34 protein-coding genes and 1 pseudogene are annotated in these 41,461 nt (G+C 70.4%); 11 read left to right on the forward strand and 24 right to left on the reverse strand.

Annotated elements, in window-relative coordinates:
* Positions 1–23: 23 nt before the first annotated feature.
* The gene (locus ABD352_RS57740; RefSeq protein WP_425553682.1) at positions 24–230 is read left to right on the forward strand and encodes a hypothetical protein; all 207 of its coding nucleotides are present in this window, start codon (positions 24–26) and stop codon (positions 228–230) included.
* Positions 231–418: 188 nt separating this feature from the next.
* Here ABD352_RS57740 and ABD352_RS28465 read toward each other — a convergent pair whose 3' ends face one another.
* From ABD352_RS28465 to ABD352_RS28515, 11 genes are all read right to left on the reverse strand, one after another.
* Entirely contained in the window at positions 419–796 is a 378-nt protein-coding gene (locus ABD352_RS28465) for a site-specific integrase (RefSeq protein ID WP_344615576.1), read from the reverse strand.
* A 181-nt stretch (positions 797–977) separates the two neighbouring features.
* Positions 978–1,436, reverse strand: coding sequence for an ester cyclase (locus ABD352_RS28470; protein WP_344615577.1), 459 nt, complete (start codon positions 1,434–1,436; stop codon positions 978–980).
* Between the two features lie 63 nt (positions 1,437–1,499).
* Positions 1,500–1,685 (reverse strand): hypothetical protein, encoded by a 186-nt coding sequence (locus ABD352_RS28475; RefSeq protein WP_344615578.1) that lies wholly within the window; start codon positions 1,683–1,685, stop codon positions 1,500–1,502.
* Entirely contained in the window at positions 1,686–1,904 is a 219-nt protein-coding gene (locus ABD352_RS28480; RefSeq protein WP_344615732.1) for a DUF308 domain-containing protein, read from the reverse strand. It abuts the gene before it with no gap.
* Between the two features lie 12 nt (positions 1,905–1,916).
* Positions 1,917–2,915, reverse strand: coding sequence for an NADP-dependent oxidoreductase (locus tag ABD352_RS28485; protein WP_425553673.1), 999 nt, complete (start codon positions 2,913–2,915; stop codon positions 1,917–1,919).
* Positions 2,912–3,916 (reverse strand): carbamate kinase, encoded by a 1,005-nt coding sequence (locus ABD352_RS28490; RefSeq protein ID WP_344615580.1) that lies wholly within the window; start codon positions 3,914–3,916, stop codon positions 2,912–2,914. The genes ABD352_RS28485 and ABD352_RS28490 overlap by 4 nt, the downstream gene beginning before the upstream one ends.
* Before the next feature lie 3 nt (positions 3,917–3,919).
* Positions 3,920–4,921, reverse strand: a complete 1,002-nt coding sequence (gene argF, locus ABD352_RS28495; RefSeq protein WP_344615581.1) for an ornithine carbamoyltransferase — start codon at positions 4,919–4,921, stop codon at positions 3,920–3,922.
* A 34-nt stretch (positions 4,922–4,955) separates the two neighbouring features.
* Complete coding sequence (locus ABD352_RS28500) at positions 4,956–6,212, reverse strand: arginine deiminase (RefSeq protein WP_344615582.1); 1,257 nt, start codon at positions 6,210–6,212, stop codon at positions 4,956–4,958.
* Positions 6,209–7,609: an amino acid permease gene (locus ABD352_RS28505; protein WP_344615583.1), complete on the reverse strand. Its 1,401-nt coding sequence runs from the start codon at positions 7,607–7,609 to the stop codon at positions 6,209–6,211. Before ABD352_RS28505 ends, ABD352_RS28500 begins: the two co-directional genes overlap by 4 nt.
* 1 nt (position 7,610) lies before the next feature.
* Complete coding sequence (locus ABD352_RS28510; RefSeq protein ID WP_344615584.1) at positions 7,611–8,411, reverse strand: alpha/beta hydrolase; 801 nt, start codon at positions 8,409–8,411, stop codon at positions 7,611–7,613.
* A gap of 180 nt (positions 8,412–8,591) precedes the next feature.
* Complete coding sequence (locus tag ABD352_RS28515) at positions 8,592–9,539, reverse strand: alpha/beta fold hydrolase (protein WP_344615585.1); 948 nt, start codon at positions 9,537–9,539, stop codon at positions 8,592–8,594.
* Between the two features lie 164 nt (positions 9,540–9,703).
* Between ABD352_RS28515 and ABD352_RS28520 the strand changes: the two genes are divergently transcribed.
* Positions 9,704–10,147 carry a YidB family protein gene (locus ABD352_RS28520; protein WP_344615586.1) on the forward strand — a complete coding sequence of 148 codons (444 nt, stop codon included), beginning with the start codon at positions 9,704–9,706 and terminating at the stop codon, positions 10,145–10,147.
* Positions 10,148–10,225: 78 nt separating this feature from the next.
* Here ABD352_RS28520 and ABD352_RS28525 read toward each other — a convergent pair whose 3' ends face one another.
* Positions 10,226–10,993: an oxidoreductase gene (locus ABD352_RS28525; protein WP_344615587.1), complete on the reverse strand. Its 768-nt coding sequence runs from the start codon at positions 10,991–10,993 to the stop codon at positions 10,226–10,228.
* A 357-nt stretch (positions 10,994–11,350) separates the two neighbouring features.
* On the opposite strand from ABD352_RS28525, the gene ABD352_RS28530 reads away from it, so the two are divergent.
* Positions 11,351–11,980, forward strand: a complete 630-nt coding sequence (locus tag ABD352_RS28530) for a PP2C family protein-serine/threonine phosphatase (protein ID WP_344615588.1) — start codon at positions 11,351–11,353, stop codon at positions 11,978–11,980.
* Between the two features lies 1 nt (position 11,981).
* Here the strand turns inward: ABD352_RS28530 and ABD352_RS28535 are convergent, their stop codons facing one another.
* Positions 11,982–14,732: an ATP-binding protein gene (locus ABD352_RS28535; RefSeq protein WP_344615589.1), complete on the reverse strand. Its 2,751-nt coding sequence runs from the start codon at positions 14,730–14,732 to the stop codon at positions 11,982–11,984.
* Positions 14,733–15,050: 318 nt separating this feature from the next.
* On the opposite strand from ABD352_RS28535, the gene ABD352_RS28540 reads away from it, so the two are divergent.
* Positions 15,051–17,813: an AAA family ATPase gene (locus tag ABD352_RS28540; RefSeq protein ID WP_344615590.1), complete on the forward strand. Its 2,763-nt coding sequence runs from the start codon at positions 15,051–15,053 to the stop codon at positions 17,811–17,813.
* Between the two features lie 23 nt (positions 17,814–17,836).
* On the opposite strand, the gene ABD352_RS28545 is transcribed toward ABD352_RS28540, so the two are convergent.
* The 5 genes and pseudogenes from ABD352_RS28545 to ABD352_RS28565 all read right to left on the reverse strand — a co-directional run.
* Entirely contained in the window at positions 17,837–20,404 is a 2,568-nt protein-coding gene (locus tag ABD352_RS28545) for an ATP-binding protein (protein WP_344615591.1), read from the reverse strand.
* Positions 20,405–20,412: 8 nt separating this feature from the next.
* Complete coding sequence (locus ABD352_RS28550; protein WP_344615592.1) at positions 20,413–23,130, reverse strand: AAA family ATPase; 2,718 nt, start codon at positions 23,128–23,130, stop codon at positions 20,413–20,415.
* 1,061 nt (positions 23,131–24,191) lie between these two features.
* Complete coding sequence (locus tag ABD352_RS28555; protein ID WP_344615593.1) at positions 24,192–24,740, reverse strand: hypothetical protein; 549 nt, start codon at positions 24,738–24,740, stop codon at positions 24,192–24,194.
* 240 nt (positions 24,741–24,980) lie between these two features.
* A complete protein-coding gene (locus ABD352_RS28560) occupies positions 24,981–25,277 on the reverse strand; it encodes a cellulose binding domain-containing protein (protein ID WP_344615733.1) in 297 nt (98 codons plus the stop codon).
* Positions 25,278–25,418: 141 nt separating this feature from the next.
* Positions 25,419–27,398, reverse strand: a pseudogene (locus ABD352_RS28565) (glycoside hydrolase family 48 protein); the annotation flags it as partial.
* Between the two features lie 321 nt (positions 27,399–27,719).
* Here ABD352_RS28565 and ABD352_RS28570 point away from each other — a divergent pair.
* Together ABD352_RS28570 and ABD352_RS28575 are read left to right on the forward strand one after the other, a co-directional pair.
* The gene (locus ABD352_RS28570) at positions 27,720–28,637 is read left to right on the forward strand and encodes an aminoglycoside phosphotransferase family protein (protein ID WP_344615594.1); all 918 of its coding nucleotides are present in this window, start codon (positions 27,720–27,722) and stop codon (positions 28,635–28,637) included.
* 306 nt (positions 28,638–28,943) lie between these two features.
* Positions 28,944–29,564: a TlpA family protein disulfide reductase gene (locus tag ABD352_RS28575; RefSeq protein WP_344615595.1), complete on the forward strand. Its 621-nt coding sequence runs from the start codon at positions 28,944–28,946 to the stop codon at positions 29,562–29,564.
* A 2-nt stretch (positions 29,565–29,566) separates the two neighbouring features.
* On the opposite strand, the gene ABD352_RS28580 is transcribed toward ABD352_RS28575, so the two are convergent.
* Both ABD352_RS28580 and ABD352_RS28585 read right to left on the reverse strand, forming a co-directional pair.
* Positions 29,567–30,166 (reverse strand): hypothetical protein, encoded by a 600-nt coding sequence (locus ABD352_RS28580; protein WP_344615596.1) that lies wholly within the window; start codon positions 30,164–30,166, stop codon positions 29,567–29,569.
* An 82-nt stretch (positions 30,167–30,248) separates the two neighbouring features.
* Positions 30,249–31,367, reverse strand: coding sequence for a hypothetical protein (locus ABD352_RS28585; RefSeq protein ID WP_344615597.1), 1,119 nt, complete (start codon positions 31,365–31,367; stop codon positions 30,249–30,251).
* Positions 31,368–31,653: 286 nt separating this feature from the next.
* On the opposite strand from ABD352_RS28585, the gene ABD352_RS28590 reads away from it, so the two are divergent.
* Together ABD352_RS28590 and ABD352_RS28595 are read left to right on the forward strand one after the other, a co-directional pair.
* Positions 31,654–32,379, forward strand: coding sequence for a hypothetical protein (locus ABD352_RS28590; protein ID WP_344615598.1), 726 nt, complete (start codon positions 31,654–31,656; stop codon positions 32,377–32,379).
* Positions 32,380–32,479: 100 nt separating this feature from the next.
* A complete protein-coding gene (locus tag ABD352_RS28595; RefSeq protein WP_344615599.1) occupies positions 32,480–34,312 on the forward strand; it encodes a DUF6311 domain-containing protein in 1,833 nt (610 codons plus the stop codon).
* A gap of 5 nt (positions 34,313–34,317) precedes the next feature.
* On the opposite strand, the gene ABD352_RS28600 is transcribed toward ABD352_RS28595, so the two are convergent.
* The 4 genes from ABD352_RS28600 to ABD352_RS28615 form a co-directional block, all read right to left on the reverse strand.
* On the reverse strand, positions 34,318–35,235 hold the full coding sequence (locus ABD352_RS28600) for a hypothetical protein (protein WP_344615600.1): 918 nt from the start codon (positions 35,233–35,235) through the stop codon (positions 34,318–34,320).
* An 85-nt stretch (positions 35,236–35,320) separates the two neighbouring features.
* A complete protein-coding gene (locus tag ABD352_RS28605; protein ID WP_344615601.1) occupies positions 35,321–36,655 on the reverse strand; it encodes a chitosanase in 1,335 nt (444 codons plus the stop codon).
* Positions 36,656–36,792: 137 nt separating this feature from the next.
* On the reverse strand, positions 36,793–37,740 hold the full coding sequence (locus ABD352_RS28610; protein ID WP_344615602.1) for a TIGR01777 family oxidoreductase: 948 nt from the start codon (positions 37,738–37,740) through the stop codon (positions 36,793–36,795).
* Between the two features lie 85 nt (positions 37,741–37,825).
* Positions 37,826–38,425 (reverse strand): TetR/AcrR family transcriptional regulator, encoded by a 600-nt coding sequence (locus ABD352_RS28615; protein WP_344615603.1) that lies wholly within the window; start codon positions 38,423–38,425, stop codon positions 37,826–37,828.
* A gap of 105 nt (positions 38,426–38,530) precedes the next feature.
* Between ABD352_RS28615 and ABD352_RS28620 the strand changes: the two genes are divergently transcribed.
* The 3 genes from ABD352_RS28620 to ABD352_RS28630 all read left to right on the forward strand — a co-directional run bounded on the left by ABD352_RS28620 (position 38,531) and on the right by ABD352_RS28630 (position 41,447).
* A complete protein-coding gene (locus ABD352_RS28620; protein ID WP_344615604.1) occupies positions 38,531–39,682 on the forward strand; it encodes an FAD-dependent oxidoreductase in 1,152 nt (383 codons plus the stop codon).
* A gap of 10 nt (positions 39,683–39,692) precedes the next feature.
* Entirely contained in the window at positions 39,693–40,856 is a 1,164-nt protein-coding gene (locus ABD352_RS28625; RefSeq protein WP_344615605.1) for a DUF2786 domain-containing protein, read from the forward strand.
* 81 nt (positions 40,857–40,937) lie between these two features.
* On the forward strand, positions 40,938–41,447 hold the full coding sequence (locus ABD352_RS28630; protein ID WP_344615606.1) for a hypothetical protein: 510 nt from the start codon (positions 40,938–40,940) through the stop codon (positions 41,445–41,447).
* Positions 41,448–41,461: the final 14 nt, after the last annotated feature.

The following is a 41,461-nucleotide window of genomic DNA, read 5'->3' on the forward strand; positions in this document are numbered from 1 at the left end:
GCTCGGTCCAGGCGTTGGTGGCGGTGCCGCTGCCGGACGGGCGGACGCTGCTGGCCTCCGGCAGCTTCGACCGCACGGTGCGGTTGTGGGACCCCACGACGAGTGAGCAGGTGGGCCACACTGAGACACCAAGGAGGGTGTATGCGCTATCTCAGCTACCAGACGGCCACCTCGCCGTAGGCTACGGTAACCAGGTCGCCGTCATGCGCCTATCCGCTGACCTTTCCTAAAGACACCCGACAAGAAAGTCCGTACCGCCCACGTGATGGCCTGTTACAGCCCTTCCCCGAGGGGCTAACCGGGGGCACCGAAGCGAACAGCCACGTACGTCGGCGAACGCCCACGGCCGAAAAACCCTTACCTAGCAGCAGGTTTCGGCACTTCCAGCGCGGACATCATGGCGTTCACACCGAAGAGGTCACTGGTTCGATCCCAGTATCGCCCACCGCAGCTCAAGGGCCGTTTTCGATGACCGGAAACGGTCCTTGATCCGTTCAGGGGGTCTAACTATTGCCCCCCACCCAGCTAGCGCCACGAAGAGCCCGTCCACCGCCTCCGCGCTGTGTGTCAGGACCGAGCGCAGTTGGTGGCGGTAGACCTTCTCCATTACGACCGTCCCGGCGTTTCCGACAAGATCGGCAACCTGCTCCAACGTCAGCCCGAGCGCCGAGGCGATCGAGACGCTGCCGTGCCGTAGCTCGCGGGGCGCCCAGTCCTTCTCGCTCAGCCCTGCCTGAAGAGGAACTTGCCGATCCCCTCTGAGGGCGCGCCCCCTCAGTCCCAGCCAGATGCCCAAGACCTTGTCGAGATACGAGCAGTCCTAGCTAGAGATCTACCGAGTGCGGCGAGCACCTGCCCGGCGCCAGGGCCGCCGCCTGGTGTACCGATAGAAAGTCGGCGCCTGCGGGCGCGGTTCGGTCCGGAGCGGCGGCCCCGCACGGCATGGGTCGCGTCGTCGTCATTGCATCGCTCCTCGATCAGCGCGGCCCGACCGGCGATGTGTGGCCCTGTGCGGTGGTCAACTCCTGCGACAGGTAACCGACCTGTTGCAGTAGTGAGAACTGGTCCTGGATGGTCCAGTTGTCGACCACCTTGCCGTGCTCGAAGCGCCAGATCGACATGACGCGTACCTCGACCCGGCTGCCGCTCGGTGGGAGACCACCATAGGTCCCGGAGTGCGTGCCCTTCCAGACCACCCGCACGACCACGGTGTCGTCGACCGCGATCAGGTCTTCGATCTCCGTCGTCAAGTCGGGGAAGCCGGCGAGCCTGCGCAGCACGGTCGTACGGGGCCCGTCGACACCCACGACGAGGCCGTTGGTGCGGAACTGTGGGCTGAACAGGTCGTCGGCCATTGTCGGGGCGGTGGTCCAGCCTTCGGTGAACCACCGCCGGGCGAGGGAGGCGTTCGTGGTCGAATTCGCCTGATCGGTCACGACGCACAACCTTTCATCGGTGCCGGTGCCGGTGCCGGTGGCGGTCTCGGGCTCGAGGCGGCATCAGTGGGCCGCGTGACGCAGGCGAGGCAGGTACGCGCCGATGCCGGGCCGGATGAACAGCACGGCGCCAAGGGCGACCGAGATCAGCCTGCTGAGGCTGAGAAAGGCGCGCTGGCCGGCCGTTTCACCTTCATGGAACGCGATCAACAGCTCGGCGACGCCGGTCACCGCGGCCCACGCGGCCACTCAGACGACCAGAGTGAGGACCGTGATGCCCGGCCACGCCAGGGCCACCACGCCGGCCGCGGCGTCCAGCACGGCGAGCCCGGTCCGGTACACGGCGTGTCCGCCGCCACGACCAACGAGGGCGCGGCTGAGGTTGGCGCCCGCGGCGATGAACGCGTAGAGCGCGAACAGGATGGCGACCGCGACGAGGGTCACACCCGGCCAGGCGACCGCGATTATGCCGAGTCGTGGTCACTGACCGGACGCAAGTGGGCGCAGGCGGGAGTTCTCGCCGAAGGGGTGCGCACCAGCGTCGCCGTCACCGCGTACGACCAGGACTGTCTTGCCTGGCCGGCGCGGCAGCCGCCCGCTCTCGTAGGCGGACCGCCCGTCGGCGAGCGGGAAGGTGCGGGCGATCACCGGCATCAGCTCGCCGGCGTCGACCATCGCGGCGATCCGTTGCAGCTCGGCACGGTCGGGTCGCACGATGAAGAACATCGCGTGGACCTGATGGTCATCGGCAAGCTGTCGGGACGGCGGGGCGACCAGCGTGATCAGGCGCCCGCCGGGGCGCAGCACGCGGTACGAGCGGTCGTGGGTTGTGCCGCCCTGCGTGTCCAGCACCACGTCGATGTCGGATAGCAGCTCGTCGAAGCTCTGGGTGGTGACGTCGATGAAGTCGTCGGCACCCAGCTTACGCACCATGTGCGCGTGCTCCGGGAGGTCCGTGGCGATGACCCGGGCGCCGAGGCTCGCGGCCAGCTGGACGGCGTAGACGCCCACTCCTCCGGCCGCGCCGTGGATCAGGACCGTTTCGTCGGGCCCGAGCCCGGCGTGGTCGACCAGGGCTTGCCAAGCGGTGAGCGCGGCGAGCGGGAGGGCGGCGGCCTCGGTGTGTGTGACGGACCGCGGCTTGGCGGCGACCGCGGCCGCCGGCACTGTCACGAACTCGGCGGCCGCGCCGTCGCGGTCGAAGTCGACGAGTGCGTATACTTCGTCGCCGGTCGCCAGGTCGCTCACGTCGCTGCCGAGCGCGGCAACGGTACCGGACACCTCGTGGGCCGGGATCATCGGAGTACGGGCGGTGCCGTCGCGGGTGGTCCAGGACAGATCCCAGTCGAGTTCGGCGAAGGTGATCGCGGCCGCGTGTACGGCCACGAGGACCTCGCCGGCCGACGGTCTGGGTCGGGGAGCGCTCTCGAAGACCAAGCGCTCCGGGCCGCCTCGCACGTGTCCTCTGATTGCCATCATCGTGTCCACAGTGGATCCTCCAGAAGGTGTGCTGCTTGGTTCGGGCCGGTGCTCGCGGGTGAGCTGTGCGCGGGCCGGCCGCCCGGTCGTCGTGGCGCACGCGTGATGGTCGTACCGGCGCGGCCGGCGAGGACGTCGGCGGCGTCGGCGAGCGCGCCGATTGCCGCGGGGTGCCCGGACGCCCGGGCGAAGCGCTGGCAGGCCTCCACCTTCGGGCCCATGGAGCCTGCCGGAAACCGCAGTCGCGTCAGTTCGTCGACGTCGATGGCCCGGATCGGTTCCGCCTGCGGGGTACCGTACCCGCGGATGACCCCTGGCACGTCGGTCAGGACCAGCAGCCGATGGGCGCCCAGGGCCAGGGCCAGGTACGCGGCGGTGAGGTCCTTGTCCACGACGGCGTCCACCCCGGACAGTCGACCGGAGGCGTCGGCCGCCACCGGTGCGCCGCCCCCGCCGCCGCACACGACGATCGTGTCGCGGTCGATGAGCGTGCGTACCGTGTCCAGCTCCACGACGCGGCCGGGTTCCGGTGACGGCACCACGCGCCGCCACCGCGGACCGTCGGCCGCGACGCTCCACCGGTACCGGGCGGCCAGCGCAGCGGCCTCCTCGCGCGAGTAGTCCGGGCCGATGAACTTGGTGGGGGTATGGAACGCGGGGTCGCGGTCGTCCACCACGGTCTGGGTGACCAGGGCTGCCACCGGCCGGTCGACGCCGGCCGCGGTCAGCTCCTGGACCAGCCAGTACCCGATCATGCCCTGGGTCTGTGCGGTGAGCACATCCAGCGGGTACGGCCGGCTGAGACTGGCGTCAGACTGGCTTTCCAGCGCCAGCACCCCGACCTGCGGCCCATTGCCGTGGCAGATGACCAGCCGGTGCTCGGCGGCCAGCGGGGCCAGCGCCCGCGCGGCGCGACGGACGTGCCGTCGCTGGATCGCCGCGTCGGGTCGCTGTCCTCGTTCGAGCAGGGCGTTGCCGCCCAATGCGATCACGATGAGCACGGATCAGCCCGCCAGCGCGCGCAGGAGCACGGCCTTGACAGTGTGCAGCCGGTTCTCCGCCTGGTCGAACACGATCGACCGCTTGGACTCGAAGACCTCCTCGGTAGCCTCGGCGCCGTCGATGCCGAACTGCCGGTACAGCCGGGCACCCAACGCGGTGTCCCGGTTGTGTACCGCGGGCAGGCAATGCATGAATTTGGTGCCCGGCTTACCGGTGGCGGCCAGTACCTCCTCGGTGACCCGGTACGGCAGCATCATCGGGATTCGCGTGGCCCACAGATCGTCGGACTCGCCCATGCTGACCCACACGTCGGTGTAGACGAAGTCCGCGTCGCGTACCGCGGCGTTGAGGTCGTCGGTGACCAGGATCTTGGCGCCGCTGCGCCGGGCCACCTTCTGTGCCGCGGCGACCACGTCCGCGGGAGGCTGCCGGTCGGCCGGTGCGGCGATGCGCACGTCCATACCCAGCAGTGCCGCGGTGACCAGCAGTGAGCGGGCCACATTGTCGCTGCCGTCACCGGCGAAGCAAAACGCGATGTCGGTCACGTCGCCCGGGTGGTGGTCGGTCATGGTGAGGATGTCGGCCAGGGACTGGGTCGGGTGCCATTCGTCGGTCAGTCCGTTCCATACCGGCACGCCGGCGTGTTGGGCCAGCTGTTCGACGGTGTTCTGGGTGTACCCGCGGAAGGCGATGCCGTCGAACATTCGTCCCAATACCCGCGCGGTGTCCGGGATGGACTCCTCGCGGCCGATGTGCGAGCCTTCCGGGCCGAGGTAGGTGACGCTAGCGCCCTGGTCGTGGGCGGCCACCTCGAACGCGCAGCGGGTTCTGGTCGAGTTCTTTTCGAAGACCAGCGCGATGTTCAGCCCGCGCAGTCGCATCGACTCCGTGCTTCGACGTCGCTCGTCGCGTAGCCTGCGGGCGTCGTCGACGAGGGTGAGGAACTGCTCCTTGTCAAGGTCCAGGTCACGCAGCAGCGAGCCCGGGTGGCGGGGGAGGGTCATGGTGAGGACTCCTTGGGCAATTCCGGATCGGACGTCACAGCGGGTGGCGGCGCAGCGGGCAGCTCATGCAGCGCGCTCCTCCCCTGCCTCGCCCGAGTTCGCTGCCGGCCAGGGCGATTACGTCGATTCCGGCTCGGCGCAGCATGGTGTTGGTGGCCTCGTTGCGGTCGTAGCCCATGACCACGCCGGGGGCGATCGCCAGGAAGTTGTCGGCGTCGTTCCACTGCTCGCGGGCCGCGGTGCCGCTGTCCTCGTCGGCGATCAGCATCCGTACCCCGTCGATGCCCATTGCCGCGGCCAGTGCCGGTGCCACGCCTTCGCCGGGCTGCACGTCCAACTCGTCGGGGTGGTCGCCGGGGGTCAGCTGCCAGCACCGGATCCGCTGCCAGTCCAGGTACGGGTAGGCGACGAAGGTGTCGACGTCGACCATGGTCAGCACCGTGTCCAGGTGCATCGCCGAACGTGCCTTGGGCAGTTCGATGACGAGTACGAGGCGGGCCGCGCCACTGGCGAACAGTCGCCGCGCCAGCGCCTCGATGCCCATCGGGGTACTGCGCTCGCCCATCCCGACCATCACCACGCCCGGCGCGAGGACATGCACGTCGCCGCCCTCCACAGTGGATCGCTCGTGGACGATGTCGCCGCTGTCCCCGAGATAGACGCGGAAGCCGAGGTTCGCGAACCGGGGATGGAACCGGTACACGGTGAGCGTGTTGATGGATTCCCGGCGACGGGCCGGTTTGGCCATCGGGTTGACGCTGACCCCGTCGCCGATCCACGCCGCGTTGTCCCGCTGGAACAGGGTGTTCGGCAGCGGCGGCAGGACGAAGTCCTCGACGTCCAGGGCCTGCCAGGCCAGGCTGGGGCGGGTCAGCGGCGACAGGTCCGACTTGGTCAATCCACCGATCAGGTACCGCGACAGGTCGGCCGGCCCGGTGTCGTCCAGCAGGGCGCGGACCTCCCGGGCCAGGGTCTCGCCGAGCCGATCGGCGGTGCATACGTGATTCAGCGCGAAAGCCCGTCCGCCCGGAGTGGACAGTGCCTCGGCCAGCAGGTCACCGAACAGGTGTACCGTGACGTCGTACTCGTGCAGCGCTTCGACGAACTCGTCGTGCTCGGCGCGCGCACGGCTGGCCCACAGCACGTCGTCGAACAGCAGATCGGCGACGTTGCCCGGGGTGAGCCGGTCCAGTTCCAGGCCGGGCCGGTGCACGATGACCTCGCGCAGTGCGCCGATCTCCGAGTCCACCCCGAGCGCGAGGGCACTGCCGGTGGCACTGATGGTGCTCACTGCCCTACCTCCGTTGCCAGCGGGCCCACCGGGGTCTCACCGAATTCGTGCCGCGTCGTCTTGAGCCAGACATAGACGGGTATCCCGAGGAGGATGCAGAACAGCCCGTAGTACACGGCCTGGTAGCCGCTTCCGGCCAGGGACCAGAAACTGAACGCCAGCGCGAGCGCGCTGACCGCCACGTCCCGGACCAGGTGCCCGGCCCGCAGCCGCCGGCCCTCGACCACCAGCCAGTAGAGCTGTGCCGCCGCGGAGAACAGGTATGGAACCACCGCGGTGAGCACGGACAGCAGAACTACGGTGGTGAACACCTTGGCGAAGCTGCTGTAGCTGACGATGGTCAGGACCGAAGCCAGCACGGTGCCACTCACAATGCCGAAAGCGGGTACGCCCCGGCGGCTCTCGTGCTGGAAACGGTTGGGGAACAACCGGTCGCGCGCCGCCGCCTGGGAAATTTCGCCCACGATCAGGCTCCAGCCCACCAGTGCGCCGAGGCCGGAGACGATCGCCGCGACCGCGATGGTGTCGCCGGCCCACCGGCCGCCGAAAATGGCGTTGGCGGAGTCGGTGAACGGGGCGCTGGAGGCGGTCAATGTGTCGTGCGGGACGGTGCCGAACACGGTGACCGTGCCCAGCAGGTAGACCACGGCACAGGCGAGGGTGCCCAGTACGGTTGCCCTCCCGACGTTGCGCTGCGGATCGCGCACTCGGCCGGCGGCCACCGACGCCGTCTCGATACCGATGTAGGCGAACAATGCGATCGCTCCGGCCGCGCTGATCGCGCCGATCGCGGAGCCGCCGCTGGCGTTGAACGCGCCGAAGTTCGCCGATTTGACGAAAACCAGCCCGACCGTTGCCATGAACAGAAGCGGGACGAACTTCAGGATCGTCGTCAGTACCTGTACCGCGGCGATGCTGCGCAACCCGGCCAGGTTCACCGCGGCCGGCAGCCACAGCCCGACCATCGCGATGATGATCGACCAGCTCTTGGCGTGCGAGGTGTTCCAGAACACCTCGACGTAGCCGACCCAGGCCACCACGATGGCCGCGTTGCCAGCCCATGCGGTGATCCAGTAACTCCACGCGTTGACGAAACCGGCGAAGTCACCGAACGCGTCGCGGGCGTAGAGGTACGGTCCGCCGGACCCGGGTACTCGACGGCCCAGCGCCCCGAATGTCAACGCCAGCGCGAGCGCGCCGACCGTGACGAGTCCGAACGCGATCAGCGAAATGGGACCGTAGGCGGCGAGGGCGGAGGGCAGCGCGAACACGCCGGTGCCGATGACCGACCCGACCACGAGCGCCGACGCCGCGGGAAGGCCGAAGCCGCGTGAGGGCGGCGCACCGGTCGGGTCGACCTCCGTGGCAGCCGGGCGCTGTCGCGATGTCGTGGTCATCTCACAACCCCTGCTGCTCAAGCCAGCCGAGGCAGGATTCGGCCACCGATCGCCAGCCGCTGTCGATGGTCAGCGAGTGGCCGCGGTCGGGGAACTCGATGAGGTCGGTGACCGCGCTGGAGTGCCGGTACTGCTTGAGGGTCGACTTGGTGATGGCCTCCGGCACCGTGTGGTCCTGGCCGCCCATCACCAGCAGCAGCGGTCCGCGGTTCTCGTTGTCAGTCGCCACCTTGGCAGGCGAATGCAGGGAGAAATTCGCCGCGGCCGCCTGGAACAGCGGTCTGCCCGGCGCCGGGATGGCCCACCGGCGGTAGAGTTCGTCGGATTCCTCGGGGCTGACCGCATTGCCGAAGCTGTACCGAAACTCCTCAGCGGTCAGCGAGACCGCCCGGTGCACATTGGCCGGGTTCTTGAACACCGGCAGCGTCGAGTGCAGCGACGACAGAGGTAGCGGAAGCACGCCCTTGATTTGCGCGGCGTCGATGGCGATCGCGGCGGCGCCGAGGTTCTCGCCGAGCAGCTTCTCGGCGATCATTCCGCCGAACGAGTGCCCGACGATGACCGGCGGTTGCGGCATCTGGCCGATGATGTCGGCGTAGTGGTCGGTCACCTCCTCGATGCCCTTGCCGGCGATGGAATCCGGAGTGGCCCGGGCCCGCTCGACGGTCTCGAGCACGCCCGGCCAGCCGGGTGCGGTCGGCCGGTAGCCGGCCTTGCCGAAGAGGTCGATCCAGCCCGCCCACGAGGAGGGATGGAGCCAGAGCCCGTGAATGAAGACGACGGGGGTGCGGGTGTCGGTCATGATGGCGACCTGTCTGTGAGAGTCGGATAGCCTGCGGTGTTCCGGCGCGGGCCGCGGTCGTCGCTTCGGTGAGCTGACTTCGGCTCGCGGTGAGGTGGTCAGTGCCGGTGGTGCTTCGCCGCGGGGGACCGGGCACTCGTCTGCGAGGTCCGGTCCCCCGCGATCCCCCTGGTTCGGGCCTCAGCCTGCGTCGTTGGCGGCGTCCAGCACGATCCGCACGACGGCATCGGGATGCGACACCATCACGGCGTGCGAGGAGTGCACCGTCTCGATGTGTGCGTTCGCACGCCGCGCCATGAACTTCTGCCCGGCCGGTGCGATGGCGTTGTCGTCCAGCGTGATCAGGTCCCAGGTGGGCACCGTCTTCCACGCCGGAGCGCCCGACTTCTCGGTCTGCGCCGTCAGCGACAGCGGCCGCTGGGTCACCGCCATCTGCGCTGCGGTGGAAGCGTTGACGTCCCCGGCGAACACCGCGCGGAAGTCCTCGGGCTTGATGCTGATGTCGTAGTTGGTCCCACCGGGCACGGACGGATCGGGGAACGGGCGCACCAGCGTGGTGTCCGGTCCCAGCTTCGACGGGTATGTGGTCGGGTCGGGCACGTCCGCGATGCTCTCGCCTTCATCCGGGATGAACGCACCGACATACACCAGGGCCTTGACGTTGGGCACGCCGCGGGCGGCATTGGTGATGACGGCGCCACCGTAGGAGTGCCCGACCAGCACGATCGGGCCGCTGATGGTCTGCAGGATCGAGCGCACGTAGTCGGCGTCGCTGGTCAAGCCGCGCACCGGATTCGGGGCAGCGACAACCGGATATCCGAGACGCTGCAGGGCGGCGATGTCTGCGTTCCAGCCGCTGGAGTCTGCGAACGCGCCGTGGACCAACACGATCGTCGGCCGCACCGGGGCCCTGTGGGCGTTGGCAGAGGCGGAGGCCGTGGTGGCACCCAGCGACATCAGAGCGAGAGCGGCGGTACCCGCGGCGGCAGTCAACGTGACGCGCCTCCACCTCGCCCTGAGCCGATTTCTGGTGGACATGAGAGTTCCCTTCCTCTGAGGAAGCTGACGCGCAACGGTGGGGAGGAACTGCGCTTGTTGCGCTGTAGTGACGTTAGGATCGGCCGCCACCCGACGACTTGAGTCAACCGACTGCGGACGTTGCTGCGCCTGTACCCGTTTGCCGAAGACGGACGTCCGGAGTCTCGGTCACCGCATGTCTCTCAGTCGCGTGACGCAAGACGATGCCTGGGCAGCGCTCCTAGCGTCCTCGGCGATGGAAGTGGAGGCGGAACATGGCGGATATCAATAAGGTCGGTTTGCTGTTGGTGGACCCGGAGGTCCGGGTCGTCGTCTTCGGGTTGGCTCACACCGGACATGCGTCCTTCGCCGGCGAACCCGGTCCCGCCCGGCTGCGGGCGATGTTGTCGCGCCTGCTGGAGGCCAGCGATGCCGACCAACGTCGCAGCTGGTTGTCCGACAGCGTCGAGAACAGTCCGATCACCGTCGACCAGGTGCGCGCCGCGTTCGGCGACGAGGTCATCAAGGACCTGGCCAGATACGCGCAGAGCAGCGCGGTGGATGTCACCTGGCAGCTCTCGGCGTTACTGCCTGATCTGGTCGATGCGTTGACGCCCGGCGGGAATCTCGTACGCACGAGCGAGCTGCGGCGTGAGCTCGACGCGGCAGCTGCCGCGGGCGATCAGACATCGGGGCCGTTCGGCCCGCGCTTGTATTGACCGAGGCCGGGGTTACGGGTGGACCGGTTCCGCGGGGACCGGTCCACCGCTATATGAAGACGTCTCGGCCAGTCACGCTCACCAGACGGGGACGAGGCCGCCGTCGATACGGAAGTCACTGCCGGTCACGTTGGCGGTACGATCGCTCGCGAGCAGGACGACCAGCTCGGCGACCTCGTCCGGTCGGCTGAATCGTCCTGTGAGCATCTCGTGTGCCGCCTTCTGCGCCACCGTGGCGGCGTCGGTCCCGGTCGCGCCGGCGACGGTTTCCGCCACCCCGCCCTCGCCCAGCCACAGAGCGGTCGCCACTGGTCCGGGACTCACCGTGTTCACTCGAATCCCGCGTGCACCGACCTCTTTGGACAGTGCCTTGGAGAAACTGGCCAGAGCGGCCTTGGCGGCGCTGTAGTCGATGACCGCCGGGTCGGAGAGCACCGCGTTGACCGAGCACACGTTGACGATCGATCCTCGACCGGCGGCAAGCATCGCGGGCAGAGCGGCCCGGGTGGCGCGGACCGCGGTGAGGAGGTTGAGGTTCAGCGTCTCCAGCCAGTCGTTGTCGGTCACCGACAGAAACCCGTTGGTGCGGGCCGGTGCGGCGCCGACGTTGTTGACCAGCACGTCAATACGGTTGCCAGCGGCGGCGATCAGCTCCGCCGGGCCCTCCGGGCGGGCGAGATCGACCTGCACCATGGTCAGGCCGTCCGCGGCGAGTTCGGGCGCGCTGCGGCGGGCTCCCGCGTACACGCGCGCGCCGGCGCGCAGCAGTGTTTGGGCCACTGCCAGCCCGATGCCTCGGCTCGCCCCGGTGACCACGGCAACTCGATCCTGCAACTCCAGTTCCATTGCTCCAGTGCAACGGGCATGGGCCGTCACGGCTTGAGTCGTTCGACTGCGCCAGATGCCGCGATATCGCGCGCCGCGATTCCGTGAGTCGCGGCGGCAGTCGGTCGACGCAAGGCGCGGTGTCCTGGCGGCCATACGCTTGCCGGCATTCCACACGATCGGCTCTGGGGTTTACCGATGTCAGCACAGTATCGGCGGTCGTCGCACCGCCTCGCCGCCCTCCGGCTTCCGATCGACGCCCCGCAGAGAAGTAAGCGGGCTCTGCCGTCGTCACATCGACGGGCACTGGCCAGGCAGCGTGCGTTCACGGACACGCTGCAACGGTTGATCCAGCCGCCCCGGACAGTCCGCTGCGAGGTGAGCGGGCTGCGGATCTCGGCGCGGTGCGAGAGCGCCGACCCGGGGGCACCCTTTGGCGGCGACTGGTATCTCGTGGCGGCCCAGGCCGACGGGGACGTCGTGCTGGCCGTCGGTGATGTCACTGGTCATGGATTGTCCGCCGCCGCCATGATGGTGCAGCTGCGCTTCGCCATGGCCGCCTATGTCGCCGAAGACGTTCCACCAGCGGTGGTGCTCGGCCGGCTCAACGCGCTGCTGTGCGGGTCGGGCAGGGGCCTGTTCGCGAGCGCGGTCGTGGCGCGGTACCGCCCGGCCAGCGGTGAACTGCGCTGGGCTCGGGCCGGGCACCTACCGTTGCTGCTGGTCAGCGGAGCCCGCGTCCTCGCGCTGCCGAACCCGGACGGGCCGCTTCTCGGGCTGACCGAGGCGGCTGACTTCCGTCACAGCAGCGTCTGGCTGCGACCAGGTGAGCGGATTGTCGGATATACCGACGGCATGGTGGGCCGCGGCTCGATCGACGAAGGAATCAGTCGTCTGGCCGGCCGTATTCAGCGGGCGCTCGCGTGTTCCGACGACCTCCTCGACCGGCTCGACTACCGAAGCGCTGGCGACGATGCGTGCGTGCTCGTTGCACAGCGGCTCGCCTAGCTCAGGGTGAGCCGAGCGGTTCGATGATGGGTGTCGAGCCGAGCACTGAGTGCAGTTTGGTGCGCGATGTGATTCCCAGCTTGGGATAGAGCCGATAAAGGTGGGAGGCGACGGTCCGCTCCGACAGGTACAGCCGCTGCGCGATCTCCCGGTTGCTGTGCCCCGCGGCGGCCAGCTGGGCGATCTGGAGTTCCTGCGCGGACAGCAGGGTCCAGAGCGCGTCCCGACCGTTCTGGCTCTCCTCCCCGGCAGCGCGTAGCTCGCGTCGCGCGGTGGCGGCCCAGGACGTGAGTCCGAGCGCGGTGCAGGCGTCGCGTGCGGCACGCAGTGGACGGCGGGCGTCGGCGATACGCCTCCTGCGGCGCAGCCACATGCCGTACTGGAGCAACAGTCGCGCGCGGTAGGACGGCCACCGGGACAGTTCGGAGGCGAGGACTTCCTGGAATGCCAGGTCCGCCGCATCGCCCTGCGCGAGGAACGGTCGCGCGTACAGTGCGGCCGCCTCGGTCCAGGGCGAGGCCGCGGTACCCGGCGGGGTCGCGAGTTGCGAGATCAGCTCCCGGGCCTCGTCGATCCTGCCGGTGGCAGCGGCGGCCTCGGCGAGGTCCCCGAGAACCCAGGTGCTCTGCACCGTGTGGAAGGCCGGATCAGCGGGGTTGGCGGTACGGGCGAGGTGGCTGAATGCCGCGTCGTAGCGGCCGGTACTGATCGAGCTGATGCCGCGAACGAACTGCAGGCCGCACAGCACGGGATTCATTCGCAGGGGCAGAACGATCGCCTCGGCCTGTGCCGCGAGGCGTTCGGCCGTTTCGCTGTCACTGCGCATCGCGGCGATCATCGCCTGCGCCAGCATGCTCGCCGCCGACCACAGTGGCTGACCGGTCTCCACCGCGACCCGGTGGCATTCATCGGCCGCGGGCAGGGCGGTCTTCCAGTCGGCGAGAGCGATCGCCTGCCACGCGTACCCCGACAGTGCGTGCGGCAGGGCGCGGAACCGGCCGGCGGCGCGGAGGTTGTCGATAACGTTTGCCTGCAGGGCGGCCAGGGCCGGGTCGGCGCTGACCAGGAACACCGAGGTCACCAGCGCGGACGCGCCGGCGTCCAGGTCCTCGCGGCGGATGCGGGCCACGCGTTCACGGATGGCCGCCGCCTGCCCGGCCGGGTCGGTGAACCCGAGGATCGTCAGTCGCAGCGGGTCGTCGGTGGGCACAGGTAGCCGCTGGACCTCGGCGATCAGGCGCTCCCGCGCCTCCTGGCCGGGATCGGCGGACCACGTGTGTCCGGCCGCGGCAAGCAGCAGGCGGATCACCAGTTCAGTGTCGCCGGTCCGCCGCACAGACTCGGCGAGGTCGACGAGCATTCGCACGCGGGTCGGATCGCCAGGCATTCCCGGGTCCACCGCATCACGGACCAACACTGCCCGTGCCCGTTCACCCAGCGTGGGCAAGTCTGATGCACAGTTGTCGATCAGTTGTGCGGCCCGGTCGGGCTGGCCCAGTTCGACGACGAGTTCCGCGGCGTGCAGGTACCTGGTCGACCGCTTTCGCGGATCGGGAGACAACGCGGCCGCGCGTTGCCAGGCGGTTGCGCTTACCGCGTGGGAGCCGCGCCGCGCGGCCGCCACTGCCGCCTGTTCCATCGCGGCGGCAACGGATTCGTCCTGGCCGACGGATCCTGCGGCCAGATGCCACGCGCGGCGCTCGGGATCATCGACCAGGATCTGCGCGAGCGCCGAGTGGGCGGCCAGCCGGTCCTGCCTGCTGGCGGCCTGGTAGATCGCTGATCGGGCCAGCGGGTGCCGGAAGGTGACGCGGTCGTCGGCCAGGTCGATCAGCCCCGCGTCGATCGCCGGTGTCAGGTTTTCGGCGGTGGCTGCCGGATCCGACAACATCCGGGCGGAGGCGGTGAGCACCTCACGGAGGCTGCTGCCGTCGTCCGCGGCGCACAGGGTGAGCATCTTCTGAGTAGCCCGGCTCAGCTCGCGCAGCCTGGCCGCGAAGCTGCGCTCGAGGCGATCGGTGAGCGGCAGGATGTGGGGTGCCGCCGTGGCTTTGTCGATGGTCGATGGCAGCTCGACGAGCGCCAGCGGGTTGCCCTGCGCGGTGCGCAGCACCTCGGCGCGGGCCTGCTCGCTCAGACCGGGGTGCCGGGTGCGCAGCAGCTGCTCGGCGGCGCCTGCGTCGATGCCGGTCAGCGGTATGACCGGCAGTTGGGCGTCCAGCAGTCCCGAATCGTAGTCGCCGCGCACCGCGGCCAGCAGCAGCACCGGATCGGCTTGCAGCCGGCGTGCCACGAACGCCAAGGCGCCTGCCGACGCGGCGTCGAGCCAGTGCGCGTCATCGACCAAGACGACAAGTGGCGTGTCAGCGGCCCCGCCGCACAGCAGGCCGAGCGCCGCGAGCGCCACCAGATACGGTGCCGGGGCGGCCGCGTCCACCTGGCCGAAGGCCGCGGCGATCGCCGTCTGCTGGATCTCCGGCAGTGCCGCGGTGTGCGCGGCCAGTGGATGGAGGATCTGGTGGAGGGCCGCGAAGGGAAGCCTCGCCTCCGACTGGACGCCGTTGGCCCGCAGCACCCGAAAGCCGCGGCCGGTGGCATCGGCCGCCACGGCTGCCAACAGGGACGACTTCCCGATGCCCGCGTCGCCGCTCAGGACGAGGCAACCGCCGCCGGTGTCAAGTCGGGCGAGGTGATCCGCCAATCGCGACATTTCCGATTCGCGGCCGAAGAGTTTGGCGCTCCCTTCGGTCAACCTTCCCCACCTTGATCGATGTCGCATATGTGATTTGTCATGGCGTACGTCCGCATCCCATACCGGATGACCTGCTTCTCTTCGCCCTGACGCGGGCCCGGCGATGCTATCAGGCGGGCGGACGACAGTTCCGGCAACCGCATGACGGGACGTCCCCACGCGGCCGAGGTGGAGTCACCCGCGCCGAGCGCAATGCAGCATTTTTGCGGTATCGCATTTGCCCGCCACGGCTGAAGATCATTACCGTCGGAACTGGTAGCCACACGCCCGGATGTCACCACTCTGGGACGTGTTGACCGAATTGATCACGAGACAATCATGAACTTGGAAGGCAGTGTCTCTCCGGCCAGCGGCCGGGGGCGGCTGATCGGCAGGGAGGCGGAGCAGGCATCCATCGCCGCCGCACTGGTGCCGCCCGACCGCGGCCTGACCATGCTCATCAGGGGGTCTGCCGGGATCGGGAAATCCGCGTTGATCGACGAGGCGGTACGGCAGGTCGGAGCCTCGCGCCAGGTGCTGCGCGTGGCTGGCAGCCCCACCGAGACCGCGCTGGCGATGGCCGGACTGCATCAGTTGATGAGGCCGTCGCTTCCCGCCGTCGACGCGGACGGACCGTCAAGCCTGCGGTCGCTCGGTGTGGCCTTCGGGCTGATCGCCGGTCACTCACCGCAGCTCGACATGGTCGCCGCCGCCGCCATGGAGTTGCTGGCCGCGGCATCGGCGGACCGGCCGCTGCTGGTCGTCGCCGAAGACGTCCAGTGGCTGGACCCCGACACCATCTCGGTACTCGGCGTCATCGGGCGCGGATTGCACGGCACTCCGATCGTCATGCTCGCGACCACCGAGGAGCGGACGACGAATCCGGTCATCGACGCGGCCACCCGCGTGCTGGAGTTGTCAGCCCTTGCCGACGCCGAGTCCCGCGCCCTGGTGGCGATGACGGCGCCGGGGCTCGACCCCGTTGCCCAGGAGCGAGTCGTCCAGGTAGCCCAGGGCAATCCGCTTGCGCTGGTGGAACTCTCGAAGGCTCTGGCGATGGCCACGCCGCCGATCGGCGAGACCGACTGGCTTCCGCTTACCGGCCGGCTGCGCAATCGGCTCGCGGCACGGCTGGAGCCCCTGCCGACCCTGGCGCGCGCCGCCCTGGACTTGCTGGCGTTGCACGACTCGGAGTCGCTGTCCGAGCTCTTGTCGGCGATGACGGCCGGCGACGGCGCCGCGGACGGTCTGGCCGGTCTCGAGTCCGCCGCCGGCGCGGGGCTGGTGGATCTGTCCGGCAACGTGGTGCGCTTCCGCCACCCGCTGATGCGCTCAGTGATCTACGACCTCCTTCCGGCCAGTCGCAGGGCGGCCGGCCACCTCGCGCTGGGGAAAGCCGTCGGAGCCACCACCGACCGTGGCATCCTGCATCGCTCGCAGGCAGCAAGCGGTTACGACCCTCCTCTGGCCAGGGAGCTCGAATCGGTCGCGGAGCGATCGGTAGGGCGCAACGCCGTCCTACCGGCCTTGAACGCTCTGCGTAGGGCCGCGGATCTCACCCCGTCAGTACCGGACCGGCGCCGGTTCCTGCTGCGGGCGGCCGCGTTGGCGTATGAACTGGGACGACGCGATGTCGCCGAGCACCTGCGCGCCCAGCTGTCCCGGCTCGGCGACGACGAAGCCAGCCGGCTGCTTCTCGACGAGTTCGATGCTGCCGCCGACGCCGGCGGGCACATCGGGCAGTCACGGGTGATGACCTTGTCCAACCTGGCCAGGCAGGCACATGAGCGCGGCGATCGGTGGCTCGCCGACGTGCTCCTTCGCTCAGCGGCCTACCGATGCTGGAACCTACCGGGCAGTGCCACGGCCAACAACGCCGTCACCGCCGCGGTCACCGAGCTCGACGCGCTCAACGAGCTACAACGAGCCACCGTCCTCGGCTACACCGATCCGGTGGGAAACGCCGGTACCGTCCATGGACTCCTGCGCCACGCCGCGGCGACCGCCGACGTCGACTCGGTGGCGCTGCAAGATCTCGGCCAAGTCGCCTTTGCCATCGGCGACTTCGAGCTCGCCGACCGGCTGTGCGCCGAGAGCACGGTCCGGCTGCGCGCCGAGGGCCGGATCCAGGTGCTGCCCCGCGCGCTGGTGGTGGGGGCCTGGGCACAACTTCGGAGCGGCCAATGGCCCACGGCGCTGCCGCTCGCCGAAGAGGGGCGGCGCCTGGCCGACCAGACCGGGCTGGCCGACTGGAGCGCGGCTGGCCAGGCCGCTGTTGCCATGGCTGCGGCGTTGCGCGGCGAGCCGACCGTGGCGCGGGACCTGGCGGCTCAGGTTGAACGGGTCGCGCTGCCCCAGCGGATGACGATGGCAGTGGTGGGCTCGGCACTCGCCCGGGCCGCCGCCGCGGCCGGCGAGGGAGACTTCACTCGCACCTGGGAGCAGCTCGTCCGAATGCACACCGAAGCCGATGCCGCATACCACCCAGTGCAGGCGCTGTGGTCGCTGGCGAGCCTGGCGTACGCCGCGCTTCAATGCGGTCGCCTCGCGCAGACCCGGGAGCTGACGCAGCGGCTGATGCAGCGGCTGCCATCGACGCCGGCGGGCCCCGCCGTACGGATGAACGTGCTCTACGCCGGGGCGCTGCTGGCCGACGATGACATGGGCGAGGAGCCCATCCGGCAGGCACTCGACCTCGACGTCGGGGCATGGCCGTTCGAGCGGAGCCTGTTACAACTGGCGCTCGGCGCGAGCCTGCGCCGGCGGCAACGCATCCGGCAGTCTCGCGCGCTGCTACTGCTGGCACACGACGGCTTCGACGGTCTCGGGATCCGGCAGTGGGCCGACCGCGCAGGGCAGGAGCTGCGGGCCGCGGGCGTGCCGGGCCCTGCCACGGACGCCACGGCCTGGGGTTCGCTAACGCCGCAGGAACAGCAGATCGCCCGGATGGTCGCCCACGGGTTGTCCAACCGTGAGGTGGGGCACCGGCTCGGGCTGTCCCACCGCACCATCGGCAGCCACCTGTACCGCATCTACCCGAAGCTCGGAATCACCTCTCGCGCCCAGTTGAGCGCGTTGAACCTCAACCTGTCGCCACCGTAAACCAACCGGACTCGGCCTGCGCGTCAGACGGCATCCGGTCGCGCCGCGCCGGCAACTGCCAGCGACTCCCGCGCCCACCGCGCCCATGGCCGGGCGCCGCATTCGTCCAGTGTGGACTGTGCTGTCGTCAGCACGCTGCGCGCCTCGCCCATCCGGCCGTGGCTCAGCAGCCACTCGCCGTAGGCAAGCTCCAGCCGTGCCCTGACGAACGGCCACCGGTGCAGCCGCATGGTCAACGCCGCACGGTACAGCGCCTCCGCGTCGTGTTCGTCGGCGAGCACCGCTCGGGCGTAGCCGAGGTGGATGTGCAGCAGCGGGGAGGGCGTGACGCGGGCCACGTCCTCAAGGCCCGCGACGATCCGCCGGGCCTCCGCGGCCCGGCCAGCCGCCACGGCGGACTCGGCCATGGTGCCGAGGCCGGCGAACGACTCCCGCCAGTGGTAGGCCGGATCGTTCGGATCGAAGACCCGGGAAAGCTCCTCGAAGGCCTCGACGAACCGACCGGCGGCCAGATGCGCCGCTCCACTGGCCAGCACCGCCACGCAGAGCTGGTCATTGAGCCGGCCGGCCAGTCGGGTGGCCTGCTCAGCCATGCGCAACGCGCGGCTTGGGTCGCCCTGAAACGCGGCCAGCCGCCCTCCGGTGGACAGCGTCCCGGCGGTCCACACCGGCTGCTGCGTCTCCTCTGCGAGCCGGTTCGCCTCCTGTACCACGACGTCCGCCTGGGCCAACTCCCCCAGCTCCACCAACACGTGGTTGTACATGCCGAGCACATGCAGCAGCAGCCCGAGCCGGCCGGTGTCCCGCAGTACAGCCTGCGCGCGACCGAGCAGGTCGGCGGCCCGCTCGGTGTCGCCGATCGCATGCGCGGCCATCCCCAGCAGGCGTAGCCGGTCACCGTCGCTCTCCGATGTCCAGCCCGGTCGCGACAGGATCTGCGTGACCGTGGCCGCCTCCAGCACCGGCTCGGCCACGGCGAGGGCAGCTATCCACCTCGGCTCGGTCTCAACCTCAGGCAGCTGCTTCAGGACGGCCGCGACCCGTGCCCGCGCCTCTGGCCCGGTGTCCGCCCACCAGCAGCGCATCGCGGCACCGAGGAGGAGGTTCAGCGCCAGATCGGCGTCCCCGGCGTCGTGCGCCTTCCGGGCCACCGCGCACAGCTCCTTGACCCGGATCGCGTCACCGGGCAGCCCGTCGTGGAAGATCTCCCGCAGCCACTCCGCCCGCGCCCAGTCCAGCTCTTGCAGTGGATGACGGGATGCTTCGTCGACCAGCCGGGACACGGTCTGCGTCTGGCCCAGGCTGAACGCGTGCTGGGCGGCCAGCAGCAGTCGGTGGCTCCGGCGCCGCGGATCGGTGGTCAGGTGCGCCGCGCGTTCCAACTCCACCACGGCCCGGCTCACCGCGCCGCGAGCCAGCGACACATCGACATTGGCGACCAGTTCATCGGCGACCTCGTCGTCACGTCCGGCAATCGACATCGCCCGGTGCCAGGCGCGCCGGTAGCCGTCGCCCGACAGCGCGTTGGCCAGCGCGCCGTGCGCGGCCTGGCGGCGGGCCACGCTCTCGTAACACAGCACCCCGGAGCGCACCAGCGGGTGGTGAAAGCGCAGCGCCCCGTCGCTCGCCGGATCGGGCTCGATCAGCCGCGCCGCAGTGACCTCGGTGAAGGGCGCACCGCCTACCGGCGAACCCGCCAGTAGCGAAGCCGCGGCGCGCAGTTCCTCGACGTCACCGCGGTGCGCGAGCGCCATTACCAGCAGCAGATCCCGAGCCGCCTGGGTCAGCTCGGCGACCCGGCCGGCGAAGGCTCGCTCGAGCCGGGAGGTCAACGACACCTCCGACCCGCTCAGGCTCCCCTCCGCCGCCACACGGCCCCGCGTCCCCCACAGAGCAGGCAGCTCCACCAGCGCCAGCGGGTTGCCCAGCGCCTGTCGCAGAATCTGCGCACGCGCCCGATCGTCCAGACCGTTCGCATGCTCATCGAGCAGCTGCGCGGCGGGGCCGTCGCGCAGACCGGCGACGGTCAGCGTTGGCAGCCCGGCCTCTGGCAGCGGACCGGGGTACCCCTGGCGGGCCGCCGCGATCAGCGCCACCCGCTGGCGGTCCAGCCGCCGCGCGATCAGCGCGAGCGCCTCATGGGTGGCGCCGTCGAGCCAATGCACGTCGTCCAGTGCGACCACGACGGGTCGCTTCTCGGCAGCGGCGGTCAGCAGATTCAGGCCGGCGAGCGCGATGAGGAACGGCTCGGGTGCCCGGCCGTCGCTGAGCCCGAACGCGCAGCGCAGCGCGTCCTGCTGCGCCACCGGCAGCTCGGGCATCGCCCGGAGTACGGGACGCAGCAGTTGGTGCAGCGCCGCGAACGGCAGCTCAGCTTCAGCCTGGACGCCGGCGACGCCGAGCACCTGGTGTCCGGCCGCCTTCGCATAGTTCACGGCGGCGCGGAGCAGGGTGGACTTACCGATGCCCGGCTCGCCCAGCAGCAGCAGCTTGGTGGATCCGCTCGCGGCGGCGTCGATGACCTGTGCGATCTGCACAAGCTCCCGCTGCCGGCCGAGGATGTCCATTGGGGACGCGATGTCGATGGCCACGGGCCTGGTCATGAGACGAGATCCCTACGGTTGGCCAGCTGCTGCCGGGAAGTGATGTTCAGTTTGGGGAAGATCCGGTACAAATGTGATCCTATGGTTCGCGGGGACAGGTACAGCTGCTCCCCGATCTCCCTATTGGACAGTCCCTCAGCGGCGAGACGGGCGACCTGCAACTCCTGTGGCGAGAGCAGATCCTGGGCGCTTGCCGCGGCCTGGGCCATCCGCTCACCGGCCGCACGCAATTCGGCGCGGGCCTGCTCGGCCCAGCTGTGCGCGCCGATCAACTCCAGGTTCACCAGCGCCGAGCGCAGGTGAATGCGCGACTCGGCGGCCCGGCGCTGGCGGCGCAGCCATTCGCCGTAGGCCAGCTCGAAACGGGCCCGGAACCACGGCCAACGGATCAAGTTCTGCGCCAACGCCGCCTGGTAGAGCGGCTCCGCGGCGGCGTCGTCGGCCACCACCGCCCGCCCGTAGGCCACGTTGAGCCGCAGATCCGGTGAGGGGGTCACCCGGGCCACCTCCTCGAACCCAGCCAGCACCCGGCGGGCCTCGTCCCTCCGATCGGTCTGCACCGCGGCGTCGACAAAGAACATCAGCCCTGGATAGCTCTCCCTCAGGTGGTACGCGGGGTCCTCCGGATCGAACAGCCTGCACAGCTCCCGGTACGCCTCCTCGTATCGACGCGCAGCGACGTACGCGTACCCGCGGGTGAGCTGCACGCACGCGAGCAGGTCGTTGAGCTGGCGGCCGCCGGCATCACGCTCGCTCTCATCGGCCATCCGCAGCGCTTCCGTCAGCTCGCCGCGCAGCGCCGCGGACCGGGACTCCCCCACCAGGTTGTCCCAGATGGTCTGGCCGGTGTCCTGACCCAGCCGGCGCCCCTCCTCGGCGGCCGCGACGGCCCGGTCCCACGAACCGAGGGTGAGTCTGACCCCAACCTGCATGACCAGTGTGTGAGTGAGCAAGCCCAGCCGGCCCTGGTTGCGCAGCTTCGCCTCCGCCGGTTCAAGGAAATCCGCAGCGAGCGCCGAATCGCCGATCGCATGGGCCGCCATCCCGTACAGCCGCAGCGCGTTCGGGTCGCCGACCTCCTCGATCGTGATACCGGACAGCATCTCGTGGACAGCCGCGGCCTCCAGAACCGGCTCCGCCACGGCCAGGGTGCAGACGAACCGGGGATCGTCTTGCATACCGGGCACTCGGCGCACTGCCGCCGCTACCGCCGCCCTTGGCTGCGGCCCGGTCTCCGACCACCAGCAGCGCAGCGCCGCGCCGTGCAACAGGTTCAGGGCCAGGTCAGGGTCGTTGCCGCGGACCGCATCGTCGGCGATGCGGCACAGCGTCAGCACCCTGCCGGCGTCACCCGGTACCCCGTCGTGGAAGATCTCCCGCAACCACTGCGTACGCCCGCGGTCCAGATCGGACAGCGGATACGCCGACGCGGCCCGGACCAGCCGGTCCACCAAGTCGGCGCGGCCCAGGCCGAAGGCGTGCTCCGCGGCGAGCAGCAGGCGGTGTCCGCGCTCGGCGGGGTCGGTGGTCAGCGCGGCCGACCGCTCCAAGCAGCGGATGGTCGTGATCACCGCCCCCCGACTGACCGAGAAACTGGCGCTTTCGACCAGTTCGTTAGCGATCTCATCGTCCGGGCCAACGGTCGACTGGGCCCGGTGCCAGGCCCGCCGGTACGGCTCGTGCGTGAGCACGTCGGCCAGGGCAGCGTTGGCGGCCATCCGGCGGTGCGTCGACTCGGCCTGCAGCACAGCCGACCGAACCAGGGGATGGCGGAACCGTACCCGCGCCTCGTCCACGTGCAGCAGGCCCGCCCGGACCACCGCGTCGAACACCTCGAGCGTCACCGGCCTGCCGCTGAGCACACCGGCCGCGGCCAGGATCTCCGGCAGATCGTCCCCGTCGTTCGTCGCGGCCACCAGCAGCGCATCTCTCGCCTCCGTACGCAGCCCGGCCATCCGATGGGCGAAGGAGCGCTCCAGCCGCGAGGTGACCGGCAGCCGGTCGGGTGGTAAATTGTCCTGTGCATAAGCGGCGTGCCACGCCTTGGGCAACTCGATCAGGGCCAGCGGATTGCCGTCCGCCTCGCGCAGCACTCGCCGTCGGCGCCAGCCGTCCAGTTCAGAACTCTGCGCACTGAGCAGCAACTCAGACGCCTCATCGGATAGGCGGCCAACCTCGATCTCGGGCAGCCCTGCGGCGGCGAACGGTCCCGGATACCCGCGCCGAACGACACCGACGACGACGATGGGGTCCATTGCCACTCGCCGAGCGAGGAACGCCAGGGTGTCGTGGGTCTGCGGGTCGAGCCACTGCACGTCATCGGCGAGGACGGCCAGCGGCTGCTCGCTCGCGGCCTCCGCCAAGAGATTGAGGACGGCAAGGGAGACCAGGAACGGCTCCGGGGCGGTCTCGCCCCCAGACCCGAGCGCGGAGGCCAGCGCGTCCCGCAGCCGTACCGGGAGCCGGTCGGCGAAGCCCACCAACGGGCGCAGCAACTGGTGCAGACCCGAATACGGCAGCTGCGCCTCGGCTTCGACACCAACCGTGCTCAGCGTCTGAAAACCGGCAGCTCGCCCCAGATCACGCGCCGCCTCGAGCAGCGCAGACTTGCCGATGCCGGGGTCGCCGGACACGACCACGGCCGCACCCGCCGGTTCAGCGCCAGCGAACAGCGCCGCCAGCTCGGCCAGTTCCGCCTCGCGGCCGAACAGCACCGGCCGGACGCCGGCCGCCCGTGCAGCGACACCCGCCACAGGCACTGACACCATTCACCCCCACGCGAGCACGAGCGCAAACTCTTCGCGAGACAGTTGGCCACAGCGCCGTGCGGTAGCGCTTCAGTAAGTCGACTGAATCGACGCGTCGATCCACCCGGCAACCAGCGCCTGCCTTGGCCCTCCTGGAGGACGCAGCCCCGTGGGCAGTGGAACTGGCACGACAGACGTGCCGGTCAATGAGAGCAAACTCGGACAATGCGGGGGGATTTGGGCGGCGGTCACGATCCTGCCAAATGCGAGCACAAGCGCCTAAGGCCGCACTCTTGATCTGCCCCCGGAAATGGACTCAGATCACAGAGTCCAATAGAGGTGCTGGACTGGCATTGAGCCACCCCGCATTCATGGAGATTCTTGATCTTGGTCTGATGGCCGTGGGGAAGAAAGATCCGTGGCAGCACCGAAGAAGTACCCTGACGAGCTGCGAGCGCGTGCCGTGCGCTTGTATCGCGAGTCGGACCCGAAGCCGGTGACCGCCGGCTGGCGGAGCAGCTGGGCGTGCATCACGAGGCGTTGCGGAACTAGATCCGTCAGGCTGAAGCGGACGCCGGCGAGCGCAGGGCGACTGCTACAGCCAAGCGGCCCAGCGTGACCAGTTTTGGGATGTATCCCGCCGGAGATTCGAACCAGCGCCCGACCCTATGACCGCCGGGTTCCGACTGGCCTGACTGCCACAACCGGACCGTGAGCTGCTGGAATGCGGTTCGGATTCTGCCACGTATGGTCCACCGCCGAGGGGCGGAGTCTACTCATGGACTCCGTCCCTTTTGTCGTGCTCGGCGGTGGATGTTTCCGCTCGCTTCGCTCGCAAGCGGGGGGTTCCCACCCCGCGCCCCCCCATGCCTCGCTTCGCTTCGGCACTGGCCTCGCTTCGCTCGCCTCGATCAATCGCCGCCTCGCCGTTCGGGAACCTCGCCGTTGGCGACGACGTGTCAGCGGCCGGCCCTCCGGGCGGCCGCTGACTGCGTCGAGCTTTGTGGGGCAATTGCCCTAGCTCTTCCTCAGTACTGGTTGACGGCGCCGGTGCAGTAGTTTCTGGCGTAGCCGGAGGCGGTGTTGCCTCCGGTGTTGTAGTCGTGTGTGTCGGTGGATACCGAGCACGACATTTTCCCGCGGTGGTCTGTCTGGAAGTCCGCGTGGACGCTGAACGCGTGGTATCTGGAGTCGTGGATGTCCTCGCCCCACGAGTAGATGTCCGTGGCCGAGGTCAGGCCTGGACTCCATTGGCCGGTGGAGAAGAGGAACGATCCGCTCGGGGTGTTGTGCCAGTTGTAGACGGTCGCGGTCCACGGCGCGTACCAGCTGCCCTGGTTGCCGCCGTACAGGTGGAGGTGGGCGGCCATGTGGTGGCAGCTGGACGAGTACTCCTGCTGGAGCCAGCCGATCGTCTCGGTGGTGATGGTGTCGTCGGTCCCGGCTGAGCCGTACAGCTGACGCCGGCCCATGATGTAGGTGAGATGCCCCACGGGGCGGATGTCGTAGTAGCAGCCGTCGCCTGGATCGTCTGCCCGGGCCGGGCTACTGATCAGCAGCGTTCCGGCGATTGCCACGAGAATGGCGGTGGCCAATGTGGCCAGTCGGCGTGGTTTCCGGTGTCGCAAGCCTTGCCTCCCGTTGTCGAGTGTGACGTTCGCCGATACAGACACCTCGACGCCGGGAAAATCGCCGCTGCGGGACCGACCAGTTTGCCACTCGGTCGGTGTCTATACATGGGGCCCTCGTCCGTTCCAACCGTTCCGAGGGGGGGCCGGCCCGGCCACGATGTGCTGTGGCCGGGCCGGTTCATCGAATCAGCTGCCCGAGGCGCTGAGGGTGGGCGCGGTGTTGCTGCCGGAGTACGTGGCCTGGAAACCGAAGGTCGTCGAACCGCCGGGCGGAATCGTGCCGTTGTAGCCGAGGTTTACGGCGGTGACGGTTCGGCCCGACTGGGTGCAGCCGGCGTTCCAGGCGTTGGTGATCTGCTGGTTGCCGGCCCAGGTCCAGGTGACCCGCCACGAGCTGATCGGCGTTGTCCCGTTGTTCTGCACCGTGACCGTCGCCGTGAAGCCGGCACCCCAGTCGCTGTCGACACGGTAGCTGGCGGCCACCGCGGCGCCGCCGCGGCTCGGGCTCGCGGACGGCGAGCGCGAGGCCGACGCCGAGGCGCTTGCCGACGCGGACGCCGAGGCCGAGGCCGAGGCGCTTGCCGACGCGGACTTCGAGGCGCTCGGCGACGGGCTGGTGACGCCGCCGCCGAGGAACAACTCCGAGTACAGGGCCAGCGCCATGGCGACGTCGGCCTGCGCCCAGAACCGGTGGTACGTGAATGACGGGACGGCTCCACCGTTGAGGTACGCCTGGACCTTCGCGAAGTCCGGGTCGTTCTTGTAGAAGGACCGGATCGACAGGAAGGTCGCGCCGGGCGCGATGGTGTCGCCGTTGGGCATCTTGCCGGTCCAGCCGGACGGCACGAAGACGGTGTCCTTGAAGCGGCTGTAGTCGGTGCGGGTTTCGGCGATCGCGATGCCCTTGTTGTCGGTGTGCGTCGCCAGGGCGTCCAGCAGGTTCTTGCCCAGCGTCTGCGCGGCGCTGCTGCCGGTCGCGGCCGCGTAGTACAGCAGGGCCTTGATGAGCGCGGCGGCCACCCCGACGTCCTGACCGTAGTCGGCGACGGTGACGTGGAGGCTGGCGTTGCTGCCCGGGCTGGACGCGTTCCAGGTGTCGGGCTGGCCGGTCCAGCTCAGCGTCGACGGGATCTGGAAGCTGCCGCCGGTGCCGACGGTGACCTGGCCGGAGACCCAGGTGATCCACTTGTCCAGGACCGGCTTTACCTTGCTGTCCTTGGTCAGGTAGTAGTACTCGGCCCAGCGCTCCATGCCCCACGCCTGCATGCCGAACCAGTTGTTGCTCGGCGGGTCGTGGTAGACCGGCTCCCAGTCGTAGTACATGCCGTAGAACGTCGGCGTGCCGGCCGGGGGGGCGCCGTACTGACCGTTCCAGCTGTTGGTGGCACCGCCGGCGATGCCGCCCTCGGTCGACTGCAGCCAGCGCAGGAACTCGATCTGGCGGTTGAGGCTGGTCGCCCAGTCCGACTTGCCGGTTGCCGACTTCGGCGCCATCGAGCTCACGGTGGACAGTGCCCACGCGGCCACCGGGTTCTGGTACCCGTGGTGCGCGGCCCCGTCACCGATGCGCCAGGCCCAGCCGCCGCCCGGCTCGGCGCCGCCCCACGCGTAGTACCAGCCGAGCAGATAATGCTGCGAACTGCGGCCGGTGCCGGCGGGGCAGCCGGACGGGCTGGTGCAGTTCCCGATCTGCTTGAAGTACTTGTCGAACATGCCGTACCGCAGGTAGTCGCCCATCTTCGCGGCCTTGGCCACCGACGCGGAGACGGCGCTCGCGTTGCCCTGTGCCGACGCCCACCGGTACGCCCAGTACGCCGCCTGGATCGCACGCGCATCGGCGTCCGGCGCGTTGGTGTACTTCCACTGCTTGGCGTAGCTCGAGTCCTTGACGAACAGGTCCAGGTAACCGTTGGTGCCGCCGTACTTCATCAGGTCGGTGCAAGGCTGCGGGATGGTCTCCCACACCGACTCCTGGGCGCCACGCTGGTAGCTGTTGATGTAGCAGGGTCCGGACGCGCCCGGGCCGTTCTCCGCACCGGTGCCTGCGGTGTTGCCGTACCCGTACACGTTGTCCACGTCGAGCAGCCAGTGCATCCCGTAGATGTCGGGGGTGCCGTAGGCCGACTGGAGCTCACCCGCGATCGGGTCGGCGCCGACGGACACGGAGCCGTCCAGCGGGCTGGGGTAGTTGCTGGGATCCGGCCACTCGGGCGCGTAGGTCGCCGGCTTGCTCGCGTTGTACGAGGCGTTCGAGGGCTGGTCGGTCGCGGTGGGAATGATGTACTTCTCGGCCGCCGCCCACGTAGCGTTGAACGGGGCCCAGTCGCCCGTCACCCGGCCGTACACGGCCTCCAGCCACATCCAGTAGCTGAATGCCTCCGACGTGGTCTCGTGCCCGTGGTCGGGCGCCTCGACCATGAGGGTCTCGACCGAGTGGTAGGGCACTCCAGCCGGACTGAAGTAGCCGCTGGCCGAGCTCTTGATCTTGTTGTACTGGTCCAGGAACTTCTGTGCGTAGGCGTCCGGTGCGGCGTTGGTGGCGGCGGCCGCCTCCAGCACCTTCGAGCCCAGTGCGATCCCGGCGACCGTGCCGCCGACGGCAGCCACGAACTTCCTGCGGGACAGAGGGGACATACATCCTCCTGCAGCATGGTTGGGGAGCGGTGGTTCACGGCCCTGGGTAGCGAGACCAATCGGTGAACCCCGATGGAAGCGTTCCCATGCTGGATTTCAGTCGATCGACTGTCAATCGAGGCCGCACCGCAACGCGGTCGACAGCGCAGTTCTCCTTGAAAATTTCGTGCCGGCCGGGCGGCAGGCGCGACGCGCACGGCAAAACACGAGGCCGCGCGACGGATACGCCTGGGCGCGCCCCGATGCCTCGCTTCGCTTGGCTGGTCGACGAGCAGGGCTACAGTCGCTTCGATGACGGGCACTGTGAATGACATCAGCGCGGATCTGATTGCAGCGTTGCTCCGCGAGCAGCATCCCGACCTGGCCGGCTTGCCGCTGACGCTTGGTGCGCGTGGATGGGACAATCAGTTGTGGCGGCTCGGCGACGAGCTTGCGGTTCGGCTGCCCTGGGCGACTCAGGACGCGGATGAGCTGCTGCTCAAGGAGCACGCCCTGCTGCCCGCCACGGCGGCGCGGCTCCCATTGCCGATACCTGTTCCGCAGCGACTCGGCCGGCCTTCCGAGCGGTTCCCGCGCCCTTGGATTGTCACTACCTGGGTCGCCGGTGAACCTGCTGACCGCGCGCCCGCCACTCGCGGTGCCGAGGCGGCGGATACCTTGGCGGCTTTCCTGGCGGCGCTGCATCAGCCGGCGCCTGATGACGCGCCTGCGGGCCGGAACCGCCGAGGTGGTCCGCTCGCCGATGTCGGCGAAGGCTTCGGGCGCCTCCTGAAGGAGGCAGCCGATCTTGGGTTGGTTTCCGACCCGGACGCCGTGCGCGAGGTCTGGGATGACGCGCTGGCCGCGCCCGCCTGGTCAGGTCCGGCGCTGTGGCTGCACGCGGACTTGCACCCGGCGAACCTTCTGACACGCGACGGCGATTTCTGCGGCGTGGTCGACTTCGGCGACATGTGCGCCGGGGACCCGGCCTGTGACCTGGCCGCCGGTTGGCTCCTTCTCCCCGACGGTGCCATCGACCGTTTCCATCAGGCCTACTCGGCGGCTGCGGACGCGGCGACCCTGCGGCGCGCTCGCGGCTGGGCGCTGATCAAGGCCCTCGCCTGCGTACTCATCGGCGATGCCGGAGTCCGCGACCTCCCGGGTGGAAAGGCCACGTGGGGACCCCCGGCAGCCGCAGCCCTTCAACGCCTCACCGCGACTCGCGCCTAAGCGGAAGGAGGCCGGTGCACGTTGCCTGACAGCATTCATGCCGCGCGTAGCCGACGTGGCGCCCTGAAGGTGCTGAGTGTTATGGCGGCTTTTGCGCTGATATGCGGGAGTGCCGATGCGCTGATCTGGCGGAGGGAGCGATTCAGGAGTGAGCGTGCCGTGTCGGCGTATCTGGAAGCACTGACGCACGATAGATACGACAGCGCGTATGCCCTTGTTTGTCAGTTTGAGTGGTGGCCCGACAGGGCACGGACGGCGGCACAGGCGGGTCGCGAGGTCGGGTGAGCGGGGAGAGCTGCCAGCCGCTTGAGCTACCGTCTACAAGAATTTCGAGCGGTGCATCAACTTCCAGGGGGCACGTTGTTTACGCGTCGTCGGCTTGCCGCGTGCGCAATCGTCGCGGTCAGTTTGGTGGCGGCCTGGTGTTTGCAACAGCCGAATGACGCGGACGGTCAAGCGCGTCCCGCTGCCACCGCCATCGTCCAATTTTCGCCTGCGAGCCGTCAGGCCGCGCCGGCGTTGACCGGACATCTCCTCGACAACAGCGCGTTTCGGCTCGCCGAGTGGCGCGGCTCTGTTGTGGTAATCAACTTCTGGGCGTCCTGGTGCGCGCCCTGCGGTGACGAGGCGCCGGATCTGCAGGCTGTCGCCGAGGCTACCGCCGGCCTCGGTGTGCGTGTGCTCGGCGTGAACGTCAACGACGACCGCGACGCGGCCAGGAAATTTGTCGACTCCTATCGATTGACCTATCCGAGCCTGTTCGATCCGGCCGGTGAGATTCCGCTGACCTTTCCCGCGATCTCGCCCCGCACGCTGCCGAACACCGTCGTCCTTGACCAGGCCGGCAACGTGGCAGCCGTCGCTCAGCGCAAAGTTACCCGCACCGAACTCGAGGCCACTGTTCGAGCCCTTGCCGTGACTGAATAGCTTCAGGAATTGGTGAAGGGAGGCAGCGGAAGGCTGATGCTCACGGGTGGTCCGGCGGGAGACGTGAAGTCGAGCGTCAGGCGACGCGCCGTGACGGGCGGGGTCGGCCGGAACAACCAGCGCACCGTCCACTCCATGCCCGTGCCGCCAAGCTGGCCTGAGGCGAGACGATAGGCCGTGCCGCTGTCATCGGAAACCGCGAGCGCGATCCTGCCGAACTGTTCCCCGGGCTGCGGCGGTGGCGGCGACCCAGGCTCGGCGCGCTCCGCCCACTGCCCGTACGAGGTCAGGTAGGCGTCGAGCGCCGCCTCCCGAGGCGGGCCCGGCTCGGCGTCGAGGACGACCTCGATGTGGTTGGCCAGGCTCACCTGTACGAGCTCCGCGCGCACCCCGCCGACCTGGCCGACGGGCGCCGGACGCTCGAGCGGCAAGCGGACTCGCGGGATCTGGCGCACGGTCACGAGGTAGACGTGGTCAGGGTCGTGGTAGTCGACGTGGAATGTCCCGTCGTCGAGCCGCTCGACAGACCTGGCGCGCGGCTCGGGCTCCACTCCTGGGCGCCGGAACAACAGGGCTCGGATCACGTCCTCGAGGGCCGTCATGCTCGAACACTAGCCACCGCCGTACTCCCTGAAAGGAGCCGCCCGCGTCCCGTTGGGGGCGCGGGCGGCTTCGAGGAAGGTGTCAGGCGGCGGTGACGATGGCGGGGAGCATCACCTTGACCTGGGTGGCGGCGGCGTCCGGCTCCATCTGGCTGAACATGAACGCCAGCAGCGCGTCGTTGCCGACCCAGGCGCAGATGGAGATGGTCACGCCCGAGGAGGAGTCGGTCTTCTCGCACTGGGCCTTGCCGCCCAGCGAGCCCGGCTGGACGTCGATCGGGGCGCTGCCGGTGCTGTTCAGCGACTGGAAGGCGCTCTTGAAGAAGGAGTCCAGCTGCTTGTCGGGGCCGCCCACGCTGAAGATCGAGCCGGTGCCGCCCCACACGATGGCGACGCGGCTGGTCTTCGACGAGTCCTGGTACTGGGCGGCGAACGGGTTGTCGATGCCGGCCGCCGAGAGCTGCTTGGCCATGGCCTGGGCCTGGTCCTGGTTGGCCTGCTTCTTCCAGGTGCTGATGGTGGCCGGGGCGGTGAGCTTGACCTTCGGGCCGGCGGCCGCGGTCGTCTTGGCGCCGCCGGTCGGGGTCTTGGCGCTGCTACCGGTGGTCGGGGTCGAGGAGGAGGTCGCCTCGGGCGTCTTCTCGTCGTTGGACGAGTACACCCACGCGGCCACGCCGATGCCGCCGCACAGCACCAGGGCCAGGGCGCCGAAGACGAGGCTCAGGACCAGGCCGGTGCGCTTGCGCGGCGGCGGGGTCGGGGCCGCGCCGCCCCACGCGGGGTAGCCGGGGTCAGCGCCGTAGCCGGGCTGGCCGTAGCCCCCGCCGGAGGCCGGGACCGCGGACGTCGGCTGGCCGTAACCGGGGACGCCGGACGTCGGCTGGCCGTAGGCCGGCTGCTGGCCATAGCCGGGGTCGTTGCCGTAGGACGGCTGGCCGTAGCCGGGCTGAGCGCCATAGCCGGGGTCGTTGCCGTAGCCGGGTTGGGCACCGTAGCCGGGGTCGTTGCCGGCACCGTAGCCGGGCTGACCGCCGTAACCGGGCTGGGCGCCGTAGCCGGGGTCGTTGCCATACGAGGGCTGGCCATATGGCGGCGGCTGCTGGCCGTATGACGGTGGCTGGCCATATGGCGACGGCTGCTGGCCGTAGGACGGCTGGCCGTAGGGGTCCTGAGGGGGTTGTGGTGCGTACGGGTCAGACATGAAAGCTCCTCGGCACGCGGAAGACCCGGGGCAGCATAGCCTCTTCCTGCCAGTAGTGCTGTCCGGTTGTTGGCGATCCGCGTCACTGCGACCGATCGACGGGCCTTCCGCCGTACGGTAAAAAGCCGCGAAAATCCTGAAAATCGGCGTTTTCGGGCCAAACGGGCTAACCCCAAGTGAGGATATGGGTGACTGCTGTCGAGATCAACGGGGGTTTCACCCAATGCCTGCCAGCAACAGCAAACGGCGCCGGCCGATTATCGTCGGGGGGGCCTGTTTCCTTGCGGTGCTGACCGCCGGCGTGCTGCAACAGACCGTCGCCGGGGCACAGACCGTCGGAGGGGCCGACCGGGCGCGGCCGGCCGAGACGGTGACGCCCGACCCGTGGGGCGCGATGCCCACCACCGCCGCGCCCAGCGAATCACCCAGCGCCACGCCGACCGGGGAGCCGTCCGACAACCCCTGCGTGACGCCGACGCCGACCGACACGTTCGGCAACCCGATCCCGGCGCCGACCGACACGGCCACGCAACCGGCACCGATGCCGACCGACACGTTCGGCAACCCGATCCCGATGCCGACCGACACGGCCACACAACCGGCGCCGGGCGGGAGCATCATCTACCCGCCGACCCAGCCCAGCGTGGGCAGCTCGATCATCGTGCCGCCGGACATCAACGCGACGCCCACCCAGGCTTCGTCGACACTGCCGGCCATGACGCCGACCACCGCGCCTCCCTACGGCGGCACCGTGCCCACCGAGGTACCCAGCGCCACGCCGACCTTCGGCGGCACCGTGTCCCCGACCGAGACGCCGAACCCGGGCTGCACGCCACTGACGCCGACGCCGACCGACACGTTCGGCAACCCGATCCCGGCGCCGACCGACACGACCACGCAGCCAGCACCGATGCCGACCGACACGGCTACGCAGCCGGCACCGATGCCGACCGACACGGCCACGGAGCCCGTACCGGTGCCCACCGACACCGTGAGCCCCATGGGTGACTGATCGTCAGATATGAAAGGGGGCGAATCCGGCATAAGGATTCGCCCCACATCTCACCCCCACATCGGGGGAAATCGGGCGACCGCGTTGCTACGGTCACGCAATGTCGACCGGTGGTCGCGTCATGGTGCTGCGGCCCGCCGAGGAGGCGGCGCAGAGGCGCGAAGACACGCAGAGTAACGCGGACATCACCGACTCCGCGTGGCGCCGGTGGGTCAGGCGTGCCGACCTGCTCCCGGTCGCCTCGTACCTGCTGCTCATGCTGTTCATCGTCGCGCCGCTCCTGATCGGCCGCGGCGGGACGATCCCGATCCAGGCGGGCGACCGGGCCCAGGCCGAACTCTTCCTCGCGCACGCGGCCCACTTCGTGACGCACGGTGGCAACCCGCTCTTCATCGCGAACCTCAACGCGCCGTTCGGCGTCAACGCCATGGCCAACACGAGCGCGCTCGGGCTGGGCATCCCGATGGCGCCGGTCACCCTGATGTTCGGCGCGCAGGCGAGCTTCGACGTGCTGATGGTGCTCGCCGTGGTGGCCACCGCGACGTCCTGGTACTGGCTGTTCTCCCGCCACCTGGCGACCAACCGGGCGGCGGCGTGGGTGGGCGGGCTGGTCGGCGGGTTCGCGCCCGCGGTCGCCTCGCACATCTCGTACCACCCGAACCTGGCCGCACAGTTCGCCGTACCGCTGCTGATCTGGCGCTCGTGCAAGCTGCTGGAAGGCCGCCCGGTGCGCAACGGGCTGCTGCTGGCGGCCGTCGTCGTGTACCAGGCGTTCGTCAATGAGGAGACCCTGCTCCTGGCCGCGCTGGGCATGGCGTCGTTCATGACGCTCTACGCCCTGCAACGGCGCGAGGTGGTCCGGACCCTCGTCAGGCCGCTCGCCGCCGGGCTGGCGGTGACCGCCGGCGCGGCCGGTGCGGTCCTGGCCTACCCGCTCTACTTCCAGTTCTACGGGCCGGGCAGCTACCACGGCGGCGAGCCGGCGATGACGAAGTTCCGCCTGGACGTGCTGGGGCTGACGACGTACGGCAGCAACAGCATCGCCGAGCGTCTGCGCCGCTTCAACACGCCGTCACCGTTCGGTCTCGGCGCCGAGGAGCACGGCTACTTCGGCTGGTCGCTGGTCGTCCTGCTCGTCGTGCTGGTCTGGTGGCAGTGGCGGGACGTGCGGGTGCGCTGCCTGGCCGTCACCGGGCTCGGGTTCGCCGTGCTGGCGATGGGCTCCCCGCTGCAGTACGAGGGCGTCGACACTGGCATCAAGGGCCCCTTCGGCCTGCTCAACGACCTGCCCCTCTTCGACACCGCGCTGCCGACCCGGTTCGGGCAGGTCACCCAGTGGGCGGTCGTGCTGCTGGTGGCCATCGGCATCCAGCGGCTGTCGGAGATCCCGGGGCTGACCGGCCGCAACCGGCAGGCGCTGATCTGCGGCCTGGTGGCCGTGGCGCTGGTGCCGGCCGCGCCCTGGACGCTCAAGGTGGTCGACCGGCCCCCGACGCCGACGTTCATCACGGCGGGGACGTGGAGGCAGTACGTCGGGCGCGGCCAGACGGTACTGGTCGTGCCGCTGCCGCAGTGGGACTGGTACGACGGCATGGCCTGGGCGGCGGCGACCAACGAGCAGATGCCGCTGTCGCACGGCTACTTCCTCGGCCCGAAGGACGGCATCGAGGGCCACCACGCGACCGTCGGCCCGGTCACCCGCCCGACCGACGACCTGTTCGCCTACGCCGCGTACCAGTACAAGGTGCCGCCGATCGGCGACGAGGAGCGGGCGCAGGCGCGGGCCGACCTGCGGTACTGGCACGCGTCGCTCGTCATCGTCCCGGCCTCCGCGGAGTGGGTCCCCGCCCGGGACACCGTGACCGCCCTGTTCGGCCCGGCCAAGGGCGTCGGCGGCGTGTGGATGTGGGACGTCAGGAACGAGCTGCGGTAGCGGGTCTAGCCCATCACGCGGGCGCCGTAGGAGGTGGCCACGGAGAGCAGGGCCCGGGCGGTGCGCGCCCGCTTCAGGTCGGGCACGCTCAGGGCCCGCCAGTCCGTCGGCAGCCCGTGCAGCTGGGCGACCGTCATCGGCAGCGCCGCCAGGCTGATCCGGGTCAGGTCGGCGGCGTGCTTGGCGGCGGCCCGCTGGGTGAGGCTGCGGACGAACCACATCCACCGCCACACCCACTCCTCGCGCGACCAGGCGCCGGCGTCGGCCGCCCGGTCCAGCAGCCAGATCTCCAGTCCGGCCCACTCCACCGCCCGCTGCGGGTCCCGGAACCGCAGCGCCGGCAGCGGGTGCAGCAGCGCCACCCACCACTCGGCGGCCTCGGCGCTGTCGGGCACCCGGTCGGCCAGCCACTCCGCCCGCTCGGTGCGCGTCAGCGGCAGCAGCTCGCCGAGACTGTCGCAGACGGCCCGCCACCGGGCCTCCGGCAAGGCCGGGGAGTCCGGCACCAGCCAGACCGGGGCGGCGATCGCCACCACGACGCCGTCCTCGGCGGTGACCGTCGCACCGCTGACCGGCGCCCGCAGCGTGTCGGGGGCGCCGTGCCGGTCGGCGGGCAACGGCTGGAGGCTCTGGCCGACCCGGCGCAGCTCCTCCTGCAGGTAGTCGAGGCGGACCGGGGCCGGCAGCCGGTCGGCCCGGACCACCAGGAACCGGCCCTGCCACGGCTCGTCGGGGCCCAGCCGCTCGTAGTGGCACTCGACGGTGCCGAAGTCGCGGTACATGGCGTCGCCGGACGACTGCTCGGCGAACTCGGCGCCGAGGGTCGCGGCCAGGGCATGGATCGGCGCGTCGGCGCTGAGTCCCTGCACCCGGCCGGTGGCCAGCGCCTCGACGCACAGGTCCAGCGGCGACGGGGCACTCATAGCCGTGCCCGTTCGTCGAGATCGATGATCGGCTGCGCCACGCCGCCGATCGTACGCACCCGCGCAAGGGGTCGCCGGGCAATCGTTACGGGATGTGGAAGGTCTCGCCGTACACCTTCCAGGTCAGCGGGGTGTGCAGGTCCAGGTTGCCCTGGTTGAGGAACTGGCGCTGGGCCGTGTCCACCCGGCTGGTGTCGCTGTGCGCGGCCTCGGTGCGCATCGCCGCCGCCCGGGCGTCCAGGAAGGCGCTGAGGTAGGACGGCTCGGAGCCGCCCTGCGCCGGGGTCTTGGCCTTGGCCATCGCCGCCTTGCGGATGCCGCCGAAGCTGACCGGGTCGGTGCCGGGGCCGTGCATGACCATGGCGTCGTAGTAGATGAACTGGCCGAGGGCGCCCAGGCCGTCGGCCTTGGCCTGGGTGACGGCGGGGTTGAGGTACACCCGGTCCCGCTCGTCGTCCTGCGCCTTCTGGAACTGCGGGTCGGCCGCCGCAGCCTTCCAGTCCTTGGTGAAGCCCGGGTCGAGCCCGGCGTGGGAGTCGGAGCCGTCGAGCTTGCGCAGCGCCGGTAGGTACTTGGCCAGCGCGTTGCCGGGAACGCGCTGGGTGTAGGCCTCGACCAGCTCGAGCATGTCGCCGGTGCCGGAGCAGAAGCCGATGATCCCGCCGGTGTAGCCGCGGCCGTCGCCGATGTCCTCGATGTACTGGTACTGCGCCTTCCAGTCCAGCGAGGAGTTCTCGGCCGAGGAGACCAGCCGCATGGCGATCTCCTTCTTGGCCGGGTCGTCCAGCCCGGTCCCGGGCGCCGCCGTTGTCGCGGGCGTCGCGGGCGCCGCCGTGGTCGCGGACGGCCGCGCCGCGCTTGTCGTCGCTGCCGGGGACGGGCTGACCGCCCCCTGCGAAGCGCGCCCGGCGCTGTGGCTGGTGGTGCCGTAGACCTCGAACTCGTACAAGGAGTAACCCCACTTCGTGCCGCGGGCGGTTCCGGACATGCGCACGTACCGCCCCGAGCCGGACAGCCCGGTCAGGTCGTCGGTGCCGCCGTCCCCGCGCCTCGTGCTGTAGATCGGCGTCCACGCCGCGCCGTCCGGGGACGTTTCGATGCTGTACTGCCTGGCGTACGCGGCCTCCCAACGCAACCGGACCCGGGTGATGGTGCTCCGGGCGCCCAGATCGATGGAGATCCACTGCGGGTCGGCGCCCTCCTCGCTCCCCCACCGGCTGCGCGGGTCCCCGTCGACGGCGTCGGCCGCGGGCAGGTCCGGGGACTCGACCGAGGAGGCCTCGGCCGGCCGGCCGCGGGACAGCAGCGCGTTGGTCGCCGCCTCGGCCGCCGGGCCGGCGTTGGCCCACACGGCCAGCGGCACCGCGACGAGCGCGCCGGCGGCGGCCAGCGCGACGACGAGCCTGCGGGACACGAGCATCGACCCTCCAGCGGACGCGGACGCGGAAGCGGACCGGTTACGAGGCGTATCCGACCACGCGCGAGGGTGGGATCGGGGCGAGGAAAGGTGGATTTCAGGAAGGCCTCAGCCCGGCCCTTCTGGACGGGTGATGCCGCTTAAGGCGCGATGTGCGGCGCGAGCAGGAGGTCCTCGAGCGCCGGGACCAGATCCGGATGGGCGAACTCGAAGCCGGCGTCAAGCAGCCGGCGCGGCACCCCGCGGCGGCCAGTCAGGGCGAGCGCCGCGTCGGTGCGCAGCGCCACCGCGCCGGCCCGGACCAGCCAGGCCGGCACTGACGGGGCCGGCGGGCGGCGCAGGATCGCGCGCAGGGCGGCCATCAGCTCGGCGTTGCGCACCGGGTTGGGGCCGGTGACGTGGACGACGCCGGACAGCGACGCGTCGTCGAGCAGGTGGCGCACCGCGGCGAGGAGGTCCTCGACGTGGATCCAGCTCACCCACTGCCGGCCGGAGCCGGCCCGGCCGCCCAGGCCCCACCGCACCAGGCCGGTGAGGCGGGTCAGGGCCGGGGCGCCGCGGTCCAGCACGATGCCCATCCGCAGCACGACCTGGCGGGTCCCGTCGACGATCGCGCGGTGGAAGGTGGCCGCCTCGGCCAGCGCGGCGGCCGACTCCCAGGCCCGGGCCACGCCCGCCATCTGCACCGGGCCGTCGCCGACCGGGGCCGTCTCGTCCAGCTCCGGCTCGCCGGCGTCGCCGTAGATGGCCAGGGTGCTCGCCTGCAGCCAGACCAGCGGCGGCTCGGCCAGCACGGCCGCCGCCTCGACCAGGGCGCAGGTGGGGCGGACCCGGGAGGCGCGCAGCAGGTCCACGTTGGCCCGGGTGGGGCGGCGGTCCACCAGCTCGCCGGCGAGGTTGATCACGGCGGCGCCGGACAGCTCCTCGGCCCAGTCCTCGACCGTGGCGCCGTCCCAGAGGATCTGGCGGTAGGGCAGCTCGTCGCGGACCCGGCGGGTGAGGATGACGACGTCGTCGCCGCGATCGGCCAGATCGGCGGCGATCCGGCGGCCGAGGGTTCCGGTGCCCCCGGCGAGCACGATCTTCACGGCGCCCTTTCTACCAGCTCGATCGGGTCGAACCTACCAGCTCGATCGGGTCCGAACGAACCGCTTCACGGGGGTCGAGCCCTGGCTAACCGGCCAGCCCATTGAGCAGAAGGTCGGTGAGGGCATCGACCACCTGCTCGTCGCCGTACGGGCCGTCCGGCGGCAGGGCGTAGCCGGTCAGGGCCAGCAGGGAGCCCATGGCGGCGGCGATCAGCTCCGGCTCGCCGGGGAGCCGGTGGCCCTGCTCGCGCAGCCATTCCAGGTGCTCACGCAGGGTCGCGGTCTGCCCGGTGAGGTCCCGCCAGGCCCGCCCGGAGGCAGGGTCGTCGGCCACCATCGACTGGAACAGCGCCACCTGGACGGCCCGGTGCTGCCGCATGACGCCCCAGGCGATGCCCAGGTGCAGGCGCAGCTGCTCCCGGTCCGTCAGGTCGTGCTCGCGCGGGTGCTCGACCTGGGCCATCCGCTCGTCGGCGGCGTCCTCGATGTCGGCCAGCAGGGCCCGCAGCAGCTCGTCCTTGTCGGCGAAGTGCTCGTAGAACGAGCCGGTCGCGCGGCCGGCCGCGGCCGTGATGTCGGTGATCTTGGTGTTGAGGTAGCCGCGCTCGCCGAAGAGTGTCCGGGCGGCGTCCAGCAGGGCCGCCCGGGTCTGTGCCGCCTTCACCTTGCGCCCGCCTTCAGGCATCGACGCCTCCTGCCGCCCCGGGGTTGACGCCCCTGATCCTACCGAACATACTTTCACAGAATCCAAGTTCAGTGAATCGAGATTCAGCGAGAAAGGAGGACCGCCATGCGGGCGATGGTGATCGGCGGCGGGGTGGCGGGCGCGACGGCGGCTCTGGCGCTGCGGCGCATCGGCGCCGAGGTGACCGTCTACGAGGCGTACGCGGACCCGGAGGGCGACGTCGGCGCGTTCGTCAGCCTGGCCGCCAACGGGCTGCGCTGCCTCGACGGGCTCGGCGCACTGGAGGCGGTGCGGGCGGCGGGGCACGAGATCGAGCGGCAGCGGATGTGGTCGGCCGGCGGCATGCTGCTCGGCGACGTGGCCCGCGGGAGACGGGAGGCCGACGCGGTGCGCAGCGTCACGCTCATGCGCGGGCGGCTGGTCGCCGCACTGCGGGACCGGGCGGCCGCGGCCGGCGCGCGGATCGTCACCGGCGAGCGGCTCGTCTCGGCGACCGAGGCGGCGGACGGGGTGACCGCCGCGTTCGAGGGCGGCCGGGCCGAGACCGCGGACCTGCTCGTGGCCGCGGACGGGATCTGGTCCACGGTCCGCGGGGCATTGAACCCGGGCGCGCCGCGGCCGCAGTACGCCGGGCTCTACTCGGTCTCCGGCGTGTCCCGGCTGGACGGCGTCGAGCCGGGCGTGTTCAACCTGACCTTCGCCCGCAACGGCGCCTTCATCCACCTGGCCGCCGGCGATGAGGTGTGGTGGTCGGCGCAGATCCAGGCGCCGGCCGAGCCCGACCGGCGCGGGGCCGGCGACGCCGAGTGGCTGCGGCGCACCGCCGCCGCCTTCGCGCAGGAGGAGACGCCCGCGCGAGTGATCGCGGCCGCCACCGGGGTGCACGCCCCGGTGCTCATGCACGTCGCCGATCCGATCCCGGCCTGGCACGGGGAGCGGATCGTGCTCATCGGCGACGCCGCGCACCCGGTCGGGGCCGGGCAGGGCGCCTCGATGGCGATCGAGGACGCGCTGGCCCTCGCCGCCGGGCTGCAGCGGGCCGGGTCGGTGCCGGCGGCCCTGCTGGCCTACGACGCCGAGCGGCGCCCGCGGATCGCGAAGGTGCTGGGCACCGCCGAGGACAACCGCGGGGCGAAGAAGGCCGGCCCGGTCAAGCGGCGGTTGCAGGCCGCGATGATGCGGATCTTCGTGCCGATGTTCTACGAGAAGGCCACCGCCTGGCTGTACGCCTACGAGCCCGCCGAATTGGCCAAGTAGCCTTGGCGCCGTGAAATCCCAGATCGACGCCCTGGTGCACGGGGCGGTGGACTACGAGGACGGCCTCGACCGCCTCGCCGTCGCCCCGGCAGCGGACGTCGACCCGGCGCTGTTCGCCGCGCTCGCCGAGGCCGCCGGGCGAGTGTTCCGGGGCGGCTGGCAGCCGGTGGAGCTGCACCGGGTCGTGGTCCGCCGCGGCGGGACCGACCGGCCGCTGCTCGGCCGGGCCCTGGTCGACGCCGTCGCGGCCCACCTGCGCGGCTTTCCCCGCAAGGGCGTCGACGAGCGCTGGCTGGCCCAGGCCGACGAGCTGGAAGCGGCGGTCTGGTGGGGCGCCGACGACCGGTACGTCACCGAGCTCGCCGCCCGGCACCGCCGCGACCGGATCTCGGCCATCGACGACCTGCTCGGGCTGCTGCGGGTGCTCGCCGAGCTGCCGCCCATCGAGGTGCTGGTCCCGCCGCCGGGCAGCGCGCCCCGGCGGGTGAGCGCCGCCCACGTCGACGTGCGGCTGCTCGACCGGGTGCGGGCGCTGCTGGCCAAGGCCGAGTCGACCTCGTACCCGGCCGAGGCCGAGACCTACACGGCCAAGGCGCAGGAGCTCGTCGCCCGCCACTCGATCGACGAGGCCCTGCTGGCCGGCCGGGGCGGCCCGGACGCGACCGTGGTGCCCTTCGCCCGCCGCATCGGGGTCGACCACCCCTACGAGGGCGAGAAGGCGTCGCTGCTCAGCGCCGTCGCCGAGGCCAACCGCTGCCACACCGTGTGGTCGCCGGACCACGGGTTCACCACCGTGTTCGGGTTCGACGCGGACATCGACGCGGTCGACCTGCTGTACACCTCGCTGCTGGTCCAGGCGAACCGGGCCATGGCGAAGTCGGAGCCGCCCGGGGGCAAGGCCGGCCGGGCCCGGCTCAAGGCGTTCCGCCAGTCGTTCCTGGTCGCCTACGCGGTGCGCATCGGCGAGCGGCTGGCCCGGGTGGCGGAGGCGGCGATCGAGGCGGCCCCCGAGCAGGCGGACCTGCTGCCGGTGCTGCGCTCCCGGGACGAGCAGGTGCGCGAGACCATGGCGAAGGTCTTCCCGCGCACCGTGCGGGGGCGCGGGAGCCGGGTCGACAGCCGCGAGGGCTGGGAGTCCGGCCGGGAGGCGGCCGACCGGGCCACCCTGCTCTGACCGATCGACCGACGTCACATCCCGGTCCGGCGTGAGATCCTCGCCCGTCATCAGTCACGCATCGACGGGGAGTACCTCAACATGATCCAAATTCCTGCACAGCAGGTGGCGGCCGGTCACATGCCGCACGTCTGCCCCCGCCACGGCGAGCCGGCGATCGAGATGAAGAAGATGCGGCTCATCTCCAAGCCGCCGAAGTGGGCGCCCCCGCTCATCCTGCTCGGCGGCATCGTCTACGCGATCGTGGTCATGATGGTGCGCAAGACCGTGCAGGCGGCGGCGTGGCCGTGGTGCGAGCAGTGCAAGGCGTCCCGCGCCCGCATGCTGGGCATCGGCCTGGGCGTGCTCGGCCTCGGCGTGCTGCTGTTCATCGTCGGCGTTGCCCTCGCGAGCGGCGACAGCAGCGGCGCCCCGCTGCTGATCTTCGCCGGGTTCATGGGACTCCTGATCGGTCTCATCGTCGCGCTGCGCGGTGGCGGCCAGGCGGTGGCCGGCGCGTTCGTCTCGCAGGACGGCAACTTCGTCGAGGTGCCCAAGAGCGACCCGCGCTTCGGGCAGGCGATGGGCGGCCGGCAGCCGCAGTACCGCTGACGCTTTCGCAAAAG

The organism is Dactylosporangium salmoneum (assembly GCF_039532525.1).
Taxonomy (GTDB): Bacteria; Actinomycetota; Actinomycetes; order Mycobacteriales; family Micromonosporaceae; genus Dactylosporangium; species Dactylosporangium salmoneum.

What these genes read in the sequence shown, in the direction of transcription:
- ABD352_RS28510 (WP_344615584.1), bottom strand. Translation starts at nt 8,411, where the DNA reads ATGACCGACACCCGCACCCCCGTCGTCTTCATTCACGGGCTCTGGCTC.
- ABD352_RS28540 (WP_344615590.1), top strand. Translation starts at nt 15,051, where the DNA reads ATGAACTTGGAAGGCAGTGTCTCTCCGGCCAGCGGCCGGGGGCGGCTG.
- ABD352_RS28580 (WP_344615596.1), bottom strand. Translation starts at nt 30,166, where the DNA reads ATGACGGCCCTCGAGGACGTGATCCGAGCCCTGTTGTTCCGGCGCCCA.
- ABD352_RS28525 (WP_344615587.1), bottom strand. Translation starts at nt 10,993, where the DNA reads ATGGAACTGGAGTTGCAGGATCGAGTTGCCGTGGTCACCGGGGCGAGC.
- ABD352_RS28505 (WP_344615583.1), bottom strand. Translation starts at nt 7,609, where the DNA reads ATGACCACGACATCGCGACAGCGCCCGGCTGCCACGGAGGTCGACCCG.
- ABD352_RS28485 (WP_425553673.1), bottom strand. Translation starts at nt 2,915, where the DNA reads ATGATGGCAATCAGAGGACACGTGCGAGGCGGCCCGGAGCGCTTGGTC.
- ABD352_RS28585 (WP_344615597.1), bottom strand. Translation starts at nt 31,367, where the DNA reads ATGTCTGACCCGTACGCACCACAACCCCCTCAGGACCCCTACGGCCAG.
- ABD352_RS28520 (WP_344615586.1), top strand. Translation starts at nt 9,704, where the DNA reads ATGGCGGATATCAATAAGGTCGGTTTGCTGTTGGTGGACCCGGAGGTC.
- ABD352_RS28570 (WP_344615594.1), top strand. Translation starts at nt 27,720, where the DNA reads ATGACGGGCACTGTGAATGACATCAGCGCGGATCTGATTGCAGCGTTG.
- ABD352_RS28630 (WP_344615606.1), top strand. Translation starts at nt 40,938, where the DNA reads ATGATCCAAATTCCTGCACAGCAGGTGGCGGCCGGTCACATGCCGCAC.
- ABD352_RS28605 (WP_344615601.1), bottom strand. Translation starts at nt 36,655, where the DNA reads ATGCTCGTGTCCCGCAGGCTCGTCGTCGCGCTGGCCGCCGCCGGCGCG.
- ABD352_RS28620 (WP_344615604.1), top strand. Translation starts at nt 38,531, where the DNA reads ATGCGGGCGATGGTGATCGGCGGCGGGGTGGCGGGCGCGACGGCGGCT.
- ABD352_RS28595 (WP_344615599.1), top strand. Translation starts at nt 32,480, where the DNA reads ATGTCGACCGGTGGTCGCGTCATGGTGCTGCGGCCCGCCGAGGAGGCG.
- ABD352_RS28615 (WP_344615603.1), bottom strand. Translation starts at nt 38,425, where the DNA reads ATGCCTGAAGGCGGGCGCAAGGTGAAGGCGGCACAGACCCGGGCGGCC.
- argF (WP_344615581.1), bottom strand. Translation starts at nt 4,921, where the DNA reads ATGACCCTCCCCCGCCACCCGGGCTCGCTGCTGCGTGACCTGGACCTT.
- ABD352_RS28600 (WP_344615600.1), bottom strand. Translation starts at nt 35,235, where the DNA reads ATGAGTGCCCCGTCGCCGCTGGACCTGTGCGTCGAGGCGCTGGCCACC.